This is a genomic window from Pseudomonas pichavaramensis (assembly GCF_050473265.1).
GTDB lineage: Bacteria > Pseudomonadota > Gammaproteobacteria > Pseudomonadales > Pseudomonadaceae > Aquipseudomonas.
Map to the genome: position 1 here is coordinate 108,487 of NZ_JBJKFJ010000010.1, position 55,905 is coordinate 164,391.

The following is a 55,905-nucleotide window of genomic DNA, read 5'->3' on the forward strand; positions in this document are numbered from 1 at the left end:
CGGGCAGTTTGACCAGGTAGTCGTTGGCGCCTGCAGCGAAGGCCGCGCTCTTGACCTTGGGGTCTTCCTTGGTCGACAGGACAATGATCGGCACGTCGTGCAGGCCTGGCGCCGCACGGTACTGGGCGAGCAGTTCGAGGCCGTCGACGCCGGGCATGATCAGATCCTGCAGAATCACGGTCGGTTTGATTTGCTGGGCCACGCTCAAGGCTTGCTGCGGGTCGGAGCAGAAGTGGAAATCGATGTCGCTCTCTTCGCTCAACGCCCGGCGCACGGCCTCACCAATCATGGCCTGGTCGTCGACCAGCAGGACCATCATCGAATAGTCGGGCAGACCGTGATGGTGAGTGGGGTTGCCTTGAAGCCCTTGCATAAATGCGTCTCCGCCAGTGTATTCGTATGTTGTGCGGCAAACAGCGCCGCAGGTTGGCGTCATCAGCCGAGGCGCTCGACCAGGCGCGCCGCTATCCGGTTCAGGGGTAGTACTTCCGTCGCGGCGTCCAGTGCCACAGCGGCCTTGGGCATGCCGTAGACCGCGCTGCTGGCCTGGTCCTGGGCGATGGTGTGGAAACCACGTTCGCGCATCTGTTTCAGGCCCCTGGCCCCGTCACGGCCCATGCCGGTCAGTAGCACACCGATTGCCTCGCCGCGCCAGTAGGTGGCCACGCTTTCGAAGAATACATCGATAGAGGGGCGGTAAACCTGATCAAGCGGTTCAGGCCGGTAGACCAGATGTCCTTCCGGGGTCAGGTACAGGTGGTTGTTGGTCCCAGCCAGCAGTACTGCGCCAGGCTGCAGGACTTCGCCTTCCTGGGCCAGGCGTACCGGCATATGCGACTCGCTGCCCAGCCACTGGGCCATGCCCGCGGCGAACACTTCGTCAACGTGCTGCACCAGCACGATGCTGGCGGGGAAGTCCGCTGGAATCTGTTGCAGCAACTCCACCAGCGAGGCGGGTCCGCCTGCCGACGCGCCAATGGCGATCAGGCGCTTGCCGCGACTCTCGCTCTTGCGAACTGAGCCGGGTTTGGCCGTGCGCGACGCCTTGTGCCCGATCATCCAGGCGATGTTGTGAATCTTGCGCCGTACGCTGGCCGCATCAAGCACCAGTTGCGGGCCGAGTGAGGGCGCGGCGACCACGTCGAGGGCGCCGGCGCCCATGGCGTCGAATACCCGGGTCATGTTGCGTTCGACATCGGAGGTGACGATGAGAATGGCGCAGGGCGTGTCGTGCATGATCCGCCGGGTTGCCTCGACGCCATCCATGCCGGGCATGAGCATGTCCATCAGCAGCAGGTCAGGCAGGTCCTCGCGGCAACGGCGTACAGCCTCCTCGCCGTTGCTGGCGACCCAGACGAGCTGATATTCGGGCTCGGTCGCCAGGGCTCGACGCAGGGCTTCGACAGCCAGGGGCATGTCGTTGGCAATGGCGATCCTCATTCTCGGGCTCCACCGATCAGGGTCTGCACGGCGTCCAGCAGGGCTTCGTCATGGAAGCTCGCCTTGGCCAGGTAGTAATCGGCGCCGGCCTCGAGGCCCCGGCGGCGATCTTCTTCGCGATCCTTGTAGGACACCACCATCACCGGCAGGGAGCGCAGGCGTGGATCCTGGCGCACCTGGGTGACCAGTTCGATACCGTCCATGCGCGGCATGTCGATGTCGGTGATCAACAGGTCGAAGGACTCGGCGCGCAGGGCGTTCCAGCCGTCCATGCCATCCACCGCCACAGAAACCTGGTAGCCACGGCTCAGCAGCAGCTTGCGTTCCAGCTCGCGCACTGTCAGCGAGTCGTCCACCACCAGCACCCGCTTGCTCACGGCCTGGCGTGCGTGGCTGGCATGGTCGACGCGGTCCAGATGGCCGGCACCGAGCAACTTGCCCACGGAATTGAGCAGATCGTCGACATCGAGGATCAGCACCGGTGTGCCGTCGTGCAGCAGGGCGCCGGCAGCAACGTCGCGGACCTTGCCCAGGCGTCCGTCCAGGGGCATCTGCACCAGGGTGAATTCGCCGAGGAAGGCTTCCACCGCCAGGCCATGATATTGCTCGCGTTCGCGGATCAGCACGATCGGGATGCTGTCGTCGTCCTCCTGTTGCTCCTGGCGCTGCAGCAACTGGGCTGCCGAGATCAGGCCGACATGCTCATCCTCCAGCCAGAAGTGCTGGCGCCCCTCGAGCTGGACGATGGCGCTGCGTGGCAGGCGCAACATGCGTTCGATCTGCGCCAGCGGGAAGGCGTAGGCCTCACCGCCGATATTCACCACCAGCGCCCGCACCACGGAAAGGGTCAGCGGCAGCTCCAGATGAAACAGGCAGCCTTGATCCGCTGTCTGCAGCAGGCGCACGTTGCCGCGCATACGGCGGATCTCATGCTGCACCACGTCGAGACCGACGCCTCTGCCAGATACCTCGGTGACCTGCTGGCTCATGCTGAAACCGGGCAGGAACAGGAAGGCCAGCAGCTCTTCCTCGGTCATCTGCTCCACCTGCTCGGTGGAGGCGAAGCGCCGCTTGACCACCGCCTGGGCGACACGCTGCAGGTCGATACCAGCGCCATCATCGCTGACCTCGACAACCAGCATGCCGGCGTGGTGGCGTGCGCGCAGCTGCACTGCACCTTCTTCCGGCTTGCCCTTGCGTACGCGCAGTGCTGGCGGCTCGATACCATGGTCGACGGCATTGCGCAGCAGATGGGTCAGGGGCGCCTCCAGGCGCTCCAGCACATCGCGGTCGACCTGCGTATGTTCGCCCTCGATTTCCAGACGTACCTGCTTGCCCAGCGTGCGGCCCAGATCGCGCAGCATGCGCGCCTGGCCTGTCAGCACATCGGCGAAGGGGCGCATGCGCGAGGCCAGGGCCAGGTCATACAGCTGCTGGGTGCGTTGACCGCCATGCCAGACGAAGTCCTCGAACAGTTCCTGGTGGCCCTGTAGCTGCTGTTGGCACTCGATCAGCAGGTTGCGACTCTCGTTGAACAGCGCTTGTGCGGTGGCGTCCAGCTCGCTGCCCAGCAGGTGTTCACGTAGTGTTTCCAGAGTACGGCGGGCCGACTCCTGCTGGCGCTTGAGGCGATACAGGGACTCGCTGAGCGGCTTGGTGCGCTGGAATTCCACCAGCGACTTGCCTGACAGGTCGATCAGGTGATCGAAGCGTTCGGCCGAGACCCGCAGTACGCGGTTGGTGCGTTCATCCGCAGTGGCAGGCTCCGATGTGGGGTTGGGGGATGGGCTGGCAGGCTCGGCGCTGTGGGTGATTTCGACTGACGGTTCCGCTGTCAGCGGCGGGCTGGTTGCTATGCGCATCGACGGTACGGCATTGCTGAGCAGCACCTGCAGGCGCGCCGTGATGCTCTCGACACGGGCCTCCAGTTCGCCATCCTGCTGTGCCTGGCCAATGCGCAGCAGCAGATCGGAGCCCTGCAGCAGCGCATCGATATGATCGGGCAACAGGCGCAGCATGCCTTCCTGGGCGGCGACCAGCAGGTCTTCCATGGCGTGGGCGACCTGCACCCCATGATCGAGGCCGACGATACGCGCAGCGCCTTTGAGCGAATGTGCTGCGCGCATGCAGGCTTCCAGTTGACCGGCATTGGCCGGGTCGCGTTCGAGAACCAGGAGCCCGGTATCGAGCACCTGCTTCTGCGCCTCGGCCTCCAGCCGAAACAGGTCGAGTAGCGATGCATCCCTCATCTCGTCCGGTGTCACGCGAGGCTCCCGATCATGTTCTTGAGCAATTGCTCGTCGTCCAGCAGGGTGATGCTCAGGCCTTGCCATTGCAAAACACCCGCGGTGAAGCGGCTGATGGTTCGCTTGTCATCCTGCTTGGCAGTAATGACGCGCGCCTGCGGGATTTTCTGGATACCGCGGACTTCGTCGACCGGTACGACCAGTGGGCCGCTACCGCTTTGCAGAATCAGCATGCGCGGGATGACACGGCGTCCATCGCCTGCGCCTTCGGCCGCTTCGAGGTCGAGCAGCTCACTCAATGACAGGCAGGCGACCAGGGTGCCGCGCACGTTGGTCACGCCCAGCAGACCGCGGTTCTTGCGGTGCGGCAGGCTATGGATCGGCGACACCGGCATCACCTCGGCCAGGCAGCGGCTGGCAATGGCCAGCCATTGTTCGCCGAGGCGGACGATCATCAGCGAGCGCTGTTCGCCCTGTGTTTGCTGCGCTGCGTCCTGGCCATGCTCGTTATCGTCCCGTTCCAGCGTACTGCCGTAGCGGTCGAGCAGGGCGATGGCCGCAGCACCATAGACTTCGCAGTTGCGGCAGTGGATATGACGTTCCAGGCGCTCACAGCGCTTGTCGCCAAATACGCCGATACGGTTCCAGCAGTCGTCCACTGCCGGTTGGCTCTGCAGCAGGTCGCGGTCAGTCACGGTCGCCTACCTCGGGGTTCTGGGCGCGTCGATACAGGCGTTGTGCCCCGGCCAGATCGCCTTGTGACTCCAGGTGAGCAGCCAGGTGCGTGAGGGCTTCGCGGTGTTGCGGTTCGAGATAGATCGCCTTGCGGTAGTAAGCGCAGGCCTGCTCGCTGCTGCCGGCCGAATCGCTGAGCAGGCCCAGCCAGTAATAGGCACTGGCGCTGGGGCCGTTCTGTTGCAGGTGCTGTTCGCAGCGCTGGCGGGCTTCGTCGGTGCGCCCGGCGTTGGCCAGGCTGGCCACCTCCGCCCAGATATCCACAGTCGCGGCCGGTAACGTCGGTGCGCTGGGAGCCTTGCTGAGCACGCGCGGCCTGACTGTCTGAGCCGGGCGTGGCGGTGTCACCGGCAGCGCTCTGGCACGGTTGACTGGTGCGCGCTCAGGCTGCTTCTTGATCGGGGTGAGCGGTGCCAGACGGAAAGCGAAGGTCTGTTGACGCCCCAGCGCCTGCAGACCGTTCTGGCTGGCCAGGCTGGCTTCGGCCGGGCCGATGAACAAGGTGCCATCGCTGTGCAGCTGGCGCTTGAGCAGCTCCAGTACGCGTACCTGTGTAGGCCGGTCGAAATAGATCAGCAGATTGCGGCAGAAGATGAAGTCGTAGGCCGGCTCGCCCGCAAACAGGCTGACATCCAGCAGGTTGCCGGTACGCAGCCGCACGCAGTTGCGCACGCGCTCATCGAGAAGAAAACTGCCGCTGGCTTGTTCCCGGAAGAAGCGCTCACGGAACGCCAGGGCATCGCCACGGAACGAGTTGCGTCCGTAAAGGCCCATGCGTGCCCACTCCAGTACCTTGTCGCTGACGTCCAGCGCGTCGATCTGGAATTGCTGGGGTGTGAGGCCGTTGTCGAGCAGCGTCATGGCGATGGAGTAGGGCTCTTCGCCACTGGAACAGGGCAGGCTGATCAGCCGCAAGGGGCGCGCGCCCTGTAACTGCGCATGACGCTCCAGGGCCAGGCTGGCCAGGGCGCTGAACGACTCCGGGTAGCGAAAGAACCAGGTCTCCGGCACGACCACCGCCTCGACCAGCGCCTGCTGTTCGCGCGGTGAGCCGCCGAGTGTGAGCCAGTAGCTTTCCAGGCTGTCCTGACCCAGGCTGCTCATGCGCTGGCTGACCGCCCGCACGATCACGCTGCGCCCGACTGACTCGGCGTCCAGGCCAATACGGCTTTTCAGCAGGCGTTCGATCTGCTCGATCATGTTCAGCCCTGCGCCTTGGGTCGGAACAGCAGAGCGCGCACCTCATCGTCGAGCAGCCCGGCGACGTCGATGCGCTGGATCATGCCGTGGGCGTCACGCTGCAGGGGGCCAAGATAGTCCGGCTGGCTGGCCTCCAGCCCGCTCGGCTTGAATGCCTCTGCCGGCAGGCGCAGGGTGTCGGTGGCTTGCTCGAGAATCAGCCCGAGCACAGGTGATTGCTCGCCCATATGCCTGTCGAAGCGCACCAGCACCAGTCGCGTGCTGCTGCGTGCCAGGGCGGGGCGACCGAGTACCCGGCGGCTGAGGTCGATCACCGGGGTGACCTGGCCACGATGGTCAAAAAGCCCGGCGACCCACTCTGGGGCCTCGGGCACTTGCTTCAGTCGCCGCAGCGGCAGCACCTCGACGACTTCCTGCGCCGGCAGCGCATAACGGTCGTCGCCGAGCTGGAACTGCAGATGCAGTTCCCCGGCCGCGGCTTTGCTGGAGGCCGGCATATTCAGACCTTGAAGCGACTGACGCCAACACGCAGGTTGTTGGCCACCTGATTGAGTTCGTCGATGGCCGCGCCGGCCTGGCGCAGCGAGTCAACGGTCTGGCTGCTGGCCTCGCTGAGTTGCACCAACGCCTGGTTGATCTGTTCGGCGCCAGTGGATTGCGCCTGCATGCCTTCGTTGACCATCTGGATGCGCGGAGCCAGGGCCTGCACCTGCTGGATGATCTGAGTCAGCTGGTCGCCCATCTGAGTCATTTCGCCGATGCCACGGCGCACTTCTTCGGAGAACTTGTCCATGCCCATGACCCCGGCCGACACGGCTGACTGGATTTCGCGCACCATCTGCTCGATGTCGTAGGTGGCCACTGCCGTCTGATCGGCCAGACGGCGCACCTCAACGGCGACCACGGCGAAGCCCTTGCCGTATTCGCCGGCTTTCTCCGCTTCGATGGCAGCGTTGAGCGACAGCAGGTTGGTCTGATCGGCCACCTTGACGATGGTGGTGACCACCTGGGTGATGTTGCCGGCCTTCTCGTTGAGGATCGACAGCTTGCCGTTGACCACATCGGCGGCGCCCATCACCTGGTGCATGATTTCCTCCATGCGCGCCAGCCCCAACTGGCCGGTGCCGGCGAGAATCGAGGTCTGTTCGGCGTTGTCGGAGACCTCGCCCATGGTGCGCACCAGATCGCGCGAGGTGGCGGCGATTTCGCGCGAGGTCGCACCGATTTCGGTGGTGGTGGCGGCCGTCTCGGTGGCGGTCGCCTGCTGCTGGCGCGAGGTGGCGGCGATCTCGGTGACCGACGTGGTCATCTGCACCGCCGAACGCTGCGCATTGCCGACCAAGCCCTTCAACTCGCCGACCATGCTGTTGAAGCCCTGCTCGATGGCATTGAATTCGTCGCGTCGGTGCAGGTCCAGCTGCGTCGACAGGTCGCCGCTTTCCAGTTTCTTCAGCGCGTTGACGATCAGATTCACCGGACGGGTGATCGCGCGCAGCAGCAGCCAGCCACAGATGGCCGAGACCGCGACCGCCAACAGAATGGCCAGCAGCAGACCGATTTCCAGCCCGAGCACCTCGTCGCGTATCGAGCGCGCCGCCTGCTCCGACTGCAGACGATTGTTCTCGACCAGCTCGTCGAGCGTCTTCTGGCCCTGATCCCAGACCGGGAACACGTTCTGCAGGCTGAACTGGCTGGCCTGCTGTGCCGAGGCCTGCTGCAACATCGTTTTCAACTGTGTGTGCTGGCGCGAGTACTGTTCGGCTTGTTCGGCGAACTGATCGAGCAAGGCCTGGTCAGCACTGTCGTGCACCGTTTGCTGATACTGCTTCAACTGCGCTTGCAGGCTGCTTTCGATCTTGGCGAATTCTTCCAGGTGAGCGGAGATGGCACTGGCATCGGCGTGGGTGACCAGGTTGATCAGCGCCCGGCGGGTCTCCAGCATGTGCCGTGCCCAGTCCGCCTGCGCCTTGCTGATGTAGTAGGCGCCGGGCACCGAGTCATTAAGCATGGCTTCGGTGCGGTCCTCGATCTGCAGCGAGCGCATATAAGAGGCGCCCGCCAGCAGGGCCAGGATGGCGATGATCAGCAGGAAGCTGGCAATGATTCGGTTGCGTACGGTCAGGTTCATCATGTCCATTGGGCCTGGCTGGTCAGGTTTGGTGTTCGATTACAGCATATCGGCGCATGGCCGTTTTGCCCGGTGGCAACGAATGTGTACCGGTTGCCGGGGAAAAGGCAATAAAAAAGCCGGCTTGTGGCCGGCTTTTCGGAGGTGGTCAGGGCTTATTTTTGGTAAGCCGCGACTGCCTTGTTGATCAGGCTGCGGGCTTCTTCGGCGCCGCCCCAGCCTTCTACCTTGACCCACTTGCCCTTCTCCAGATCCTTGTAGTTCTCGAAGAAGTGCTTGATCTGCTCGATCAGCAGGGCAGGCAGGTCGGTGTATTCCTGAACGTCCTTGTACAGAACGGTCAGCTTGTCGTGCGGTACGGCTACCAGCTTGGCGTCACCGCCGGCTTCGTCGCTCATCTGCAGGACACCGACCGGACGGGCGCGGATCACCGAGCCCGGAGCGACCGGGTAAGGGGTCACGACCAGCACGTCGAGGGGATCGCCGTCGTCAGCCAGGGTGTGCGGGATGAAACCGTAGTTGGCCGGGTAGAACATCGGGGTGGCCATGAAGCGATCGACCATCAGGCAATCGGTGTCGTGGTCGATTTCGTATTTGATCGGCGCGTGATTAGCCGGGATTTCGATGGCAACGTAGATGTCGTTCGGCAGGTCTTTGCCAGCCGGGATCTTGCTGTAGCTCATGGGGGAACTCCCAGGGAGGGCCAAAAAAGTGGGGCGCATTATAGGCGTATTCGCAAGGCGTTACTACGCTGTGCGACTCAGCCATTGGTCGCGGTTTCGACCGCCTGGTAGTCAGGGTGTTCCGCCTGCAAGCGCTGCAGGCGGGCCAGGGTGTCCTGACGGTAGAACAGCGACAATTGCCGGTAGACCTCGGGGAAGGCCGCTGCCAGCAGGTCCGGAGCCGTGAAGAAGTATTCGCTGGTGACGGCGAAGAACTCTGCCGGGTCTTCGGCAGCGTAGGGATCGATGGCGGTCTCGGCTTCGGGGTTGGCGTCCAGCTCGGCGTTCAGCGCGTCAAAGGCGCTTTGCATGGCGTTCGCCCAATCCTGCACGCGCATGTCGCCGTGCAGCGGTGGCAGGCCGTTGGCGCTGCCGTCGAGCATGTCCAGTTTGTGCGCCAACTCGTGAATCACCAGGTTGTAGCCTTCCCAGCCGCCGCTGCTCTGCACGCCGGGCCAGGCGAGAATCACTGGGCCCTGCTGCCAGGCCTCGCCGCTGCGGGCGTCATCCCATTCGTGCTCGATGCCGCTGGCGTCGCGATGGCGTTGCGGGCTGAGGAAGTCGTCCGGGTACAGCACGATCTCGTGAAAGCCGCCGTACCAGTCCAGGTCGCCCAGGTGCAGCACGGGCAGCTGTGCCTGCACGGCCAGCAGCAATTGTTCGACCGGGCCGAGTTGCAGGCCGGACAGTGCCGTCAGGTGCTTGTCATGCAGGAACAGCACCGCGCGCTCGCGCAACTGCTGCTCTTCATGTTCATCGAGGCCGTCGAGAATGGGCAGGTGCCTGCGGACTTCGGCCCAATGGGCCGGATCGACCGGGTTATGTTCGAGGGTGCGTCGGCGACGCCAGGCCTTGAAAGACCACATGCATGCAGGCTCCTGCTGAAGACCCGGCCACCATAAGGGCGACTGGCGTTTGCCACAAGTCGGCACAAAGGCTGCACAACTTGTGCTGAGATTGCTGCTAGAGGAGGGCGGGGCATGACGCTGCAACTGCTCGAACATCCCGGCGTCAGCCTGGCGGCCGGTGCCGGTCTGGACTTGCCGCAGCAGGCTGCGCGTACGCGCGCCATGTGGCTGGCGGGCCGCCAGCAGCGGCCACCTTTGCTGCTGATCATGCTCCTCTGGGCGCGTCACTGCCCTGATGTGGTGCAGTATCTGGAGCGTCATCTCGATGCCCTGTTCGCCGATTTTCGCTGCACGCCGCAGAGCTGGAGCGAAACCCTGGCTGCTCGTCAGGTTTTGGCTGCGCTGAATCTGCAGCTGTTTCGCAAGCGTCAGGCCGGTCAGGGCATGGTTGAGTTGCACGCCGGCATGCTGTTGCTGCAGGGAGATGAGCTGCAGTTTCTGCAAGCCGGCTGTGTTGGCTTGACGCGTGTGCAGGGGAGTTCGACCACTACCCTGATAGGCCGTGACGGTCAGGCCCTGGGTGGCCAGGCGGAGCTGGCGCTGGTGCAGCACAGCCTGCTGCCGCAGTGCGGCGAGCAGCTGTTGCTGGCGCCTCAGCCGTTGCTCGACGTCAGTGACCTGCAATCCCTGTGCGACAGGCCTGACGCCATGCCGGGCGAGCTGCTGCAACCACTTCTGCAGGCGCCGGGTGCGGCAGTGCTGCTGCGGACCGAGGCGTATCAGGGGTTGCCGTCAATGACGCCGCTGGCAGCTTGTCCGGTGTTGGACGAGGTCGCCTGTGGTCAGCAGGTCGATGGCTGGACCCTGCTGCGCGAGTGTCCTTACGGGCCGCCGGGGCGGCTGTTCTTCAGCCGTGATGAAGCAGGCAGAGATGCGCTGCTGTGGTTTTCCGAAAACGCTGCAGATGAAGCCTTCTGGCAACGTGAATGGGCGTTGCGGCGCAGTCCTCAACAGTCGTTGCCGCAGGTGCTTTCATCCCTGCAGGCGCGCAGTCATGCCTATCTGGTGTTGGCCGTGCCCCGAGGGGACATGCGCTGCCTGGTCGATTGGCTGGCTGTGCAGGGGGCGCCGGACGCCACCACGCTGCTGAGCGTGCTGACGCAATTGATCGGTGCCGTCCGCTCCTTGCAGCGGCGCGGCATGCAGGGGTTGTGGCTGAGCCCACGGCAGATCCTGGTGGGCGGCGATGGTAGCGTGCTGTTGCTGCCCGGTGCGGCGGCGATTCTGCCGGGTGTTGCCCGTCAGTCGTTGCCTGAGCAGGCGGTGCCACTGGCGCCTGAGCTGCGCAGCGGGCGCGCGCTGGATGGTCGTGCCGATCAGTTTGCCCTGGCGGCACTGACTTACTGGTTGCTGTGCGGACAATGGCCCGAGGCTGCGCGTGCAGACGTTGGCCCAGGGCATTGTTACGTGCCGCTGGCCAACTTCGCCGTGCGCGCCCCGCAGGGCTGGGATGGTGTGCTGGCGCGTGCCCTGGCGCCGCAGCCGCAGGCGCGGTTCGAGGCGCTCTCTGAATTTCAACTGGCCTTGCAACAGCCTCTGCAGCAGCGCCGTAGCCAGGCCTTGCAGCGTGATCCGTTGCAGCCCAGGCGTTTGGCGGCGCTGGGGGTAATCGTTCTACCGCTACTGCTGGGCTTGTTGCTGAGTCTCGGCGGTTGAGGCTCAGTCGCTGTTGATTGGCAGCACGTAGTTCTTGAACTGCTCGTCCTCGACGAAACCGATGGATTCGTAGACCTTCTGCGCAACCTCGTTGTCGCGGCTGGTAGCGACGCGCATGCGTACTGCGTTGGTTTCCTTGGCCATCTGTTTGGCGGTGTGCAGGAGGCGGTCGGCGACCAGTTGGCGGCGAGCGTCTTCGGCGACATAGATGTCGTTGAGAATCCACACGCGCTTGAGCGACAGCGAGGAGTAGCTGGGGTAGAGCTGGCAGAAACCGAGCAGCTTGTCTTCTTCATCGGCCAGGGCGAGGTAGATTACCGACTCCTTGCGGCGCAGACGCTTCTCGAGAAACTTGCGCGAGGATTCCGGATACGGCAGTTCGTTGTAGAACTCGCGGTATTTGACGAACAGCGGGTTCAGCAGGTCCAGGTGCTCCAGGGTGGCTTGGACGATGCGCATGGTGGGCCTCGGCTTCTGTCTGTTATGGGGCAGGCGTGACGATGCAGCTGTTGTGCCAGTAGCCCAACCGATGCTGCCTCAAAGCCAGTTGAAAGTGCAATCCAAGCAAGCGTTTGATTTTGTGCGCGCCGGCAACTTGCGTCATGCACCCCGGTCTGAACAGGGCGCGGCAGCCGCCCGGCGGGCGCTGTGCTAACCTGCGGCCATCGCTCCACGCCCGCTTTTTCGGGCACGTTCAGAGGTCATCAATGCACATCCATATTCTCGGCATTTGCGGCACTTTCATGGGGTCGCTGGCCGTTTTGGCCAAGGAACTTGGCCATCGTGTTACCGGCTCCGATGCCAATGTCTACCCACCGATGAGCACCCAGCTCGAAGCTCAGGGCATCGAGCTGATGCAGGGCTATGACCCGGCCCACCTGCAACCCGCGCCTGACCTGGTGGTGGTCGGCAATGCCATGAGTCGCGGTAACCCGGCGGTGGAATATGTGCTGAACAAGGGCCTGCCCTATGTTTCCGGCCCGCAGTGGCTGGCTGACCATGTGCTGCAGGGCCGTTGGGTACTGGCCGTGGCCGGCACCCATGGCAAGACCAGCAGTTCGAGCATGCTGGCCTGGGTGCTGGAACATGCCGGCATGAGCCCGGGCTTTCTGATCGGTGGCGTGCCGCAGAACTTCGGTATTTCCGCGCGGCTGGGCGATACGCCGTTTTTCGTGGTCGAGGCCGACGAGTACGACAGTGCCTTCTTCGACAAGCGCAGCAAGTTCGTGCACTACCGTCCGCGCACGGCGATCCTCAACAACCTGGAATTCGACCACGCGGATATCTTTCCGGACCTCGCGGCCATCGAGCGACAGTTCCATCACCTGGTGCGTATCGTGCCCAGCGAAGGTCTGGTCATTCATCCGGCCAGTGAAACCGCGCTGGCGCGGGTGATCGACATGGGCTGCTGGACGCCGGTGCAGACTACCGGCGAAGGCGGCCAGTGGCAGGCGCGCCTGCTCAGTGCCGACGGTTCGCGTTTCGAGGTGAGTTTCGAGGGCCAGGTCGAGGGCACCGTGGAGTGGAACCTGACCGGCCAGCACAACGTTGCCAATGCCCTCGCGGTGTTGGCGGCGGCGCGCCATGTCGGCGTGGTGCCGGCGCTCGGCATCGAGGCGCTGGGTCAGTTCGTCAACGCCAAGCGGCGCATGGAAAAAGTCGCCGAGGTGAAGGGTGTGACCGTCTTCGACGACTTCGCCCATCACCCGACGGCGATCGCCACCACCCTCGATGGCCTGCGCAAGCGTGTGGGCGACGACACCCAGGTGATCGCGGTGATCGAGCCGCGCTCCAACTCGATGAAGCTTGGCGCGCATCGTGACGGTTTGGCCGAGTCTGCAGTGCAGGCCGACGCGGTGTTCTGGTACGCGCCGCCGAACCTCGGCTGGGATCTGGCCGCCACGGTTGCCGCGGCGAGCAACCCGACGCAGGTGTGCGACTCGCTGGAGGCGATCATCGAAGGTGTGAAGGCGCTGGCACGTCCAGGCACCCAGGTGGTGATCATGAGCAACGGCGGCTTTGGCGGCCTGCACGGCAAGCTGGCCAAGGCCCTGGAGGCATAAGCATGCAAGGTCCCGAGGGCATCACCCTGGCCATGACCGGCGCCTCCGGCGCGCAATACGGTCTGCGCCTGCTCGATTGCCTGGTGCAGGAAGACCGCGAGGTGCACTTCCTGATATCCAAGGCTGCGCAGCTGGTCATGGCCACCGAAACCGACGTGGCGCTGCCGAGCAAGCCGCAGGCGATGGCGCAGTTTCTTACCGAATACACTGGCGCCGCTTCCGGGCAGATCCGCGTCTACGGCAAGGAAGACTGGATGGCACCGGCCGCTTCCGGCTCCGGCGCCCCAACCGCCATGGTGGTGGTGCCGTGCAGCACCGGTACCCTCTCGGCCATCGCCACTGGCGCCTGCAACAACTTGATCGAGCGCGCCGCCGACGTGGCGTTGAAGGAGCGCCGCCAGCTGATTCTGGTGCCGCGTGAGTCGCCCTATTCGAGCATCCATCTGGAGAACATGCTCAAGCTGTCGAATCTGGGCGTGACCATCCTGCCGGCCTCGCCCGGTTTCTATCACCAGCCACAGACGCTGGATGATCTGGTCGACTTCGTCGTCGCACGCATCCTCAACTGCCTGGGCATTCCTCAGGACATGTTGCCGCGCTGGGGCGAGCACCACATGGTTTCGGACGACTGAAATGCGGCGTGTCGCCATGCTGCTGATGATCCTGGCTGTGCAGGGCTGCGCCACGGTACGCACGCTGGATGCGGCAAAGGTCGGTGCACCGGTGGTCTACGCCGGTACGCGGTTGGACTGGTACACGCTCAATGGTGGTTGCTGCCCGCTGGACCGCTTCGGCGCTGAGGCGCCCACTTATCCGGGACTGGATCTGCCGGGCAGTGTGCTGCTCGATACGCTGCTGTTGCCGTTTTCGCTGGCCACGGCGCTGGGAGTGAGCCTTGGCGTGACCGGCGGACTGTAGCCCGGATGCAATCCGGGAAAGCCTTGGTGCGCGCGGCGCACCCTACGCGCACGTCGCTCTGTTCAGCAGGCTTCCGTTTCTACTGCCTGACACACATCGACCCATTCTGCATCGACCAGCTCGGCCATGCGCCTCGGCGAGATGCGCACTGCGCTGTGGGTGGCGCCGGCTGCCGGCAGCACTTCATCGAAGGCCAGTAGCGAGCGGTCGCAATAGACGCTCAGCGGCGTGGCCAGGCCGAACGGGCAGACGCCGCCGACCGGATGGCTGGTCAGCTCGATCACGGTCTGGGCGTCGAGCATCTTGGCCTTGGCGCCGAAGCATTCCTTCATCTTGCGATTGTCGATGCGTGCATCGCCACGGGCGACGATCAGCAGGTCGCGTTCGGCAATGCGGAAGGCCAGCGTCTTGGCGATCTGTCCTGGCGAGACACCATGGGCTTCGGCTGCCAGTGCCACGGTGGCGGTACTGGACTGCAGCTCGATGATATGAATATCGGGCGCCTTGGCGGCGAAGAAGGCGCGTACAGAGGCCAGGCTCATGAAGCGATTCCCCAGGGCTGTCGAGGTGGACACGACACGGCGACCAGTCTCCCACTGGCCTGGCGCAACCCGTCCTTGGGGCGCTGCTGTGGTCGCGACCACTGCTGAAAAACAAGCGGCCATGCTCGCGCTGCATGACGGGTACGTCAAGGCCTGCTGACGTCAATTTGCCAGCAGATGGGCCGTTTTTACCGCCTCATCGAGCCCGTAGCGACCTTTTTCGTCGCGTGATACCCGGCCCATGGCGATCTCGGGGTCATGGGTGAACACCAGTCGGCCGCCACGGGCGTAGAGATCGCCCAGCAGGGCTTCCTTCTCTTCGATCAGGCCCTCCGGAAAACGGTCGTAGCCCATGGTGATCGGCAGGTGAACCCACGGCGCTCCGGGGATCAGATCGCCAGGAAATACCACCGGCCCGCCTGGCATGGCGACTTCCGGCAACAGTTGACCCGGGGTGTGGCCGTCGCTCCAGTGCAGGCGCCAGTCAGGGCCGAGCAGCTTGCACTCGGCACCTTCATCTATTAGATGCAGGCGATCACTGGCTTCGAGCAGATCCAGCAGTTCCGGAATGTACGACGCACGATCACGGGCATGGGGCTGGCGCGCACGTTGCCACTGCCTGCGGCCAGTGACGAACTGCGCATGAGGGAACAGCAGGCGCGGCGGTTGGCCGTCTTGCCAGGCGGCGAGCAGACCGCCGGCGTGGTCGAAGTGCAGATGGGTGAGCACCACGATATCGATGTCGGCATCGCTCAGGCCCACAGCCGCGAGGCTGTCGAGCAGCACGTGATGGCTTTCCTGCACGCCGAAGCGCTGCTTCAGTTCAGGGCTGAAGAAGGCGCCGATGCCGGTCTCGACCAGAATGTTGCGGCCGTCTTCCTGTACCAGCAGGGCGCGGCAGCCCAGGTCGATGCGATTGAGTTCGTCAGCCGGCATCCAGCGTTGCCAGAGTGCTTTGGGGGCGTTGCCGAACATGGCGCCGCCGTCGAGTTTCTGGCTGTTGCCGGTCAGGGTGGTCAGGGTTCGCATGGGGTTTCTCTTGTTCTTGTTTGGGATTGCACGGTGGATCGGTGAAGCGAGGTGAGGCGTGGCGGTGGATGTCGCGTTTTACACCCACCGGCTCGCTTGTTCTCCGTTAGCGCTCGACGACCAGAGCCACGCCCTGGCCGCCGCCGATGCACAGCGTAGCCAGGCCCTTCTTCGCATCGCGGCGCTGCATTTCGTGCAGCAGGCTGACCAGAATACGGCAGCCGGAGGCGCCGATGGGGTGGCCGAGGGCGATGGCGCCGCCGTTGACGTTGACCTTGGCGCTGTCCCAGTGCAGCTCGCGGCCGACGGCGATGGCCTGGGCGGCGAAGGCCTCGTTGGCCTCGATCAAATCGAGCTGCTCCAGGCTCCAGCCGGCGCGCTCCAGCGCCTTGCAGCTGGCAAACACCGGGCCGATGCCCATCACCGCCGGATCGACCCCGGCGCTGGCGTGAGCGGCGATACGGGCCATTACCGGCAGGTTCAGCTCGGCGGCCTTCTCGGCGCTCATCAGCAGCACTGCAGCGGCGCCATCGTTGAGCGTCGAGGCATTGCCGGCGGTTACCGTACCGTCGCCCTTGAACGCCGGGCGTAGCTTGCCCAGACCTTCCAGGCTGGCGTCGGCGCGTGGCTGTTCGTCACGTTCGACGAGCAGCGCTTCGGCGCCACGGCGCGGCACGCTCACCGGGACGATTTCAGCGTTGAAACGCCCGGCCTGGAGCGCCGCCTGCGCACGTTGCTGCGAGCGCAGGGCGAAGGCGTCCTGTTCGGCGCGGCTGATGCCGTACTGCTCGGCCAGATTCTCGGCGGTGATACCCATGTGGTAGTTGTTGAAGGCATCCCACAGGCCATCCTGGATCATCGTGTCGACCAACTGGGCATGGCCCATGCGCAGCCCCGTGCGGGCGCCCGGCATGACGTAGGGCGCCAGGCTCATGTTCTCCTGGCCGCCTGCGATGATGATCTCGGCATCGCCGCCACGGATGGCCTGGGCACCGAGGATCACCGCCTTGAGGCCGGAGCCGCAGACCTTGTTCAGGGTCATGGCCGGTACCGTGTGCGGCAGGCCGGCGAGCAGCGCACTCTGCCGCGCCGGGTTCTGTCCGCTGCCGGCGGTCAGCACCTGGCCGAGGATGACCTCGTCCACCTGGGCTTCGTCCACGCCGCTGCGCGCCAGCAGCTCGCGGATCACCATCGCGCCCAGCTCTGGCGCCGGGATGCGACTCAGCGCTCCCTGAAAGCTGCCGATGGCAGTACGGCAGGCGGCAACTATCACGACTTCACGCATAAGAAATTCCTCGCCGATCTGCGGCGCTTGCTCGGGTGCGCCCAGCGCACACTGTGGGGGAATAAAAAGGCGCGGCGCCGAAGCGGCCGCGCAACACGCTCAACTGTTTAAAACTGTTCGGCGGGCAAAGCGTAGAGCGGCTGGCTGCCGGCACGAATGCTCGCCTCCAGGCTCAGCGTGCGCGGCAGCAGACGGCTGAAGAAGAACTCGGCAGTGGCCAGCTTGGCGCCGTAAAAGGTTTCGTCTTCGCGCAGCTTGTCTTGCGCCACGACGGCCATGCGCGCCCACATGTAGGCGTAGGCGACGTAGCCGAACAGGTGCAGATATTCCACCGAGGCGGCGCCTACCGAGTTGGGGTCGGCCTTGGCCTGCTCCAGCAGCCAGCCGCTGACGGCCTCCAGGCGTTCCAGGGCTTCGATCAGGCGCTCGCCATGGGCCGATTCGTGAGCATGGGCGAAAGCGCGCACTTCACTGGCGAACAGTCGCAGCGCCGCGCCACCGTTTGCCACCACCTTGCGTCCGAGTAGATCGAGGGCCTGGATGCCGTTGGTGCCTTCGTAGATCTGCGCGATACGCACATCGCGCACCAACTGCTCCTGGCCCCACTCGCGGATGTAACCATGGCCGCCGAACACTTGCTGGCCGTGCACGCAGCTCTCCAGGCCGGTGTCGGTGAAGAAGGCCTTGGCCACCGGGGTGAGCAGGGCGACCAGGGCTTCGGCGTTCTGCCGTTCGCCGGCATCCTCGGCGTACTTGGCCAGGTCGAGTTGCTGGCCGACGTAGCAGGCAAAGGCGCGGCCGCCTTCGTTCAGTGCCTTCATGGTCAGCAGCATGCGGCGCACGTCGGCATGCACGATGATCGGGTCGGCAACCTTGTCCTGGTTCACCGGGCCGGTGGCGGCGCGGCTCTGGATACGTTCACGGGCGTAGCTGACCGCCGACTGGTAAGACGCCTCGGCGCAGCCGATACCCTGGATGCCGATGGACAGGCGTTCGTAGTTCATCATGGTGAACATCGCTGCCAGGCCCTTGTTGACCTCGCCGATCAGGTAGCCGGTGGCGCCGTCGAAGTTCATCACGCAGGTGGCCGAAGCCTTGATGCCCATCTTGTGTTCGATGGAGCCGCAGCTCACCGCATTGCGTTCACCCAGGCTGCCATCGGCATTGACCATCACCTTGGGCACCAGCAGCAGTGAGATACCTTTCGGGCCCGCAGGTGCGTCCGGCAACTTGGCCAGCACGAGATGGATGATGTTCTCGGTCAGATCCTGCTCGCCGCCGGTGATGAAGATCTTGCTGCCGGTGACCTTGTAGCTGCCATCGGCTTGCGGCTCGGCCTTGGTGCGGATGATGCCCAGATCGGTACCGGCATGGGCCTCGGTCAGGCACATGGAGCCGGCCCAGCGACCTTCGTACATCGGCGGCAGATAGGTGGTTTTCAGTTCCTCGCTGGCGTGCGCGTCGATGGCCAGGCAGGCGCCGGAGGAGAGCGCCGAGTACAGCGCGAAGCTGGAGCCGGCAGCGTAGAGCATTTCCTCGAAGGCCACGGCGAGCATCTTGGGCATGCCCATGCCGCCATAGTTCGGGTTGCCGGAGAGGCCGACCCAGCCGCCCTCGGTATAGGTGGCGTAGGCCTCGCGGAAGCCGGCCGGGGTGCGCACGTCGCCATCGAGCCACTGCGCACCTTCCTCGTCGCCGCTGCGGTTGAGCGGAGCGATCAGCGCGCCGGTGACCTTGGCCGCCTCTTCGAGAATGGCGTCGGCGGTGTCGGCGTCGACGCTTTCCGCCAGGGCCGGCAGGCGCGCCCACAGGCTCGGCGCCTGGAATACCTCATGAAGAACGAAGCGCATGTCGCGCAGCGGGGCGTTGAATTCGGGCATGGTGCAACCTCGACAGCAGGGGCGCCGCGACGAGCGCGGCGCGTGTGGAACGAAAAAACGTTAGCAGGCCGTTGAAAAACGTAGGCGAGGCAGCCAGTGCAAGGCAAAAACAGGCGAAAAAGCGGAGTTTACGGAGCTGTAAATGAGCATTTTGAGCCTGTTTTTAACGCAGCAATGGCAACGCAGGTAGTTTTTCAATGGTCTGTTAGTCGGCTTCGGCCGGTTCGTGCGGCTTATCCTTGACGCTGGTGAATTTAAGCAGATGGGTGCGCTCGACCAGAATGTACAGCGCAGCGCCTGCGGCCAGGCCCCAGCCCGCGCCGTAGACGGCGAGCACCACACCCATGGTGCCGGCGATACCGCGCTCGGTGTTGTTGTTCAATTGCTCGAAGCCGACCATCAGGCAGATATAGCCGGTGAGGATCAGCGTCAGCGACAGGGCGATCGGCAGCACCGGCTGGAAGAAGCTGACCAGTGGCAGCATGAACAGCGCGGCGAAGCCGGTGATCCAGAAGGTGCCGGCGCCGCTGTAGATCGAGTCCATCGCCTTGCGTCCGTACTTGTAGCGCTCGGCCATGGTCGCCGCCACGGCCGTCCACAATGGCCCGGCGAGGCCAGGGTAGGGCGCGAAGAAGGCGTGCAGGGCATTGCGAATGGCGGTCACCAGATGCACGCGGTCGACGTTGTTTTCGATCACTTCGTCGGTGCGCAGTTCATCGGCGCGCTGCATCAGCGACTGACCGACGATGATGTCGCCGAAGGCGATCACGTAGGCGATCACCGCCGTGGGAACGGCCAGCATGAACACGTCCAGGCCGGGGAAGCCGACGCTGAACGGCAGGTAGTTCCACATCTCGCCGAAGGCCGGCGCGGTGATGCCCCATTTGACGTCGGGCATCTTGTACTCGCCCACGGCAATGCCGATGAAAATGGCGATCAGCATGCCGGGCACCATGCCGTAATTGACGATCTTGCGTGCCAGCGGCAGGCGCTCGGTCAGGCCCTTGAACGATACCGAGAACATCAGGTATAGGCAGATCAGGCTGCCGAGCACCAGCGAGATCGGTGTGTTGGCCAGGCGCCCACCGGCACTGATCTCGCCCATCAGCGCGGCGATGCCGGCGCCGATGATGATGCCGCCCTTCATCGAGTTGGGGATCAACCGTACCAGCGTGCTGCCCAGGCGCGTGACGCCGAGGAAGAGGAAGATCACGAACACCAGGAACTGCAGGGCGAACAGCGCCCGGATGGCCTCCGGGCCCGGTTCGTAGTTGCCGAGAAACAGCAGCACCACCGGGATGCCGGGGGTGATCCAGCCGGGCACGAAGGGCACGCCGAGCAGTGCCGGCAGCATGAAGCCGATGCCGCACACCACCACGTAGGCCAGGGCGACGTCGTAGGGCAGGCCGAGGTACTTTTCCAGCAGCGGGATCATCGCCAGGCTGACCACGAACATGATCAGCGCCTGCAGCATCTCGGCGGTTTCCCAGCGGTAGTGGACGAACGGCAGGCGTACCTTGAACGGCCCGACAGGCCAGTGCGGTTGCTCGTCGCCGTCACGGCGCTTGAAGATTTGCATGAGGGTTCTCCGTCGGCCGCCAGGGCCGGTTATTGTTGTTGTGAAAACGGTTCATTCACCCCTCTCCCGCTTGCGGGAGAGGGGCCGGGGGAGAGGGCGCCTCTACAGCGCCTTGGCCATATCGCGCAGGACGAACTTCTGGATCTTGCCGGTGCTGGTCTTGGGCAACTGGGTGAAGACCACGGTCTTGGGTACCTTGAACGCGGCCAGATGTTCGCGGCAGAAGGCCATGATTTCGCTGTCACTGGCATGCTGGCCGGTCTTGAGGGTGATGAAGGCGCAGGGCGTCTCACCCCATTTCTCGTCCGGGCGGGCGACCACGGCGGCCTCCAGCACGGCGGGGTGGCGATAGAGCACGCCCTCGACCTCGATGGTGGAGATGTTCTCGCCGCCGGAGATGATGATGTCCTTGAGGCGGTCGCGGATTTCCACGTAGCCATCGGCGTGGCACACGCCCAGGTCGCCGGTGTGGAACCAGCCGCCCTCGAAGGCTTCGCTGGTGGCGCTGGGGTTCTTCAGGTAGCCCTTCATCACGGTGTTGCCACGCATGAAGATCTCGCCGATGGTCTGGCCGTCGCGCGGCACCGGCTCGAGGGTTTTCGGGTCGGCGACCATCACACCTTCCAGGGTCGGGTAGCGCACGCCCTGACGCGCCTTGATGGTGGCGCGCTCCTCCAGTGGCAGTTCGTCCCACTCGGCGTGCCAGGCGCACAGGGTCACCGGCCCGTAGACCTCGGTCAGGCCGTAGACGTGGGTCACGGAGATGCCCATCTCTTCCACCGCGCCGATCACCTTGGCTGGTGGCGCAGCGCCGGCGACCATGGCCTTGACCGGATGATCGATGGCTGCCTTGGCCTCTGCCGGCATGTTTACCAGCGCGTTGAGCACGATGGGCGCGCCGCACAGGTGGCTGACCTGCTCGTCGCGGATCAGGGTTAGGATCTTCGCCGGGTCGACGCGGCGCAGGAATACATGCACGCCCGCCAGCGCGGTGATGGTCCAGGGGTAGCACCAGCCGTTGCAGTGGAACATCGGCAGGGTCCACAGGTAGACCGGGTGGTTACCCATGTTCCAGGTCATCTGGTTGCCCATGGCGTTGAGGAACGCGCCGCGGTGGTGATAGACCACGCCCTTGGGATTGCCGGTGGTGCCGGAGGTGTAATTGAGGCTGATGGCCTGCCACTCGTCCGTCGGCCACTGCCAGGCGAACTGCGGGTCGCCCTCGGCGAGGAAGGCTTCGTAGTCCAGCTCGCTGACCGCCTGGCCTTCGCCGTACTCGGGGTCGTCGACGTCGATCACCAGCGGCGGATGGTCGAGCATGCCGATGGCCGCGTGGATCACATCGAAGAACTCGCGGTCGGCGATCACCACCTTGGCTTCACCGTGCTGCAGCATGAAGGAGATGGCTTCGGCATCCAGGCGCACGTTGAGGGTGTTGAGCACCGCGCCGATCATCGGCACACCGAAATGCGCCTCGAGCATCGCCGGGATGTTCGGCAGCATCACCGCCACCGTATCGCCCTTGCCGATGCCGCGTCCGGCCAGTGCCGAGGCTAGACGCCGGCAGCGCGCGTAGGTCTCGGCCCAGTCACGCCGAATCGAACCATGCACCACGGCCGGGTAGTGCGGGTATACCGCCGCCGTGCGTTCGATAAAGCTCAGGGGGCTGAGGGCGACATGGTTGACGGCGGCGCGGCCGAGGCCCTGCTCGTAGATCGACATGGCGGATACACCTTTGGCTGATTGTTAGCTCTGGTTATTCCGGTAATGATGCGGGCATTACCGAATCTTTCTGGCGATAATTTATAGGTTATTTCTAATTTTCATGGTAGTTGTACCAAGGTTTTATAGAATAACTACTATATGAATCTATCTAGCGATCAGGCGGCTGTGCCGCTGCAGGCCTGGCTGCGCATTCAGCGCGAGGCGCCGCCCCTCAACGAGCGGGCGGCAGCTCTGCGCCGCGCCGTGCTGGGTTGCCCACAAGTGCGCCAGGCATGGTATCTGGCCTGGCAGCCAGCCAGTCGTACCTATTCGCAGGAGGGCGGCGGACCGCGTCTGCCGCCAGGGCAGGGCGACCCTCTGGCCGCCAGCGATCAGGCGCTGTTCGACGCGTTGCTGGCGCAGCCAAGCATGAGTCTGGATACGCTGCGGCAACTGCCCTGCTGGCTGGCCGGGCGCTTGCGCCGCGCCGCCATCCACCATGGCCAGGCGCTGGCGCTGAGCCTGGAGGACGGTGCTGCGGGCCTGTTGTTGCTGCAGGTGGACGAGGGTGTCGGGCTGGAGTGGCTGCCCTGGCTGCGCCAGTTGCTGGTGCAACTGGTCGGCCTGGCCGGCGGCATGAGCCGCAGCGCGCCGTTGCTCTCGGCCGATCCGCAACCGGCGCTGCTGCTCGACCCGCGAGCGCGGCCGCTGGAGTTCAACCAGGCCTTGCAGGCGCTGCTTGGCGAGCGCTCGCTGGCGCAGGTCGAGGCCCTGCTGCCGGTCAATCACCTGCCGTTGGTGCGTGCCTGCCTGGAGCAACGCAGGGCCATCGAGGCGGTCGAGGCGCAGGATGGCGAGCGCATCCTGATCTGGAGCTTCATTCCGGATGTCGCAGAACAGCGCGTACTGGCGCGCTGCCGTGAGGCGACTCAGGAAGTGCGTGACCAGCGCGAGGCTGCGCGTGCGCGGCGTCTGTATCGGCTGATTACCGAGAACACCACCGACCTGATTTCCCGCCACACACCGGAGGGCGTGTTCCTCGATGCTTCGCCGGCCAGTTGGACGCTGCTCGGCTACTGGCCGGAAGAGCTGCGCGGGCGCAGCGTGGACAGCCTGCTGCATCCACTGGATCAGGCCCAGCAGGTGCGCCAGGCTTACGAGGCGTTGGAGCAGGACGGTTACCACACCATGACCTATCGCATTCGTCATCGTGATGGCCATTACCTGTGGTTCGAGACCGCCAGCCGGGCCATCCGCGAGACCTACACCGGCGCGGTGGTTGAGGTGGTCAGTGTCTCGCGCGACATCACCGCGCGCATCCAGGCCGAAGAGAACAAGCGGCGCCTGGCCGAGGTCGTCGAGGCCAATACCGATCTGGTGCTGTTCATCGAACCAGGCGGACGCCTGACCCACCTCAACCCTTCGGCGCGGCGGGCGTTGGGCATCGCTACCGAGCAGCCGCTGCCAACCTTGCCGCAACTGCTGGCCGAGGCCGATCTGGCACTGCTCGAGCGCGAAGGCTGGGCCCGCGCCGATGCTGGCGGCGTGTGGAGCTGCGAGGCGCGCTTGCTGCCGCTGGCGGGCGGCTCGCTGCCGGTGTCGCTGGTGTTGCTGGCGCATCGTGGTGCCGGTGACGAGCGCTACTACTCGCTGGTGGCGCGGGACATGACCGAGCGTGAACTGCGCGAAGCACAGCAGCGTCGTCACCAGGACGAGCTGGCGCACACCGCGCGCCTGGTCACTCTGGGTGAGCTGGCCTCGGGTATCGCCCATGAGATCAACCAGCCGCTGGCGGCGGTGGTCAACTACGCCGGCGCCAGCCAGCGCTACCTGCAGGGCGTTGGCGGTGATCCGGTGGCGGTGGACAAGGTGGCGCAGGGCCTGGCGCGCATCACCGAGCACGCCAACCATGCCTCGGAGGTGATCAAGCGTCTGCGCGCCTTCCTGCGCAAGGGCCAGCGGCGCATGCAGGCGCTGGATCTGGCCGAGGTGGCGCGCGAGGCGGTGCGCTTGTGTAGCTGGGAAGCCGGTGCCGCGCAGGTGGCGCTCAGCGACGCCTTGCCGGACAATCTGCCGCCGGTGTTCGCCGACCGGGTGCTGCTCGAGCAGGTGCTGCTCAACCTGCTGCGCAACGCTATCGAGGCCAATCGTGAAGTGCATGCCGTCGCGCCGTCGCAGATTCGCCTGGAAGCCTGCGAGCAGGACGGCAGCCTGGCGATCCGCGTGATCGACCAGGGGCCTGGGGTCAGCAGCGAGCAACTGGGCAAGTTGTTCACCCCGTTCTACACCAGCAAGGCGGAGGGTCTCGGTCTTGGCTTGTCCATGAGTCGCAGCATCGTCGAGGGCTTCGGCGGCGCGCTGGAGGCGTTTCCGCTGGAGGGCGGCCTGTGCCTGGAGTGTCGTTTGCCGTTGGGCCGGGATGACGAGGCATTGTCGAACGGTCACGGCTGAAGTCCCGCTCACGAAGCCTGCACGCTGTGGCAGGGGGCTTTCGGCTCGGGCATCCTGCTTCGCTCTACCTCCTGCATCCAGGCAGTCGTAGCCGCGAGCGATGAAATGCATAACAACAAGAGGAGCTGTACAGGGATGCAACAACTGGTTTATGTGGTCGATGATGACCAGGGCATGCTCGACTCGACGCTCTGGCTGCTGGAATCGGTGGGCCTGAAAGGCGTGCCCTTCACCAGTGGCCGCGCCTTTCTCGACGCCTGCGAGCCCAAGGCCAATGCCTGTGTGTTGCTGGATGTGCGCATGCCGGGTATGGGCGGGTTGAACGTGCAGGAAGAGATGCGGGTGCGGGGCATCGACTTGCCGGTGATCTTCGTCAGTGGCCATGCCGATGTGCCCATCGTCGTGCGTGCGTTCAAGGCCGGCGCGGTGGATTTCATCGAGAAGCCCTACAACGAACAATTGTTGCTCGACAGCGTGCAGCAGGCGCTGGCCCGGCGTGCGCCTGTGCCACGCCGCGACTCACGTCTGGATGAGGTGCAGGCGCGCCTGGATCAGCTCACCCCGCGCGAGCGTGACGTGCTGCTGCCGCTGGTACGCGGCTACACCAACCGTGAAGTGGCCGAGCAGCTGCATATCAGCGTGAAGACCGTCGACCTGTACCGCTCGCGGGTGATGAAGCGCATGCAGGCCGAAACCCTGGCGGAGCTGGTGGGTATGGTCATTGCCGCTGGGCTGATCGACCCGCTGGCGATTCGTTCAGGTGAGGAAGCTCGGGCGCGTCCGTAGGGTGCGCCTTGCGCACCGAGGCTTGCAGCGCAACCAAGAGCTTGAACCTCAGTCAGCCCAGCCGCGATAGACGTGAGTCATCGGCCGGGGGCCCTTGAGGTAGCCGGTATCGAGCTGGCGAATGTGAAAGCCACCGGCCTGGATCAGCGCCGGTATGTCGCGGTCCAGGTGGCAGCCGCCGGCCAGGGGCTTCCACACTGGCGTGAGGCGTTGCTGCCAGCGCACTACTGGCAGGTCGGGTGCCAGGCCGTGTTCGCAGAACAGCAGGCGACCATCGGGTTTGAGCACGCGGCGCATCTCCCTGAGCGCGGCGATGGCGTCGGGGATGGTACACAGGGTGAAGGTACAGACAATGTCGTCGAAGCTGGCGTCCGCCGCCTGGATCTGCCCCAGCTCCAGGGCGATCATTTCCACGGGTACCCTGCAGCGCGCCGCACGTTCGCGGGCCAGGCGCTGCATATCGGCGGATGGATCGACGCCGACCACCACCTGAACGCGCTGTGGGTCGTAGAACTCCAGGTTGAGGCCGCTGCCGATGCCAATTTCCAGTACTCGGCCTTTCGCCAGCGGCACGATCTGCGAGCGGGCTTTCATCACCGCGCCCATGCCGCAGGCGAAATCGATCAGGTAAGGCAGGACATGACGGTCGTAGAGGCCCATGATTCAGACGTCGTCGTCATCATCGTTGTCGCCGCGGAAAGCGGCAAAGCACTTGAGGGTGTGGCTGACTTCGTTGCCTTCGATATGCCAGCTGTCGCTCTCTTCGTCATATCGTGCGGCTTGTACCGCGGCGAGAGAAAACTTCCACAGGCGGCGTTCGCGGCCATCGATGCAATGGACCTGCAGCAGAGGTTTGTCGGCGCTGTCGCTGCCAGCCGTGCCGGCGCTGATCTGCGCCAGCAGCTCGGTGTCGAGATCGAACTGCCAGGCGTACAGGCCGTCGACCTCCAGCATGTCGGTATCTTGCAGGGCTTCGATCAGGCTCGTCGGTTTCATCGTGTCATCCACAGCATCAGCGCCCCAGGCGGCGCAGGTCGGAAGACTCTATCACGCGGATGCCGTCCTCTTCCTCCAGCGCCAGGCGCCACAGCGCACGGGCCAGGACGCAAGCGTCGATACCGCGATATTTGCCCGGCAGCCAGCGCAGCAAAGGGGCGGCCAGACGTTCGCCAAGGCGGAATTCATGGCGCGCGCCGAGCAGCAGCGACGGGCGGGCGATGGTCAGTTGCGGCCAGTCCATGGCTTTCAGCGATGCTTCGGTTTCGCCTTTGACGCGGTTGTAGAACACCGATGAGCTTGGATTGGCGCCAAGCGCGCTGATCACTATCAGGTGCCGCGCGCCCAACTCGCGGGCACGCTGGGCGAAAGCCAGCACGAGGTCATGATCGACTGCGCGGAAGGCCTCCTGCGAGCCAGCCTGCTTGATGGTGCTGCCCAGGCAGCAGAAAGCCGTGTCGACCGGGCCGGACAGCTGTGGCAGCAGGGTTTGCAAGTCGCCAACCGGGTTTTCCAGATGCGGGTGGGCTGCCAGCGGTCGTCGGGTGGGGGCAAGCACGCGCGCCACTGTCGGTTCGCTGAGCAGGCGATCAAGCAGGTGTTCACCGGTGAGACCGGTGGCCCCGGCGATGAGGATGTGCTGCGGAGTCAGGTACATGCGGTTGTCTCTTGTCCGTTACAGTTCAGCTTAGTCCGTTGCCGGCCTGCTGGCCACGGCGCTCAGCGCACGCTCGGCCTGGCTCTGGCGCAGGTTGCGCCAGTGCTGGAGTACGCCGCGCGGTGCCCAGATCTGCGGTTCGGAGGGTTCGAAACCGGCGCTCTGCTCACGTTCGGCAACTCTTTCCTTGGCCAGTTCAAACGCTCGTTCGAGATTATCGGTCTCACCCAGTGCTTCGGCGAACAGGGCGCGGCCAAAGTAGGTGAAGTCGTTCTCCTCGCTACAGCCGAAGGACACCCGGTCGGCGCGAGCTGCGGTCATCACCAGGGTCTTGTCGTCTTTCAGCGGTGGGATGAAGCCGCCGGAATAGCAGGCGGAAATCACCACGACCTTGTCGCGTTGCTTGAGTGGCGCCAGCAGGGCCGCCAGTTCGCCTGCGGGCAGGTCGGCCAGTTGCAGGCGCGGTTGGTCGAGATTGAGCTCGTGACGGTGTGAACCATGACTGGTCAGGTAGATGAAGATCAGGTCTTCCTCGCCGCTGCGCTCGGCCAGCGCCTGTACGACGCGGGCGAGGTTCTCGCGGGTGGCCAATGGTCGATCGGCAAGATGATCGCGGTGGTTGACCAGTGTGACGCTGGCGAAGGCGCCGAAGCGTTCACGCATCAGACGGCTGACATAGTCGGCTTCACGCATGAACACGCTTTGCTTGCCGTCGCCGGCCAGCGTCACCGCGTACAGTTCTCGCGCCGGGGTGGACGCCGGAATGGCGGCGATGGTCTCGTCGAGCAGGCGCCCCTGCTGGAGCAGGCCGAGCTCGAGGCTGTCGGGTAACGCCTTGCCCTGTTCGTCGCGAATCAGGCGACCGCGCTGCCAGATGCCGACCAGGCGGCTGCCGTCGGCCTGGGTCAGAGTGCCCTTGCCACTGTATTCGCCAGCAGAAAAATGCCCTTGATAGGCGCTGCCATCAGCCAGGGTGAGCAGGCCTTCCCCGTCGTACTGCCAGTCTTCGAAGTCACCGAGATAGCGCGTGCCTTCACCGGCGCTGTATTCACCGGGGCCCTGCATCACGCCATCGACGAACTCGCCAGCCCAGACCTCACCACTGGCGCTCTGGTAGCGCCCTTTGCCGTGGAACTCACCGTTCTGGAAGCTGCCGCTGTAACTGTCGCCATCGGCGTTGCTGTAGCTGCCCTGGCCGCTGATCAGACCCTGGCTGAAGGTACCGCTGTACTGATTGCCATAGGCATCGCTGCGTACACCCTGGCCTTGTGGCTGGCCGTTGACGAACTGGCCCTGAAAGCTGCTGCCATCGGCCATTTCCAGCTTGCCCAGGCCGTGGAAGCGATCGTCGCGAAACTCACCCTGATAGCGCTGGCTGCCCTGTTCGAACAGGCCTTCGCCACTGAAACGGTTGCGCTCGAAGTTGCCCTTATAGCGGCTGCCATCGCTGTAGGTGAGGGTGCCCTGGCCGTGGAACATGCCCTGATGGAATTCCCCCTGATAGTGTTCGCCGCCCGGGCCTTGCCACTCGCCGCTACCTTCGAGCATGCCGTCCTCGAACTGGCCGGCGAACCAGCTGCCGTTGCGATAGTCCAGGCGCCCCGGGCCTTGCAGCAGGCCATCGACGATTTCGCCACGGTACTGGCCGCCATCCGGCAGGGTAGCGTTGGCTGGCAACAGTGGGCGGGCCTGGTCGCAGCCAGCGAGCAGCAGGGCCAGGCAAAGAGGGAGCAAGCGCAAGGCAGGGGGATTCATGACGGACATCCAGGTCGGTGCTTTGCCCGCAGTATGCCGCAAGCCCGAATGCTTGCGCTGCCGCACCGCACGCTTTGCCATCATCGCCGGGATCCCGCTCGGGTGCGAGGCACCGCAAGCGGGAGCGATTCGGAATGTCCGTAGGTAATCAGACGAAGCAGAGCGACAGCGGTTCGGCGATATAAGCGGGTTTTTCCTGGCCCTCGATCTCGAGCACGGCGCGTGCCTTGAGCAGCCACTGGCCGGGGTTCTTCTCGTTGGCATCAACCAGGGTCACCACCAGACGTACCCTGGAGTCGACCTTGACCGGCTGAATGAAGCGCACGCTGTCGAGGCCATAGTTCACCGCCATCTTCAGGCCTTGCGGCATGATCATGATCTTCTCCATCAGCATCGGCACCAGTGACAGTGACAGGAAACCGTGGGCGATGGTGGTGCCGAAGGGGGTCTGCTTGGCCTTTTCCGGATCGACATGGATGAACTGGTGATCACCGGTGCATTCGGCGAACTGGTTGATGCGCTCCTGATCGATGGTCAGCCACTCGGATTTGCCGAGTTCCTTGCCAACATGGTCCTTGAGCTCTGCTACGGGTACGAACGGCATAGTTCCTCCTTGAGGACACGGGTGTTTTTATTGTGTGCGTGAAACCGTTGCAGCCTAGATCAGCATGGCGACAACAGTCGGTCAACCTGCCTAGCGCTACTGAATGGCATGGCATAGGTGAGATTGACGAAGCAATACGGAGGCCAGCGCAGGTGCATCAGGCTTATAATGGCCGACATGCCCCCAAGGATGCCCGGAATCCCTTCTTGCAGAAGGTGATGCCGGCTATTGCCCGTTTTCTGGAGACCTCAACCATGCTGCTTCGCGGCCTCTCCTGGCTGGTGCTGTGTCAACTGCTCGGCACCGCGCTCAATGTACTGCTGCTGCCAATGCTGCCCGGCCCGATCATCGGCATGCTGCTGCTGTTCGTCTTTCTTTTGTCGCGAGGGGAGGTGGGTGAGCCACTGAGCGTCGCCTCCAGCAGCTTGCTGAAGTACCTGCCATTGATCCTGGTGCCGCCGGCCGTTGGCGTGATGGCTTATGCCAGCGATATTGCGGCGGACTTCTGGGCTGTGGTCGGTGCGCTGGTGTTGTCGCTGCTGGTCTCCGTGGCCTTCGCCGGTTGGTTGATGCAGAAGCTGATCGAGCGCCAGCAGCGCCGGGAGGACGCATGAGTCCGGATTGGCAGGGCGCCTGGCAGGCGCTGACGCATCACCCGTTGTTCGGCATCGGTATCACCCTGGGCGCCTATCAACTGGCCATGGCCGCCTACGAGCGCACGCGCTGGGTATTCCTGCAACCGGTGCTGGTGTCCATGCTCACGGTGATCGGTATTCTGTTGCTGTGCGGTTTGAGCTTCGCCGAATACAGGAACAGCGTCTCGGCGTTGACCCTGCTGCTGGGCCCGGCAACCGTGGCGCTGGCAGTACCGCTGTATCTCAACATGCGGCGGATTCGTCAGCTGTTCTGGCCAATCGTGCTGACCCTGCTGATCGCCGGAACCTTCGCCACCGTGCTCGGCGCGGGGCTGGCCTGGCTGTTCGGCGCCGAGCATCTGGTGCTGATGAGCATGGCGCCGAAGTCGGTGACCTCGCCGATCGCCATGCTGGTGGCCGACCAGATCGGCGGCATCGCAGCGCTGGCCGCGGTGTTCGTGATGATCACCGGGGTCATCGGCGCCATCGTCGGGCCGTCGATTCTGCGTCTGTGTCGGGTTCACCATCCGGCTGCGCAGGGCATGGCATTGGGGATTACCGCGCATGCCGTAGGGACCGCGCGGGCCCTGCAGGATAGCGACGAGAGCGGCGCGTTCGCGGCACTGGCCATGAGCCTGATGGGGGTCATTACCGCTGTGCTGTTACCACTGGCGATTGTGCTGTTCCTGTGAGAGCCTGCCGGCTGCGTTGAAAACTGGCTGCGAACCATGACTCTCCCGCTGTTTCCGCTCAATACCGTGTTGTTTCCCGGTTGCGTGCTCGACCTGCAGATATTCGAGGCGCGTTATCTGGACATGATCAGCCGCTGCATGAAACAGGGCAGCGGCTTTGGCGTGGTGTGCATCGTCGAAGGCGAAGAGGTCGGGGAAGCCGCCAGTCGTTTCGCCGCCATTGGCTGTGAGGCGCTGGTGCGTGATTTTCAGCAGCGTACCAATGGCCTGCTGGGTATCCGTGTAGAGGGTGGCCGGCGCTTTCGCGTCGAGCGCGCCCAGGTCCTGCCCGATCAACTGACGGTCGCCGAAGTGCAGTGGCTGGAAGAAGCGCCGGATTGCCCGCTGCAAACCGAGCATGCCGATCTCGCGGCCCTGCATGCGGCGCTGGCCGAACATCCGCTGGTGGCCGGGCTAGGGATGTTGGGCGTGGTGACGGGGCAGCAGCAATTGGCCAACCAGTTGGCTTACCTGCTGCCGCTCGAGCCGGGGCAGAAGCTGCAGTTGCTGCAGCTGGACGACCCTGCCCAGCGTCTCGACCAGTTGCACACCATGCTGGAGTCGCTGCAGGGCGATGCCTGAGCGTCTGTCTCAGTAGGCGTAGCGCAGCAGCGCTGTGGACAGCTGCCAGGTGGCCATGCCGCCCAGTACGGCGAGACAGGCGGGCAGCACGATCCACCACAGGCGTGCCGGTAGCGCCGGCAGCAGCGCCTGGCGCTGGCACAGCGCCAGGCTCAGGCCGCAAATGGCCGAGGCCAGCAGGGCGCCGGCGATAATGTCGCTGGGCCAGTGCACACCCAGATACACCCGTGACAAGGCAATGGCCAGTGCCGGTAGGCAGGCCACGACCAGCCAGGCCAGGCGCAAGCGCGCCGACTGGCCACGTCCGGCCAGTACGCCGAGAACCAGGAAGAAGGCGAAAGCCGCCGACGTATGGCCACTGGGAAAACTGAACGACGTCAGTGGCTCGCTGAGCACGTCGGGGCGAGCGCGCGCGAAGCCATGCTTGAGCGTCGTATTGCCCAGTGCGGTCAACAGCAGGGTCGAGCCGGCGAACAGCAGGTGACGCCAGCGCCGCGCCAGCAACAGCAGCGCGCACAGCACCACGGCGGCGACCAGCTGGATATGGAAGTCACCCAGGCGAGTCAATGTACCGATCCACTTGTCCAGATGGGCCTGGCGCTGTTCCTGAACCAGCGTCATCAGCCCCTGGTCCAGTGCATCCAGATGCGGCCAGCCGATGATCATGGCCAGCAACAGCAGCAGGCTCAGGCCGCCGCCCAGCAGGCTGGCGCGTTTTTTCTCGGCAAGGCTGGCCTGGATCGTCAGCAGCAGTATCACGGCAATGGCCGCGAGCAGTACTGCGGCTTCACTCCAGAAACCCTCGGCCATCGGCAGGCGCAAGGCAGCGCCCGTGGCCCAGCCAGGCAGCAGATAGGCCACTGACCAGCCGGCGGCGGCAACCAGACTCACCAGCACGAAACGCAGCAGCGGCATGTTCAGCATGCCGGCTACCATCGGCAGCATCGGTCTCAGCGGGCCGATGAAACGCCCGACCAGCAAGCTGGCCACGCCGTACTGGCGAAAGTACAGCTCTGCACGCAGCACCCACTCAGGGTGCCGACGCAGGACCGGCAAGCGCCCGATGTTGTGTTGGAAGCGCCGGCCCAGCGCATACGACAGCATGTCACCACACAGGGCCCCGGCGTAGGCCAGCAGCAGGGTTTGCCACAGGCTGAGTACGCCGCTGCCGGCCAGTAGCGCGATGCTGAACAGCAGCACCACGCCCGGCAGGATGATGCCCACCAGTGCCAGGCACTCGAGCAGGGCGATGAGGAAGATCGCCAGCCCCAGCCATTGGGGGTTGCTGCCCAGCCAGGTGGTCAGGTTATCCAGCCAGACGCTCATTGCTCAGATCCCTCTGCATTCAACAGTCGATAGTCACGCCCTTCGACCTGTCCTCGGCGCAAAGGGTTGCGTGTGCAGTGACGGGCATAGCTGGCGTCGACGAAACGATAGGGCAGGTGTTCGTCGCGTCCCTGGGGAATGCCCAGGCGTGCGCACTGAATGAGCGGATGCGGACGCTCGCCGACGTCCTCGACGAACAAGCGCTGCGGATCGAAGCGACGTGCGTCCCAATCCGGCACCTTTAAACCAAGTGCCTTGCACAGCAGGGTCTGCCCGGCGCACAGGCGTTCTGCCGGGCGTGGCCGGCCGAGACTGTCGGGATTGTTGCGCTGCATGAGGGCGAGCGACTCAGCGCCGCTGATGCGGTCGATCCACGGATGCCCGGATTTGATCAATACCGCATTGCCGGGACCCAATGCGCTGAAATTCAGGGAATCACCGCCACGGGCGTAATACATGTAAATGTGCCCGCCATCGGCAAACAATGCCTTGCGCTTCTCCGTATAGCCGAGTGACGCATGACTGCCTTTGTCGACCAGGTAGTAGGCCTCGGTCTCGATGATGCGTGCGCTCAACCACAGATCGCCGACGCGATGGCGAATCACCTTGCCGAGCAGTTCGCGAGCGACCAACTGGGCGTCGCGGTTGAAGAACGAGTCGGGCAGTGGGTTGGCGCCGGGCCAGGGCAAACTTAGGGTGGGTTCGGCAGGCATGATCTGTCGCAGCGGCTCGCAGCGTTCTAATCTGGGGCCGCGAGCATAACAACAAGAACCTTAAAAATGCCTGAACGTGTCCGCGCCAACAGTGCTCACATCAGTCCCTCCGCGCATTACACCGGCTACGTCTGGTATCGCCATCGTCTGGCTGAACCGGCTTTTGCCACTGCTTTTGGCAGTTTCGTACACAAGCTGTTGTGGCCGTTGAGCTGGGGCGCGCGGGCTGCTTTCGGGCTGGATATCGAGACCTTGCTGCTACAGCGCCACCTGCAGATCGATGCGCTGCTCACCGAGGCGATAGAGCTGCAAGGCGTACGTCAGGTGGTGGAGATCGCCTGCGGCCTCTCGCCTCGCGGTCGGCGGTTCTGCTCGCGCTACCCGAATATTCAGTACCTGGAAGCCGATCTGCCGGCGATGGCGGCGCGCAAGCGTTTGTTGCTGCATGGCGAAGGCTGGCTGGATGGCCGGCATCAGGTACGCGCAGTGGATATTCTCGCGGCGCACGGCAATCAGTGTCTGGGCGCGCTGTTCGCGGGCCTGGACCGCAGTCAGCCCGTACTGGTGATCACCGAAGGTCTGGTCAATTACTTTCCGCTGGCGCTGATCGAAGGTTTCTGGAGTCGCTTGGCTGCAGAGCTGGGTGGGTTCCCAGAAGCCGTTTACCTGACCGAGCTGTACCCGGACTTGCATGAACATCCGCGTTATCGGCAACTGCGCTGGGGCGTCGACCTGATCGGCAGGCTCACCCGCGGTAGCTATTCGCTGTACTGCCGTGATCACAACGAGATCATCGCGGGCTTCCGGCGTTGTGGTTTCGCCCGGGTTCAGGTGCTCGACCCCGCTGCCGAGGCGCCGAGCCTCGGTCTGCCGTCGGCGCGTTTGCCAGGTCTGGTGCGGGTGATTCAGGCGCAGGTGTAGAGTGTGCGCCGCTCGAGCCGTAGCCGTATGCAATCCGGGACGACTTGCACTCATGCCGCAGATTGCATCCGGGGTACTACGCGCAGGACACGGCCGGCAACGGCACCGGGTGGATACGTTCGGCCAGCGCCTGGATGGCGTTGGCATCGGTATGGGTGAAGACGAACGCCAGGCCCTGGTCATCGTGGCGCAGCGGTAAAATGGCTTGGCTCGGCAGGTCGGCATATTTCAACTGCCAGCCCCGTTGCGGCAACTGGCGCGGCAGGTCGGCGTGCAGTCGGCCGCCGAGGAAGCCTAGTTCGCCCAGTTCCACCGGCCACTGCTGACCGTCGGCGTGCTGCAGCTGGGCCATGCGCTGAAGCGGCTTATGGCGCGGCTCGCAGCGTTTTTCCATATTGAGTAGTTGCCCGGCTTGCAGGCGCGTGCTGCCAGGGCTGCGTACTGGTAGCGAGCGATTGCCGAGAAAGGGGCGATAGAGTGCACCGCAGGCTTCGCGGCGTTCGAACTGGGCTAGATGGTCGGCCTGGTGGATCAGTGCGCACTCGCCTCGAATGCAGGCCGAGGTGAACTGGGCGTGTTCCCAAGGCTGGGTGAAGTGGTCGTGTTCGCCGGCCAGCACCAGTGTTGGGCATTGTGGATGTTTGGCAAAGCCGCCGAAGGCCAGCAGGCGCTGGCTGTTTTGCCGGTAACGCTCTATCTCGGCCGGACTCAGGCGCTGGAGCTGCCTTAGAAGTGCCTTGCGGAAAACCGGCGAGATGCCGGTTTCCTGCAGCTGCAGTGGGTTGAGCAGGCTGCTCAGCGTGCCTTGTGCGAACTCGCCCAGGCGCCCTTCATCGAGCAGGACCATGCTCTCCTCGAGCATTCTTCTCGCGCCTGGCCGGCCGAACGCGGTGATGCCGGCCAGCAGCAGGCGTGAGCAGCGCTGTGGGTGGCGGGCGGCAAACAGCGCGGCCAATGCCGAGCCATAGGACAGACCCACTGGCATCAGTGCCGGCAACTCCAATTGCTCAGCAAAGCCGGCGATCAGGTCGGCCAACTGCTCCAGGCTCAACTCGGGAGCCAGCTGCAGATTGCCGCCTTGGCTGGGCAGATCGAGCAATATCACCGGATGCTCGGCGATCAGCTCATCTACCTCGGCAGCGAAGGAACGAAAACTCTGGAAGGCGCCTCCGAGCAGCAGGACCGGTGCGCGCGCGTCTCGCTGGCGTACCGAGTAGGCCTGATAGTGCAGGCGCCAGCCCGCGATCTCGATGACCTGCGGCGCGGCGGCGAGTTGGGCGGCACTATAATCGGTGCGGTAACGCATGGGCACTCCAGTGATTCTTGTTGTTCTTCTGGGGTGTGGCGGCGCTCGGCGCCGTCTGGCCTGGTCTGGTAACGCTTCGCTTGCAAGGTAAGCACTCCAGGGCGACTTTTTGACCCAACCTTTGGGCGGCACCATTCACCTGCTGTCACCGCTGCGCCGCGTGTGCTGGCGTAGCACCGCAGTGAGCGTTACCACAGGCGCTGTCCTACCGCTTGCCAGACGCCGCTGGGCGTGGCCTTGCGAGCCGGCTATAATCAGCCCCTTTTTCCAACTGCCAGACCTCCGCCGCCATGACCGAGTCCGTGCACGCTTACATGACCCGCCTGGGCCAGGCCGCCCGCCAGGCTTCACGGGTGCTTGCCCGCGCCAGCACCGCGCAGAAGAATCGCGCCCTGCAGGCTGCTGCCAATGCCCTCGACGCCGCTCGCGCCGAACTGACTGTCGCCAACGAACTGGACCTGGCCGCCGCGCGCGCCAGTGGCCTGGAGCCGGCCATGGTCGACCGCCTGGCACTCACCCCTAAAGTCATCGACAGCATGATCGAGGGTTTGCGCCAGGTCGCCACCCTGCCAGACCCGATCGGCGAGATTCAGGGCATGCGTTACCTGCCGTCGGGCATCCAGGTGGGCAAGATGCGCGTGCCGCTGGGCGTGATCGGCATCATCTACGAGTCACGCCCGAACGTGACCATCGACGCTGCGAGCCTGTGCCTGAAGTCCGGCAATGCCACCATCCTGCGTGGCGGCTCCGAGGCCATTCATTCCAATCAGGCGATTGCCCGCTGCATTCAGCAGGGCCTGGCCGAGGCCGACCTGCCGGCGGCTGCCGTGCAGGTGGTTGAGACCACTGATCGTGCCGCTGTCGGTGAGCTGATCGCCATGCCGGCGTTCGTCGACGTGATCGTGCCGCGTGGCGGCAAGGGCCTGATCGAGCGCATCAGCCGCGATGCCAAGGTGCCGGTGATCAAGCATCTGGACGGCGTCTGCCATGTCTATGTCGACATCGCCGCCGACCTCGACAAGGCCATCCGCGTTTGCGACAACGCCAAGACCCAGCGCTACTCGCCGTGCAACGCCATGGAGACCCTGCTGGTGCATGAGGGCATCGCCGCCCGCGTATTGCCGCCGCTGGCCGCCATCTACCGTGACAAGGGCGTGGAGCTGCGCGGCGATGCCGCCACCCGCGAACTGCTCGGTGGCGATGTGCTGGAGGCCAGCGAGGACGACTGGTTCGCCGAGTACAACGCGCCGATCCTGGCGATTCGCATCGTCGATTCGCTGGATGCGGCCATCGAGCACATCAATCACTACGGCTCGCAGCACACCGACTCGATCATCACCGAGAACTTCAGCGATGCGCGGCGCTTCCTCACCGAGGTGGATTCCGCCTCGGTGATGGTCAATGCCTCCACGCGTTTCGCCGATGGCTTCGAATATGGTCTCGGCGCGGAGATCGGCATTTCCACCGATAAGCTGCATGCCCGCGGCCCGGTTGGTCTGGAAGGGCTGACCAGCGAGAAGTACGTAGTCTTCGGCGACGGACACATTCGCACATAAATGAACGGACTTCGCGCCCGGCGTATCGGCCTGCTCGGCGGTACCTTCAATCCGGTGCATATCGGGCATTTGCGTGCGGCGCTGGAAGTGGCCGAGTTCATGGCGCTGGACGAGCTGCGCTTGATTCCCAGCGCCAGACCACCGCATCGTGACACGCCACAGGCGACGGCCGAGCAGCGTCTGGCCATGGTCGAGCTGGCGGTGGCTGGTGAGGCGCGGCTCAAGGTCGATGACCGCGAGCTGAAACGCGACAAGCCGTCGTACACGCTGGACACGTTGGAGTCGATACGTGCCGAGCTGGCGCCGGGCGATCAGCTGTTTCTGCTGCTTGGGTGGGATGCCTTTTGCAGCCTGCCCAGTTGGCACCGTTGGCAGGAGTTGCTGCTGCACAGTCACCTGTTGGTGCTGCAGCGTCCCGATGCCGACAGCGAGGCGCCGGAAGCGCTGCGCGACCTGCTTGCCGCACGCAGTGTCAGCGACCCGCTGAGCCTGGAGGGCGCAGGCGGGCAAATCAGTTTCATCTGGCAGACTCCGCTGGCGATTTCCGCCACGCAGATCCGCCACTTGTTGGCAACCGGCCGTTCCGCGCGTTTTCTCATGCCGGACGCGGTACTGGCCTATATCCAGGCGCACGATCTGTACCGTGCGCCGAATGCTTGATACGTCGCGCAGCAGCGCAGGCGTCCATTACACGAGGCAAACGAGTCATTTATGAGTAAGCAGAACATGCCCAGCGCCGAGCTGGTCAAGATCGCCGTGGCGGCGCTGGAAGAAATCAAGGCGACCGACATCACCGTGATCGACGTCAAGGAAAAGACCAGCATCACCGATTTCATGGTGATCGCCAGCGGTAGCTCCAGCCGTCAGGTCAAATCCCTGGTGGAGAACGTGCTGGAGAAGGTCAAGGAACAAGGCGTGCGTCCGATCGGCAGCGAAGGCCTGGACAGCGGCGAATGGGCGCTGCTCGACCTGGGCGACATCGTCGTTCACGTGATGCTGCCGACAGCGCGTCAGTTCTACGATCTCGAGCGCCTGTGGCAGGGTGCCGAGCAGAGCCGCGCCCAGCATTCGGCCGAGTAAGCCTGCGCCGTGCGAATCAAGCTGATTGCCGTTGGCTCGCGCATGCCGAAGTGGGTCGAGGATGGCTGGCAGGAGTACGTCAAGCGCCTGCCGGCCGAGCTGCCGCTGGAACTGGTGGAAATTCCCCTCAATACCCGTGGCAAGAACGCCGATGTCGCGCGCCTGATTCGTCAGGAGGGCGAGGCCATGCTGAGCAAGGTGCAGCCCGGCGAACGTATCGTCACGCTGGAGGTCCATGGCAAGCCGTGGAGCACCGAGCAACTGGCGGCGGAGCTGGATCGATGGCGCCTCGATGCGCGTAACGTCAACCTGATGGTCGGCGGCCCGGAAGGGCTGGCGCCGGAGGTTTGCGCGCGCAGCGAGCAGCGTTGGTCGCTGTCGCCGCTGACCCTGCCACATCCGCTGGTGCGTATCCTGCTTGGCGAGCAGATCTATCGGGCCTGGACCGTGCTGTCTGGCCACCCTTATCACAAATAGTCAGCCGTAACCGATGCCGCAGCCGATTCGCCTCAAGGATCACGAAAAAGACGCTCGCCTGGTCAAGCGCCGGGTACTCGTCGGCGGTGCGGTCATCATCCTGCTTACCTGCGTACTGATCATGCGCATGTACTACCTGCAAGTGATTCAGTACGAGCATCACAGCACCCTGGCGGAGAACAACCGCATCCACGTGCAGCCGATCCCGCCCACGCGCGGGCTGATCTATGACCGCAACGGCGTGATCATCGCCGACAACCGGCCCAGCTTCAGCCTCACCGTGACCCGCGAACGCGCCGGTGATTGGCAGCAGGTGCTGGATACCGTGGTCGAGGTGCTCGAGTTGACCGAAGAAGACCGCGCGCTGTTCGAGCGGCGGGTGCGTCAGGGGCGGCGGCCATTCGAGCCGGTGCCGATTCTGTTCGAGCTGAGCGAGGAGCAGATCGCCCGGGTGGCGGTCAACCAGTTCCGCCTGCCTGGAGTCGAGGTGGCGGCACAACTGGTGCGGCATTATCCGCTGCAGGAGCACTTCGCCCATTCGGTCGGCTATGTTGGACGGATCAACGAGCAGGAGCTCAAACGCCTGGATCCGACCGAATATGCCGGCACCCACCATATCGGCAAGACGGGGGTCGAGCGCTTCTACGAAGAAGAGCTGCATGGCGAGGTCGGTTACGAAGAGGTCGAGACCAATGCCCGGGGGCGCGTGCTGCGGGTGCTCAATCGCATCGACCCGAAACCGGGCAAGGACATCGTCCTGAGCCTCGACTCGCGTCTGCAGGAGGCTGCCGAGAATGCGCTGGGCGGGCGCCGTGGTGCGGTGGTGGCGATTCAGCCGAAAACCGGCGAGGTGCTGGCGATGGTCAGCCAGCCGAGCTTCGATCCCAACCCCTTCGTCACCGGGATCAGCTTCAAGGCCTACGGCGAGTTGCGCGATTCGATCGATCAGCCGCTGTACAACCGGGTCTTGCGTGGCCTCTATCCGCCGGGTTCGACGGTCAAGCCGATGGTCGCGGTGTCGGGGCTCGATGCTGGTGTCGTCACGCCCTCTACCCGGGTGTTCGACCCCGGCTTCTATCAGTTGCCCAACAACAGCCACAAGTACCGCAACTGGAACCGTAACGGTGACGGTTGGGTCGACCTGAACCTGGCGATTGCCCGCTCCAACGACACCTATTTCTACGATCTGGCGCACAAGATGGGGATCGATCGCCTGCATGATTACATGAGTCGCTTCGGTCTCGGTCAGCGCGTGGCGCTGGACATGTTCGAGGAAACCGCGGGTCTGATGCCGTCGCGTGACTGGAAGCGTGCACGCTACCGCCAGCCCTGGTACCCAGGCGAGACGCTGATCCTCGGCATCGGCCAGGGTTACATGCAGACCACGCCGCTGCAGCTGGCTCAGGCCACGACGTTGATGGCGACGCGCGGCAAGTGGATTCGCCCGCACTTGGCCAAGAGCATCGATGGCCGCCTACCTGTGGACCCCAACCCGATGCCAGATATCGTGTTGCGTGATCCCAAGTTCTGGGATTACAGCATCCACGGCATGGAGGAGGTCATGCACGGCGCTCGGGGTACCGCACGCAAGGTCGGCGACAGTGCCGTCTACCGCATCGCCGGCAAGAGTGGTACGGCTCAGGTGGTGGCGATCAGGCAGGGTGAGCGCTACGACCGCAACAAGATTCAGGAGCGCCATCGTGACCATGCGCTGTTCATTGGCTTTGCGCCGGTGGAAAACCCGCAGATCGCCGTGGCGGTGATGGTGGAGAACGGCGAATCCGGTTCTGGCGTTGCCGCGCCGGTGGTCAAACAGGTCATGGACGCCTGGTTGCTCGATCAAGAGACCGGTCAGCTGAAGGCCGAATTCGCATTGCCGCAAAGCGCTGAGGTCAGTCAACGATGATCGGTAACTTCGACCGTACGCTTTCCGATGAGGACGTGCTGCGCAGGCGCGCCAGCCTGTTGCAGCGCCTGCATATCGACGGCTGGCTGTTGCTGCTGCTGTTGATTCTGGGCACCGGCAGTCTGTTCATCCTCTATTCGGCCAGCGGCAAGAATATCGACCTGCTGATCAAGCAGGCCTCTTCCTTCGGCATCGGTATGCTCGCCGTGGTGGTCATCGCTCAGTTCGATCCGCGTTTCATGGCGCGCTGGGTGCCCTTGGCCTATGTGCTGGGGGTAAGCCTGCTGATCGTGGTGGAGGTGATGGGCCATACCGCGATGGGCGCCACGCGCTGGATCAACATTCCCGGCGTGATCCGTTTCCAGCCTTCGGAGCTGATGAAAATCATCATGCCGATGACCATCGCCTGGTATCTGGCGCGACATAATTTGCCGCCGCGCTTCAAGCATCTGATCGTCAGCCTGGCGATGATCGGTGTGCCGGTGGTGCTGATCGCCAAACAGCCGGATCTGGGCACCTCGCTGCTGATTCTCGCCTCGGGCGCTTTCGTGGTGTTCATGGCCGGCCTGCAATGGCGCTGGATCATCGGCGCGGCAGCAGCGGTGGTGCCGATCGCGGTAGGCATGTGGTTCTTCTTCATGCACGACTACCAGAAGCGCCGCGTGCTGACCTTCCTCAACCCCGAGAGTGATCCGCTGGGCTCGGGGTGGAACATCATCCAGTCCAAGGCGGCCATCGGTTCCGGTGGTGTGCTGGGCAAGGGCTGGTTGCTCGGCACCCAGTCGCACCTGGATTTTTTGCCGGAAAGTCATACGGACTTTATCATTGCCGTGCTTGCCGAAGAGTTCGGTCTGGTGGGCGTTTGCATACTGCTGCTGCTGTACCTGCTGCTGCTCGCACGTGGCCTGGTGATCACCGCCCAGGCGCAGACGTTGTTCGGCAAACTGCTGGCCGGCGCGCTGACCATGACCTTCTTCGTCTACGTATTCGTCAACATCGGCATGGTCAGCGGACTGTTGCCGGTGGTTGGAGTGCCGCTACCCTTCATTAGCTATGGCGGAACCCATCTGGTCACGCTGTTGTCAGGCTTCGGGATATTGATGGCGATTCACACGCACCGTAAGTGGATCGCTCAGGTTTGATTGGGGGTTTGGATTCAATGCATTCACTGCGCAGTTGGGCAGCTCGAACGTTCATCGGAGTCGGTATGGCGGGCCTGCTCGGCGCGACTTCCCAGGCGCTGGCGGCCGATTACGATGGATCGCCACAGGTGGCCGAGTTCATCGAGGAGATGACCCGCGATTACGGCTTCGCCAGTGAGCAACTGGTCAGCCTGTTCGCCGAGGTCGAACGCAAACAGGCGATTCTCGATGCGATCTCGCGGCCTGCCGAGAAGGTCAAGCCGTGGAAGGAATACCGGCCGATCTTTATCACCGACAAGCGTATCGCCCAGGGCGTCGAGTTCTGGAAACAGAACCAGGCTGCGCTGGAGAAAGCCGAGGCCGAATATGGCGTCCCGGCGCAGTTCATCGTCGCCATCATCGGCGTGGAAACCTTCTATGGTGGCAACACCGGAAGCTGGCGGGTGATGGACGCGCTGTCCACCCTGGCCTTCGATTACCCGCCGCGCGCGCCGTTCTTCCGCAAGGAGCTGCGCGAATTCCTCATGCTGACCCGTGAAGAACAGGTCGACCCGATCTCGCTGAAAGGTTCCTACGCCGGTGCCATGGGCCTGCCCCAGTTCATGCCGAGCAGCTTCCGCGCCTACGCGGTGGACTTCGATGGCGACGGCCATATCAACATCTGGAGCAACCCGACCGATGCCATCGGCAGCGTCGCCAGCTACTTCAAGCGCCATGGCTGGCAGGCGGGTGGTCAGGTAGCCAGCCGCGTCGAAATCAGTGGCGAGCGCGTCGAGGAAGGTCTGACCCAGGGGCTCGATCCGGTGAAGAATGTCGCCGAACTGCGTGAGCTGGGCTGGACCAGTCAGGACACGCTTGCCGAGGACGTGCCGGTTACCGCATTTCGTCTGGAAGGTGCCGAAGGTGACGAATACTGGTTCGGTTTACCGAACTTCTACACCATCACCCGCTACAATCGCAGCGTGATGTACGCAATGGCGGTCAACCAACTGGCCGAGTTGCTGGTCGAAGCGCGGGGTAATTGATGAATTTGTCCAAACTGCTGCCACTGGCTGCCTGTGTAAGCGCAGCTGTGCTGTTGGCCAGCTGTTCTTCCAATCGAGCGACGCAGCCGGGCGTGACGCCGGGGCAGTCCGCGGGCATATCCGGGCCGGATGACTTCAATCGTCCGCACCGCGACGGCGCGCCTTGGTGGGATGTCGACGTGTCGAAGATTCAGGACGCCATTCCCATGCCGCACTACGGCCCGGTCAAGGCCTCGCCCTATACGGTATTCGGCAAGCAGTACTACCCGATTCAGGATGCCCGTCGCTACCAGGCCGTGGGCCCGGCATCCTGGTACGGCACCAAGTTTCATGGTCAGGCCACTGCCAATGGCGAAACCTACGATCTGTACGGCATGACCGCCGCACACAAGACCCTGCCGCTGCCCAGCTACGTACGTGTGACCAACCTGGAAAACGGCAAGAGTGTGATTTTGCGGGTCAACGACCGTGGGCCGTTCTACTCCGACCGCATCATTGACCTGTCCTTCGCTGCGGCGAAGAAGCTCGGCTATGCCGAGAAGGGCACTGCGCGGGTCAAGGTAGAGGGCATCGATCCGCATGAGTGGTGGGCGCAGCAAGGCCGTCCGGTGCCGCTGGTGCTGGCCAACAATCAGCCGGCCAAGGCCACTGTGAGCCAGCCTGTCGCGCAGCCGAAACCAGTGGTCGAGCAATACGCGCCGCCGCCTGCGCAGCATGCCGCGGCCGTGGTGCCCGTGCAGGTTGACGCAAAAAAAAACGATTCACTCGGAGCGTCTGGCCTGTATCTCCAAGTTGGAGCCTTCGCCAATCCGGACGCTGCGGAGCTGCTCAAGGACAAGTTGAGCCAGAGCACCAGTGTGCCGGTGTTCATCAGCTCAGTGGTGCGCGACCAGCAGATTCTGCACCGGGTTCGCCTGGGGCCGATCAGCAACCAGGGCGAGGCTGAGCAACTGCAGAGCAGCGTACGCGTAGCCAATCTCGGGCAACCGACACTGGTGCGCGGCGACTGACTTCGATCCCGCTGGGCCGCGGCAAGGGTCATGATGATTCTTTCCTGGCCCCGGGGCACTAAACCGGCCTTGGCCGGACTAACTCTCGGGTGCCATCATCGGCGGCCGGGGGAGGGCCCTTCATGGGCTGTTTCACAATCCACGCAAATTTTTCGAGAGACGGATGAACATCACCAGCTTCGCGCAACGTGCCTTTCTCTTCATGACCCTGTTGGTTTCGCCACTGGTCTGGGCCACCCCGCAGGTCGTCCCGGCGCCGCCGCAACTGGCGGCCACCGCTTACGTGCTGATGGACGCCGCCACCGGCCAGGTGCTGGTGGGCGAGAACGGCGACGAGCGCCTGCCGCCCGCCAGCCTGACCAAATTGATGACCGCCTACATTGCCACCCTGGAAATTCGCAACGGCAAGATCGGCGAGAAGGACATGGTGACCATCAGCGAGCACGCCTGGCGTACCGGCGGTGCCGGCTCGGGCGGTTCGACCATGTTCCTCCCGGTCAATAGCCAGGCCAGCGTGGACGACCTGCTGCACGGCATCATCATTCAGTCCGGTAACGACGCCAGCATCGCCCTGGCCGAGTACATCGCCGGTAGCGAAGACGCTTTCGCCGACATGATGAACGCCACCGCCGAGCGTCTGGGCATGAGCAACAGTCACTTCATGAACGCCACCGGTCTGCCTGATCCGCAGCATTATTCCAGTGCGCACGACATGGCGATCCTGGCGCGCGCGATCATCAACGAGGATGCCGACCACTACGCCATCTACTCGCAGAAGGAGTTCCTCTGGAACAACATCAAACAGCCCAACCGTAACCTGCTGCTGTGGCGCGACAAGACCGTCGACGGTCTGAAGACCGGCCACACCCAGGAAGCCGGTTACTGCCTGGTGTCCTCTGCCGTGCGTGACGGTGCGCGCATGATCACTTCCGTGTTCGGCACCAACAGTGAGCAGGCGCGTGCCGCCGAGACTCAGAAACTGCTGACTTACGGTTTCCGCTTCTTCGAAAGCCGCACCTTCTACCAGAAAGGCGCCGAACTGGCTCAGGCTACCGTGTGGAAAGGTCAGGCAGATCAGGTCAAGGCCGGTCTGGCAGAAGATCTGGCGCTGACCATGCCCAAGGGCCAGCTGGAGAAACTGCAAGCCAGCATGACCCTCAACCCACAACTGATCGCGCCGATCCAGCAGGGCGACGTGATCGGCAAGGTCGAGGTCAAGCTGGGTGACGAGGTGGTGCACAGCGCCAACCTGGTAGCGTTGCAGTCGGTCGAGGAGGCTGGCCTGTTCGGTCGCCTGTGGGACAGCATCCGCCTGTTCTTCTACGGCCTGTTCAACTGATAGCTCCGGCCGCTCCAGGTGGGCGGCCCTTTTCTGGACGGGCCGCGAGCCCGCTGATGCCATGACCGATACCGACGTTCAACCGCCAAAAATCGAATTTCCCTGTGAGCGCTACCCGATCAAGGTGATCGGCACCGCAGGCGAAGGTTTCTCCGATCTGGTGATCGAAGTCATCCAGCGCCACGCGCCGGATCTGGATGCCTCCACACTGGTGATGCGCGACAGCCGCAACGGCAATTTTCTCTCCGTGCAGGTGCTGATCACCGCGACCAGTGTCGAGCAGCTGCAGGCGATTCATGTCGATCTGCGCGCAACCGGCCGTGTGCACATGGTGCTTTGATAGCCATGCCCGAACTGGTTGTGCGTCATCTGGGGTTGGTCGAGTACCAGCCGACGCTGGAGTCCATGCGCCAGTTGACTCGTGAACGCGACGAGCACACGGCAGATGAGATCTGGCTGTTGCAGCATCCCAAGGTGTTCACCCAGGGGCAGGCCGGCAAGGCCGAGCACCTGCTGGCGCCGGGGGATATTCCGGTGGTGCAGGTCGAGCGCGGCGGCCAGGTGACCTATCACGGTCCCGGTCAACTGGTGGCCTACCTGATGCTCGACCTGCGCCGTCTCGATCTTGGAGTGCGTGAGCTGGTCACGGCCATGGAGCAGAGCCTGGTCGAGCTGCTCGGCAGCTATGGTATCGACGCTGCGCCCAAGGCCGATGCGCCAGGGGTCTACGTCGCGGGCGACAAGATCGCTTCGTTGGGCCTGCGGGTCAGCCGCGGTTGTTCGTTCCATGGTCTGGCGCTCAATGTCGATATGGACATGACGCCCTTTCAGCGCATCAACCCCTGCGGCTACGCCGGGCTGAAGATGGTGCAGATGCGCGACTTGCTGAGCACGGCGCCGCTGTTCGACGAGGTTGCGCAGCGCCTGGAGCGAGTGCTGCGCGTCCGTTTGGGTTACGCGTAGAGTCTCGTGGGGCTATCTAGTTAGGCGGCTAGATCCCTAATCTCTCGGTGCGCATGGCGCACCCTGCAGGCGGTGCTCCGGTCGAGACACGCGTAGGGTGCGCTACGTTCACCAACGAGGCCTCTGTCGCTCTTTGCTGGCAGCAACGAAAAAGGGACGCCGAGGCGTCCCTTTCGTTTGTCGTGAAGAATCTGTCTCAGTTCAGATTCAGTGCCGGAATCAGGCTGCTGTCGACTTGCTGGCCGGGTACCGGAACGGGAGCGGCCAGGCCCAGGTTGTTCTTCTCGAACACGCGGTCGGCGCGGTAGCTGGAGCGCACCAGCGGGCCGGCGGCGACTTCCATGAAGCCCTTCTCCAGGCCGATGTCGCGCAGGCGATTGAACTCTTCCGGGCTGACCCAGCGCTGCACCTTCAGGTGGTTGCGCGTTGGCTGCAGGTACTGACCGAGGGTGAGGATATCCACGCCAATAGCGCGCAGGTCATCCATGGTCTGCAGCACTTCCTCGTCGGTCTCGCCGAGGCCGAGCATCAGGCTGGTCTTGGTCAGCACGTCCGGGCGGTGCTTCTTGGCGTGCTCGAGCACTTTGAGGGTCTTCTCGTAGCCGGCGCGCGGGTCGCGCACTACATGGGTCAGACGCTCAACAGTCTCGACGTTCTGTGCGAACACTTCCAGGCCCGAATCCACCACGCGCTCGATGGCCTGATGATCGCCGTCGAAATCAGGGGTCAGTGCTTCGACCACCACCTGAGGCGTGTTGGCCTTGATCGCGCGTACGCAGGCCGCATAGTGGCTGGCGCCGCCGTCTTCGAGGTCGTCGCGGTCTACCGAGGTCAGCACGATGTAACGTAGCGCCATCAGTTCGACGGACTTGGCGGTGTTCTGCGGTTCTTCCAGGTCCAGCCAGCCGTTGGGGTTGCCGGTGTCTACGGCGCAGAAGCGGCAGGCGCGGGTGCACACCGACCCCATCAACATGATGGTGGCCGTGCCGTTGGACCAGCATTCACCCATGTTCGGGCAGTGCGATTCCTGGCACACGGTGCTCAGGCGATGTTCGCCGACATTACGTTTGACCGCCTCGAAGCGGCTGCCGCCCGGTGCCTTGACCCGCAACCACTTCGGCTTGGGCTCGAATACCTGAGGTTCGGCCGCAGCACGGCGCTTCTGACCATCCTTGATCGCGGTGATGCCTTGGGCTGTGCGGAATTTTTCGCCGCTGGCGACGGATTTTGGCGAGGAGGTGTCGGACATCGGAAATCTGGGCTCCGGTAGAGGCTCCGTGGGGCGGGTGGCTTTTGGCCGCCCGCCAGTCTATCACAGAAGCTGTATGCAGACGCCGGGGCCGTCTGTCGACAAAGCGTCCTGCATCCGTCGCTTTACGCGATGCAAAAATCGCTTAGCTGCTGGTTGCCGAGGTCAGCGTGCGCAGCTGGTGCAACAGTTGCGTATTGGGATAACCGTCGGCTGGCCATTTCAGCTGCAGTTGCAGCGCACGAATGGCCTTGCGCGTATTGGCGCCGATGATGCCGTCCGCCGGGCCCGGATCGAAGCCGGCCTTGGTCAGCAGCTCCTGCAACTCGATACGCTCGCTACGACCGAGCTGGCGTTCACCGCGTGGCCATTGCCCACGGACTTCGCTGGGGCGCAGCAGGTTGTCAGCCAGCAGGCCAATGGCCAGGGCATAGGAGGTGGAGTTGTTGTACTTGAGAATGCTGCGGAAGTTGTCCAGCAGCAGGAACGCCGGGCCGCTATGGCCTGCAGGGAGCTGCAGGCTGGCGCGGGAACTGGCAGCAGCGCCGGTAGCCGATAGCGGACGCACGCCGAGCTCGGCCCATTCGGCCAGGGTGCGGCGTTGCTCCGGGTCTGCCAGGGCATAGTCGAAACCACTTGGCAGGTTGACCTCGAAGCCCCAGGGCTGACCTCGCTGCCAGCCCGATGCCTGCAGGTAGTGTGCTGCCGAGGCCAGGGCGTCGGTGGAGGAATTCCACAGGTCACGCCTACCGTCCTGGTCGAAATCGACGGCATGCTGGTTGTAGGTGGTCGGCATGAACTGGGTCTGGCCCATGGCGCCGGCCCAGGAGCCGATCATGCGCTCGCCGGTGATATCGCCGTTCTGCAGGATCTGCAGTGCGGCCAGCAACTGGCCGCGCCAGAACCCCTGGCGTCGGCCGTCATAGGCCAGCGTTGCCAGGGAGCGGATTACGCTGTGGCTGCCGATATTGTTGCCGAAGTTGCTTTCCAGCCCCCAGATCGCTACCAGAATCCGCGCATCGACACCGTACTGCTGCTCGATGCGCTGCAGAACCAGATTGTGTTGCGCCAGCAGGACCCGGCCGCGGCCGATGCGACTGGAAGACACTGCGCCATCGAGATACTCCCACACCGGCCTGGTGAATTCCGGCTGGCTGCTGTCGGCCTTGAGCACTGCAGGGTCTGGTGTGATGTCGGCAAATACGCGGTCGAACAGCGCGGCGTCGATACCGGCGGCGAGCGCCTCGCCACGAAGCGCCTGGCGCCAGTCGGCAAAACTGGGGGCGAGAGCGTCAGCAGGGGCTTGGGTCGTTGCCGGGGTGAGAACGGTCGGAAGGCTTTCAGCGGGGGCCTGGGCGCAGGCGGCCAGCAGCAGAAGAGGAAGGAGGCCCAAGGCGCGACGGGGAAACTGGTGTGGCATGTCTATCTCAAGGCATATAAGCAGGCTGCTACCTTAGCATGCTCAGGCCGCAGGCTGGGCTATCCATGACCCCATAAAGCAAGAAGCCTCCCAGTTTTGGGAGGCTTCGCGGCGGTAGCTGCCTTTGCCTTTCAGTGGTCGCTCCTGGCGGGAACGAAACAAGGGCTGGGCGACCATGGATTTGGCCTTGTTCGGCCGTTTGCCGGTTTTCTTGCTCATGACACGTCCTCTATTGAATTGCATGCACGGATGCAGGCGCCGCGGACTATGCGCCGCTGTACAGAAAATGTCCAGATGAAGGGCGGTATATCGGCTTACAGGCGTAGACGCTGACCAGCCAGTTGCAGGCTCAGCAGCGCGAGGTTACTCCAGGGATCGCCGGGTGCCTGGCCCTTGATCTGCGCGTCGATCTGCTGGGCCTGTTGCAGCAGATGGCCCCAGCGCTTGCTGCTGTGGCGCTGCAAGGCCTTGGATACCAGTGGGCGGCGTTTGTCCCAGACCGGTGGGCGGGCGCTGGAAAAGGCCTTGTCCAGCGGTATGCCCTGGCTGTGCTGGTGGGAAATGCCGGCGAGCAGGCGAATCTCGCGCGCCAGTGCCCAGAGAATCACCGGCGGTTCGACACCTTCGCCGCGTAGCCCTTCGAGTACCCGCAGTGCGTGCGCTGCATCTCCGGCGAGTGCGCAGTCGATCAGGCCGAATACATCGAAGCGGGCGCTGTCGGCCACCGCAGCCTGGACGGTCTCCGCATCCACCTGGTTGCCTTCGGCGAGCAGCTTGAGTTTTTCCACTTCCTGCGCTGCGGCCAGCAGGTTGCCCTCCACCCGTGCGGCGATCATCTCCACCGCATCGGCGCTGGCGCTCAGGCCGGCCTGGGCCAGGCGCTGGCGCACCCACTGTGGCAGCTGGTTGGCGTCGACTGGCCAGATCTGGATGAATTGGCTGGCCTGGTCATCGATCAGCGCCTTGGCCCACTTGGTCTTCTGCGAACTGCCGTCGAGTTTGGGCAGGCTGAGCAGCAGAACGGTGTCCTCTGGAGGGCGGGCCAGGTATTCCAGCAGTGCTGCGCCGCCTTTGTCGCCCGGCTTGCCGGAAGGCAGGCGCAGTTCCAGCAGGCGCTTTTCCGCGAACAATGACAGGCTGGCGCCGGCCTGCAGCAGGTTGCCCCAGTCGAAGTTGGCTTCGGCGTTGAATACCTGGCGTTCGCCGAAACCCTGCTGACGGCAGGCCTGGCGGATAGCGTCGGCGGCCTCCTGGCACAGCAGTGGTTCATCACCGCTGATCACATAAACAGGGGCAAGCGAGCCCTGCAGATGTTTGCCGAGTTGGGCGGGGGCAAGCTTCATCGAGGTGATGTCATCAAGGCGAGTGGGCAAGGGCCGCAGGCGCGGCCCAGGTCCGTTACTGGATCGGCAGTTCGATTGGCGACTGTTGCGGGGCAACCTGGCTCTCGCGAGCCTGGCGGGCCGCCTCGAGCGCTTCGGCTTCGGCCTGGGCACGAGCTTCGGCAGCCTGTTGCAACTGGTCCAGCTGAGCCGGGGTGATTTGCTGCAAGCGCAGGGTCAGTTGCTGAATCAGCTCGCGACGCAGTTCATTACGCAGTTGCAGGGCTTCCTGATCCGAACCGGTCAGGTTGTTGTCATCCTGCATGTAGTAGTTCTGCACTTCCACCTGGCTGCTGCTCAGCAGCAGGTTGCGGGCACCGCGGATTTCATAATCCAGAGCCATGGTCACTTCATACTCGGCGCTACGCGCGCCGCCGCTGAAGCTGGCCGTACGGCGATTCTCGGACTCGTTGCGGATCACCAGCTTATAGGGAGCACCGGCGTGAACATTGACGTCGTTGTTCTCCAGCATCTCGCGCAGCTCCTGCACGGTCTCGCCATAGGCGTTGCGGGCGCTGACGTCGAGTTCCTTGAGGGCAAACTGAACGTCGCCTGTACCGCGCAGCTGGAAGCCACATGCGCTGAGCAGGCCAGCCAGGCCGATGACCAGCAGATTCCGTTTCATCATTCTCATATCCCCTTGGCGGATCAGGGCGCCAGCCGAAGTCTGGCGCCGAGCTTAATCAGTTGGCGACGATGTTGACCAGCTTGCCCGGTACCACGATGACCTTGCGAATGGTCACGCCCTCGGTGAAGCGCAGTACGTTCTCGTTGGCTCGGGCGCTGGCTTCCACTTCTTCGCGGCTGGCGCTGGCCGGCACTTCGATTTGCCCACGCAGCTTGCCGTTGACCTGTACCACCAACGTCAGGCTGTCCTGCACCAGAGCGGCTTCGTCGACCTGCGGCCATTGTGCATCGATCACCGCATCGCCATGACCCAGGCGCTGCCACAGCTCATGGCTGATGTGCGGTGTGATGGGGGCCAGCAGCAGTGCGACCGTTTCCAGGCCTTCCTGCACCAGGGCGCGATCTTGCTCGGTGGCGGTAGCGGCCTTTTCCAGCACGTTCATCAGGGTCATCACCTGAGCGACGGCGGTATTGAACTTGTGGTGCTGGCCGATATCGTTGCTGGCCTGCTTGATGGCCAGGTGGATGGCGCGGCGTACGGCCTTCTGCTCGTCGTTCAGGCTGCTCACGTCCAGCTTGCCCGGCAGGCCGGCGCTGACGTGGGCGTGAGCCAGACGCCAGACGCGGCGCAGGAAGCGGTTGGCGCCCTCGACGCCGGCGTCCGACCACTCGCAGCTTTGGTCGGGCGGCGAGGCGAACATCATGAACAGGCGGCAGGTGTCGGCGCCGTACTGGTCGATCATGTCCTGCGGGTCGACGCCGTTGTTCTTCGACTTCGACATCTTCTCGGTGCCGCCGATTTCCACTGGCAGGCCGTCGCTTTTGAGCTTGGCGCCGATGACCTTGGCCTTGGCATCGCGCTCGACCTCGACGTCAGCCGGGTTGAACCAGTCCTTGCCGCCGTTTTCCAGAGTGCGGTAGTAGGTCTCGGCGACCACCATGCCCTGAGTCAGCAGGTTCTTGAACGGCTCGTTCGAGGACACCAGGCCTTCGTCACGCATCAGCTTGTGGAAGAAGCGCGCGTACAGCAGGTGCAGGATGGCGTGTTCGATGCCGCCGATGTACTGATCCACCGGCAGCCAGTGGTTGGCCGCTTGCGGGTCGACCATGCCGCCCTCGTAGTTCGGGCTGGCGTAGCGGGCGTAGTACCAGGAGCTTTCCACGAAGGTGTCCATGGTGTCGGTTTCACGCTTGGCCGCGGTGCCGCATTTCGGGCAGCTGCACTCGTAGAACTCGGGCATCTTCGCCAGCGGCGAGCCGGCGCCGTCCGGCACCACGTCTTCGGGCAGCACCACCGGCAGCTGGTCTTCCGGCACCGGCACGTCGCCGCAGCTCGGGCAGTGGATGATCGGGATCGGGCAGCCCCAGTAACGCTGACGGCTGATGCCCCAGTCGCGCAGACGGAACTGGGTTTTACGGGCGCCGTGCTCGCTGGCTTCCAGGTCGCCGACGATGGCGTCGAAGGCGGCGTTGAAGTCGAGGCCGTCGTACTTGCCGGAGTTGATGGTGCTCAGGCCGGCCTTGTCGCCGTACCAGTCCTGCCAGGTGCTGGCGTCGTAGTCCTTGCCTTCGCCGGCATACACCTGGGTGATCGGCAGGTTGTACTTGTTGGCGAATTCGAAATCGCGTTCGTCATGTGCCGGCACCGCCATCACCGCGCCTTCGCCGTAGCCCCACAGCACGTAGTTGGCGACGAATACCGGCAGCTTGTCGCCGGTCAGCGGGTGGATGACGAACTGGCCGGTGGCCAGGCCCTTCTTCTCCATGGTGGCCATGTCGGCCTCGGCCACGGAGCCGGCCTTGCACTCGGCGATGAACGCCTGCAGCTCGGCGCTGCCTTCGGCGGCGCGCTGGGCCAGCGGATGCTCGGTGGCCACGGCCACGTAGGTGGCACCCATCAGGGTGTCGGGGCGGGTCGAGTAGACCTTGAGCTGGCCGGCGATGCCGATGCTGTCGACGTCGTAGTCGAAGGCGATGTCGGCACCGAAGCTCTTGCCGATCCAGTTGCGCTGCATGGTCTTGACCTGCTCGGGCCAGCCGTCCAGCTCATCCAGGCTGCTCAGCAGCTCTTCGGCGTACGCGGTGATCTTGAAGTAGTACATCGGGATTTCGCGCTTCTCGATCAGCGCGCCCGAACGCCAGCCGCGGCCGTCGATGACCTGCTCGTTGGCCAGTACGGTCTGGTCCACCGGGTCCCAGTTGACGGTGCCGTTCTTGCGGTAGATCACGCCCTTCTCGAACAGGCGGGTGAACAGCCACTGCTCCCAGCGGTAGTAGTCCGGCTTGCAGGTGGTGACTTCACGCGTCCAGTCGATGGCCAGGCCCAGCGATTTCAGCTGGGACTTCATGTAGGCGATGTTCTCGTAGGTCCACTTGGCCGGCGCTACCTGGTTCTTCATCGCGGCGTTTTCCGCCGGCATGCCGAAGGCGTCCCAGCCCATGGGCTGCAGCACGTTCTTGCCCTGCATGCGCTGGTAGCGGGCAATCACGTCACCGATGGTGTAGTTGCGCACGTGACCCATGTGTAGCTTGCCGCTGGGGTAAGGGAACATCGACAGGCAGTAGAAGGTGTCCTTGCCGGGCTGTTCGCTGACGACGAAGGAATTCTGCGCGTCCCAGTGGGACTGCGCGGCGGCTTCTATTTCACGGGGCGAGTACTGTTCGTGCATGGCTCTGGCGCTGAAGGAAAGGGGGCTTGCGGAAAACGTCGTAGCATACATGAGCGCCGTCTATCGAGGGAAACCCAGATTGTGCTGCGCTCGCCGTTTGTCGCGGCATCGAGCCCATTGCATGGCCTTCGCTAAGCTTTGTTAAAGGCCTGCAATTGGCAGGTCTCGCGAGGTGTTAGATGGCTGATGCACGGCAAGCGGAGCGGGGTGGCGGTCTCTATGAGCGGCTACTGCAGCGTCTTGCCCTGGCGCTAGAGGAGGCGGACACCGCCAGTCGCCTGCATGCCGAACCCCTGCGCGATCTGGAACTCGATGGCCTGAGCCCGGCCGAGCTGGAACTGATTCGCGCGTACCTCAATCGTGATCTGCACTGGTTGCGTGGCTGGCATGCGGCGGCAGAGGAACTTGCCTTGATTCAACGTCAGCCGCTGCGCAGTGCCAAGCCTGCCGGCGGCAGACCGACGGGCAGGATCAAACCGCTGATGAAGCGCCGTCAGGCATTGTGCTGTGCGCTCTGTGGGGAGCCGGTCAGCTGGCACCGCGGGCAGGAGGCGCAGGCGTGCCAGGCTTGCGGCTCGAAGCTGTTTCGCAGTGGCAATTCTCGCTAGCGGTTTTCGTCTCGCTCGGTTTTTCTGCAACCTGTTAGGCTTTGGCACCCCGGAGGTGCCTGATGCCGATTCGCTACATCCTCAAACAATTGCTGATGCCGCCAGGTGCGCTGTTGCTGTTGATCCTGCTCGCCTGGTGGTGGCGTCGCAGGTTTCCACGCCTGGCGACGGGATGCTTCGTGCTCGGCTTTGGTGGGCTCTGGTTGATGAGTCTGCCGGCTGTCATGCAGTGGGGCGCCAGCCAGCTTGAGCGCGAACCGGCGCTGGCCGAAGCGCAGTGGTCGACCCTGGCGCAGCGCGCTGATGCCATCGTTATCCTCGGCGCCGGGCGTGAACAGAACGATCCAGGCTGGGGCGGAACCGATCAGCCTGGACTGATGGCGCTGGAGCGCCTGCGTTACGCGGCGCGTCTGGCGCGAGCATCCGGTTTGCCCTTGGCCGCTACCGGCGGCCTGCATTACGGCCAGCCGCCCAGCGAAGCGGCGTTGATGGCCGATGCGATGAAGCGCGATTACGGTTTGGAGATTCGTTGGCTGGAGGAGCAGAGCCGCACGACTTGGGAAAACGCGCTGCTGAGTGCCGAATTGCTGAAGCCGCAGGGAGTGCGCCGCGTGGTGCTGGTCACCCAGGCCTGGCACATGGCGCGGGCGCGCTGGTGTTTCGAGCAGGCCGGCTTCGAGGTGATCACCGCACCGATGGGCTATCTCAGCGCCGGTTATGAACGCCCGTTGGGCGGCTGGCTGCCGGAGTCGCGGGTGATATGGCAGAGCAGTCAGTTGCTTAATGAGGCCATCGGGCTGCTCGCCTATCCGTGGGTATACGGTGCTGATTGAGGCTGAGCGTTCGCGTAGGAGCGGCTTCAGCCGCGAACGAGGCTGGCAGAGCTTTCGCGGCTGAAGCGAAGTGCCGCCCAGCCGCTCCTACTATGCTGTGGCTTGGCGGCTCGATCGAGCCTAAAGGCCTGTTCGGTGTCTCGCTCCGCTTTGCCTACACCGTCTTGGCCATACGGCTGGCCAACAGCGCCCAGCCCAGCAGCAGGGCGCAGAAAATCGCCAGCGGCCAGATGCGCCATTGCAGGTACGGGGTCAGCCCCTGCATGGGCAGCACCTCGCCGTAGAGCACGCCGCGTTCGAACTGCGGCAGGCTGAACTGGATGCGGCCCTGCGGATCGATGACCACGGTCATGCCGTTGTTGGTGGCGCGGATCATCCAGCGGCCGGCCTCGAGCGCGCGCATCTGTGCCATCTGCAGGTGTTGCAGAGGGCCGATGGAGGTGCCGAACCAGGCGTCGTTGCTTACCGTCAGGAGGATGTCACTGTCCGCCGCCAGGGATGCGGCGAACTCCGGGTAGACCACCTCGTAGCAGATGAACGGGGCAATTCGGTAGCCCTTGGCCTGCAGGGGCGGCTGTTCGACCGGGCCGCGGGCGAAGTCGGACATGGGCAGGTCGAAGAAGGCGATCAGCCCGCGCAGCAAGTCCTGCAGGGGTACGTATTCGCCGAAGGGAACCAGTTTCTGCTTGAGGTAAGTGCCCTGCGCATCACCGATACTGGTGATGGCATTGTAGTAACGCAGCTCGCCACGCTCGTTGGACTGGCGCACCGGTACGCCGGTGATCAGCGCGCTTTGGCGATCACGGGCGAAACGATCCATCACGCCGATATAGCCCTGCGCCATGTCCTTGAGTACCGGGATGGCGGTTTCCGGCCAAACCAGCAGGTCGACGCGCTCGGCACTGAAGCTGAGGTCACGGTACAGCGCCAGCTGGGCGTTGAGCTGGGCGGGGTCCCATTTCATGTTCTGTTCGACGTTGCCCTGCACGGCGGCGACGCTCAGGCTGTTGCCGGACGGGTAGGTCCATGGGTGATCCTGCAGCGACAGCCCGGCGATCCAGGGGGCGATGAGCAGTATCAGGCCCGCAATGTAGCGCGGCTTGTGCGGCCGCAGGCGCTC

At 64.1% G+C, this 55,905-nt stretch carries 54 protein-coding genes (2 of these 54 cut by a window edge); 23 read left to right on the forward strand and 31 right to left on the reverse strand.

The annotated features are described in order from the left end of the window. The 9 genes from ACJRW5_RS17255 to ACJRW5_RS17295 all read right to left on the reverse strand — a co-directional run. A protein-coding gene (locus tag ACJRW5_RS17255) for a diguanylate cyclase (RefSeq protein ID WP_484571715.1) crosses the window boundary here: on the reverse strand, positions 1–373 show its 5' end (the start). The gene continues 650 nt to the left of window position 1, outside the view; 373 of the gene's 1,023 nt are visible here — the first part of the coding sequence; it begins with the start codon at positions 371–373; its stop codon lies beyond the left edge, outside the window. A 62-nt stretch (positions 374–435) separates the two neighbouring features. Continuing rightward, positions 436–1,440 (reverse strand): chemotaxis-specific protein-glutamate methyltransferase CheB, encoded by a 1,005-nt coding sequence (gene cheB, locus ACJRW5_RS17260; RefSeq protein ID WP_484571716.1) that lies wholly within the window; start codon positions 1,438–1,440, stop codon positions 436–438. Then, positions 1,437–3,704, reverse strand: coding sequence for a response regulator (locus tag ACJRW5_RS17265; RefSeq protein WP_484571717.1), 2,268 nt, complete (start codon positions 3,702–3,704; stop codon positions 1,437–1,439). The genes cheB and ACJRW5_RS17265 overlap by 4 nt, the downstream gene beginning before the upstream one ends. Then, the gene (locus ACJRW5_RS17270; RefSeq protein ID WP_484571718.1) at positions 3,701–4,381 is read right to left on the reverse strand and encodes a chemotaxis protein CheW; all 681 of its coding nucleotides are present in this window, start codon (positions 4,379–4,381) and stop codon (positions 3,701–3,703) included. Before ACJRW5_RS17270 ends, ACJRW5_RS17265 begins: the two co-directional genes overlap by 4 nt. Then, positions 4,374–5,621, reverse strand: coding sequence for a CheR family methyltransferase (locus ACJRW5_RS17275; protein WP_484571719.1), 1,248 nt, complete (start codon positions 5,619–5,621; stop codon positions 4,374–4,376). The genes ACJRW5_RS17270 and ACJRW5_RS17275 overlap by 8 nt, the downstream gene beginning before the upstream one ends. Before the next feature lie 2 nt (positions 5,622–5,623). Then, positions 5,624–6,118 (reverse strand): chemotaxis protein CheW, encoded by a 495-nt coding sequence (locus ACJRW5_RS17280; protein ID WP_484571720.1) that lies wholly within the window; start codon positions 6,116–6,118, stop codon positions 5,624–5,626. A 2-nt stretch (positions 6,119–6,120) separates the two neighbouring features. After that, positions 6,121–7,752, reverse strand: a complete 1,632-nt coding sequence (locus tag ACJRW5_RS17285; RefSeq protein ID WP_484571721.1) for a methyl-accepting chemotaxis protein — start codon at positions 7,750–7,752, stop codon at positions 6,121–6,123. Positions 7,753–7,904: 152 nt separating this feature from the next. After that, positions 7,905–8,432: an inorganic diphosphatase gene (gene ppa, locus ACJRW5_RS17290; RefSeq protein ID WP_484571722.1), complete on the reverse strand. Its 528-nt coding sequence runs from the start codon at positions 8,430–8,432 to the stop codon at positions 7,905–7,907. A gap of 77 nt (positions 8,433–8,509) precedes the next feature. Next, the gene (locus ACJRW5_RS17295; protein ID WP_484571723.1) at positions 8,510–9,337 is read right to left on the reverse strand and encodes a M90 family metallopeptidase; all 828 of its coding nucleotides are present in this window, start codon (positions 9,335–9,337) and stop codon (positions 8,510–8,512) included. Between the two features lie 114 nt (positions 9,338–9,451). Here ACJRW5_RS17295 and ACJRW5_RS17300 point away from each other — a divergent pair, with 114 nt between their 5' ends. Beyond that, positions 9,452–11,035: a serine/threonine-protein kinase gene (locus tag ACJRW5_RS17300; RefSeq protein WP_484571724.1), complete on the forward strand. Its 1,584-nt coding sequence runs from the start codon at positions 9,452–9,454 to the stop codon at positions 11,033–11,035. Between the two features lie 3 nt (positions 11,036–11,038). On the opposite strand, the gene ACJRW5_RS17305 is transcribed toward ACJRW5_RS17300, so the two are convergent. Next, positions 11,039–11,494 carry an N-acetyltransferase family protein gene (locus ACJRW5_RS17305; protein ID WP_484571725.1) on the reverse strand — a complete coding sequence of 152 codons (456 nt, stop codon included), beginning with the start codon at positions 11,492–11,494 and terminating at the stop codon, positions 11,039–11,041. A 248-nt stretch (positions 11,495–11,742) separates the two neighbouring features. Between ACJRW5_RS17305 and mpl the strand changes: the two genes are divergently transcribed. The 3 genes from mpl to ACJRW5_RS17320 are packed head-to-tail and all read left to right on the forward strand — an operon-like array spanning position 11,743 to position 14,016. Then, entirely contained in the window at positions 11,743–13,098 is a 1,356-nt protein-coding gene (gene mpl, locus ACJRW5_RS17310; RefSeq protein WP_484571726.1) for a UDP-N-acetylmuramate:L-alanyl-gamma-D-glutamyl-meso-diaminopimelate ligase, read from the forward strand. 2 nt (positions 13,099–13,100) lie between these two features. Beyond that, positions 13,101–13,730, forward strand: coding sequence for a flavin prenyltransferase UbiX (gene ubiX / locus ACJRW5_RS17315; RefSeq protein ID WP_484571727.1), 630 nt, complete (start codon positions 13,101–13,103; stop codon positions 13,728–13,730). A 16-nt stretch (positions 13,731–13,746) separates the two neighbouring features. Further along, on the forward strand, positions 13,747–14,016 hold the full coding sequence (locus ACJRW5_RS17320; RefSeq protein WP_484571728.1) for a YceK/YidQ family lipoprotein: 270 nt from the start codon (positions 13,747–13,749) through the stop codon (positions 14,014–14,016). 62 nt (positions 14,017–14,078) lie between these two features. Here the strand turns inward: ACJRW5_RS17320 and ACJRW5_RS17325 are convergent, their stop codons facing one another. The 6 genes from ACJRW5_RS17325 to ACJRW5_RS17350 all read right to left on the reverse strand — a co-directional run bounded on the left by ACJRW5_RS17325 (position 14,079) and on the right by ACJRW5_RS17350 (position 22,053). Beyond that, entirely contained in the window at positions 14,079–14,558 is a 480-nt protein-coding gene (locus ACJRW5_RS17325; protein WP_484571729.1) for a YbaK/EbsC family protein, read from the reverse strand. A gap of 162 nt (positions 14,559–14,720) precedes the next feature. Then, complete coding sequence (locus ACJRW5_RS17330) at positions 14,721–15,587, reverse strand: MBL fold metallo-hydrolase (protein ID WP_484571730.1); 867 nt, start codon at positions 15,585–15,587, stop codon at positions 14,721–14,723. A 106-nt stretch (positions 15,588–15,693) separates the two neighbouring features. After that, the gene (locus ACJRW5_RS17335) at positions 15,694–16,872 is read right to left on the reverse strand and encodes an acetyl-CoA C-acetyltransferase (protein ID WP_484571731.1); all 1,179 of its coding nucleotides are present in this window, start codon (positions 16,870–16,872) and stop codon (positions 15,694–15,696) included. Positions 16,873–16,979: 107 nt separating this feature from the next. Next, positions 16,980–18,752, reverse strand: a complete 1,773-nt coding sequence (locus tag ACJRW5_RS17340; protein WP_484571732.1) for an acyl-CoA dehydrogenase C-terminal domain-containing protein — start codon at positions 18,750–18,752, stop codon at positions 16,980–16,982. A gap of 205 nt (positions 18,753–18,957) precedes the next feature. Beyond that, positions 18,958–20,331 carry a solute carrier family 23 protein gene (locus ACJRW5_RS17345; protein ID WP_484571733.1) on the reverse strand — a complete coding sequence of 458 codons (1,374 nt, stop codon included), beginning with the start codon at positions 20,329–20,331 and terminating at the stop codon, positions 18,958–18,960. Between the two features lie 102 nt (positions 20,332–20,433). Beyond that, positions 20,434–22,053, reverse strand: coding sequence for an acyl-CoA synthetase (locus ACJRW5_RS17350; RefSeq protein ID WP_484571734.1), 1,620 nt, complete (start codon positions 22,051–22,053; stop codon positions 20,434–20,436). A gap of 141 nt (positions 22,054–22,194) precedes the next feature. Between ACJRW5_RS17350 and ACJRW5_RS17355 the strand changes: the two genes are divergently transcribed. Then, positions 22,195–24,486: a PAS domain-containing sensor histidine kinase gene (locus tag ACJRW5_RS17355; protein ID WP_484571735.1), complete on the forward strand. Its 2,292-nt coding sequence runs from the start codon at positions 22,195–22,197 to the stop codon at positions 24,484–24,486. 135 nt (positions 24,487–24,621) lie between these two features. Further along, a complete protein-coding gene (locus ACJRW5_RS17360; RefSeq protein WP_484571736.1) occupies positions 24,622–25,272 on the forward strand; it encodes a response regulator transcription factor in 651 nt (216 codons plus the stop codon). A gap of 48 nt (positions 25,273–25,320) precedes the next feature. Here the strand turns inward: ACJRW5_RS17360 and ACJRW5_RS17365 are convergent, their stop codons facing one another. The 5 genes from ACJRW5_RS17365 to ACJRW5_RS17385 all read right to left on the reverse strand — a co-directional run bounded on the left by ACJRW5_RS17365 (position 25,321) and on the right by ACJRW5_RS17385 (position 29,285). After that, positions 25,321–25,932 carry a class I SAM-dependent methyltransferase gene (locus ACJRW5_RS17365; RefSeq protein WP_484571737.1) on the reverse strand — a complete coding sequence of 204 codons (612 nt, stop codon included), beginning with the start codon at positions 25,930–25,932 and terminating at the stop codon, positions 25,321–25,323. A gap of 3 nt (positions 25,933–25,935) precedes the next feature. Beyond that, on the reverse strand, positions 25,936–26,268 hold the full coding sequence (locus ACJRW5_RS17370) for a DUF5629 family protein (protein ID WP_484571738.1): 333 nt from the start codon (positions 26,266–26,268) through the stop codon (positions 25,936–25,938). Between the two features lie 16 nt (positions 26,269–26,284). After that, a complete protein-coding gene (locus tag ACJRW5_RS17375) occupies positions 26,285–26,926 on the reverse strand; it encodes an oxidoreductase (protein WP_484571739.1) in 642 nt (213 codons plus the stop codon). A gap of 30 nt (positions 26,927–26,956) precedes the next feature. Then, positions 26,957–28,681, reverse strand: a complete 1,725-nt coding sequence (locus ACJRW5_RS17380; protein ID WP_484571740.1) for a C13 family peptidase — start codon at positions 28,679–28,681, stop codon at positions 26,957–26,959. A 148-nt stretch (positions 28,682–28,829) separates the two neighbouring features. Continuing rightward, the gene (locus tag ACJRW5_RS17385) at positions 28,830–29,285 is read right to left on the reverse strand and encodes a MaoC family dehydratase (RefSeq protein ID WP_484571741.1); all 456 of its coding nucleotides are present in this window, start codon (positions 29,283–29,285) and stop codon (positions 28,830–28,832) included. Between the two features lie 254 nt (positions 29,286–29,539). On the opposite strand from ACJRW5_RS17385, the gene ACJRW5_RS17390 reads away from it, so the two are divergent. Genes ACJRW5_RS17390 through ACJRW5_RS17400 form a run of 3 tightly spaced genes read left to right on the forward strand, consistent with a single transcriptional unit; the run spans position 29,540 to position 31,233 of the window. Beyond that, the gene (locus ACJRW5_RS17390) at positions 29,540–29,899 is read left to right on the forward strand and encodes a CidA/LrgA family protein (RefSeq protein ID WP_484571742.1); all 360 of its coding nucleotides are present in this window, start codon (positions 29,540–29,542) and stop codon (positions 29,897–29,899) included. Further along, entirely contained in the window at positions 29,896–30,612 is a 717-nt protein-coding gene (locus ACJRW5_RS17395; RefSeq protein WP_484571743.1) for an LrgB family protein, read from the forward strand. Before ACJRW5_RS17390 ends, ACJRW5_RS17395 begins: the two co-directional genes overlap by 4 nt. Before the next feature lie 36 nt (positions 30,613–30,648). Further along, a complete protein-coding gene (locus ACJRW5_RS17400) occupies positions 30,649–31,233 on the forward strand; it encodes an LON peptidase substrate-binding domain-containing protein (RefSeq protein ID WP_484571744.1) in 585 nt (194 codons plus the stop codon). Positions 31,234–31,242: 9 nt separating this feature from the next. On the opposite strand, the gene ACJRW5_RS17405 is transcribed toward ACJRW5_RS17400, so the two are convergent. Then, positions 31,243–32,559, reverse strand: a complete 1,317-nt coding sequence (locus ACJRW5_RS17405) for a bifunctional DedA family/phosphatase PAP2 family protein (protein ID WP_484571745.1) — start codon at positions 32,557–32,559, stop codon at positions 31,243–31,245. Continuing rightward, positions 32,556–33,272 carry a DNA-3-methyladenine glycosylase gene (locus ACJRW5_RS17410; RefSeq protein ID WP_484571746.1) on the reverse strand — a complete coding sequence of 239 codons (717 nt, stop codon included), beginning with the start codon at positions 33,270–33,272 and terminating at the stop codon, positions 32,556–32,558. The genes ACJRW5_RS17405 and ACJRW5_RS17410 overlap by 4 nt, the downstream gene beginning before the upstream one ends. A 66-nt stretch (positions 33,273–33,338) precedes the next feature. On the opposite strand from ACJRW5_RS17410, the gene ACJRW5_RS17415 reads away from it, so the two are divergent. Further along, positions 33,339–34,193: a class I SAM-dependent methyltransferase gene (locus tag ACJRW5_RS17415; protein WP_484571747.1), complete on the forward strand. Its 855-nt coding sequence runs from the start codon at positions 33,339–33,341 to the stop codon at positions 34,191–34,193. Positions 34,194–34,269: 76 nt separating this feature from the next. Here the strand turns inward: ACJRW5_RS17415 and ACJRW5_RS17420 are convergent, their stop codons facing one another. Beyond that, positions 34,270–35,499 carry an alpha/beta fold hydrolase gene (locus ACJRW5_RS17420; RefSeq protein WP_484571748.1) on the reverse strand — a complete coding sequence of 410 codons (1,230 nt, stop codon included), beginning with the start codon at positions 35,497–35,499 and terminating at the stop codon, positions 34,270–34,272. 290 nt (positions 35,500–35,789) lie between these two features. Between ACJRW5_RS17420 and ACJRW5_RS17425 the strand changes: the two genes are divergently transcribed. The 11 genes from ACJRW5_RS17425 (at position 35,790) to lipB (ending at position 45,997) form a co-directional block, all read left to right on the forward strand. Then, positions 35,790–37,055, forward strand: coding sequence for a glutamate-5-semialdehyde dehydrogenase (locus ACJRW5_RS17425; protein WP_484571749.1), 1,266 nt, complete (start codon positions 35,790–35,792; stop codon positions 37,053–37,055). After that, positions 37,056–37,715, forward strand: a complete 660-nt coding sequence (gene nadD, locus ACJRW5_RS17430; protein ID WP_484571750.1) for a nicotinate-nucleotide adenylyltransferase — start codon at positions 37,056–37,058, stop codon at positions 37,713–37,715. Between the two features lie 66 nt (positions 37,716–37,781). Next, positions 37,782–38,135 (forward strand): ribosome silencing factor, encoded by a 354-nt coding sequence (gene rsfS / locus ACJRW5_RS17435; RefSeq protein WP_484571806.1) that lies wholly within the window; start codon positions 37,782–37,784, stop codon positions 38,133–38,135. Between the two features lie 9 nt (positions 38,136–38,144). After that, on the forward strand, positions 38,145–38,612 hold the full coding sequence (gene rlmH, locus ACJRW5_RS17440) for a 23S rRNA (pseudouridine(1915)-N(3))-methyltransferase RlmH (RefSeq protein ID WP_484571751.1): 468 nt from the start codon (positions 38,145–38,147) through the stop codon (positions 38,610–38,612). Between the two features lie 13 nt (positions 38,613–38,625). Then, entirely contained in the window at positions 38,626–40,518 is a 1,893-nt protein-coding gene (gene mrdA, locus ACJRW5_RS17445) for a penicillin-binding protein 2 (RefSeq protein WP_484571752.1), read from the forward strand. 38 nt (positions 40,519–40,556) lie between these two features. Further along, positions 40,557–41,660: a rod shape-determining protein RodA gene (gene rodA / locus ACJRW5_RS17450; protein ID WP_484571807.1), complete on the forward strand. Its 1,104-nt coding sequence runs from the start codon at positions 40,557–40,559 to the stop codon at positions 41,658–41,660. 17 nt (positions 41,661–41,677) lie between these two features. Beyond that, positions 41,678–42,685, forward strand: a complete 1,008-nt coding sequence (mltB, locus tag ACJRW5_RS17455; protein ID WP_484571753.1) for a lytic murein transglycosylase B — start codon at positions 41,678–41,680, stop codon at positions 42,683–42,685. Further along, positions 42,685–43,695, forward strand: a complete 1,011-nt coding sequence (locus ACJRW5_RS17460) for a septal ring lytic transglycosylase RlpA family protein (RefSeq protein WP_484571754.1) — start codon at positions 42,685–42,687, stop codon at positions 43,693–43,695. Before mltB ends, ACJRW5_RS17460 begins: the two co-directional genes overlap by 1 nt. Before the next feature lie 163 nt (positions 43,696–43,858). After that, complete coding sequence (locus tag ACJRW5_RS17465; protein WP_484571755.1) at positions 43,859–45,034, forward strand: D-alanyl-D-alanine carboxypeptidase family protein; 1,176 nt, start codon at positions 43,859–43,861, stop codon at positions 45,032–45,034. Between the two features lie 61 nt (positions 45,035–45,095). Continuing rightward, complete coding sequence (locus tag ACJRW5_RS17470) at positions 45,096–45,374, forward strand: DUF493 domain-containing protein (RefSeq protein ID WP_484571756.1); 279 nt, start codon at positions 45,096–45,098, stop codon at positions 45,372–45,374. A 5-nt stretch (positions 45,375–45,379) separates the two neighbouring features. Next, a complete protein-coding gene (gene lipB / locus ACJRW5_RS17475) occupies positions 45,380–45,997 on the forward strand; it encodes a lipoyl(octanoyl) transferase LipB (protein WP_484571757.1) in 618 nt (205 codons plus the stop codon). A gap of 196 nt (positions 45,998–46,193) precedes the next feature. On the opposite strand, the gene lipA is transcribed toward lipB, so the two are convergent. The 6 genes from lipA to leuS all read right to left on the reverse strand — a co-directional run bounded on the left by lipA (position 46,194) and on the right by leuS (position 53,344). Then, positions 46,194–47,246: a lipoyl synthase gene (gene lipA, locus ACJRW5_RS17480; RefSeq protein ID WP_484571758.1), complete on the reverse strand. Its 1,053-nt coding sequence runs from the start codon at positions 47,244–47,246 to the stop codon at positions 46,194–46,196. 145 nt (positions 47,247–47,391) lie between these two features. Further along, positions 47,392–48,666: a lytic murein transglycosylase gene (locus ACJRW5_RS17485; RefSeq protein WP_484571759.1), complete on the reverse strand. Its 1,275-nt coding sequence runs from the start codon at positions 48,664–48,666 to the stop codon at positions 47,392–47,394. A 42-nt stretch (positions 48,667–48,708) separates the two neighbouring features. Next, entirely contained in the window at positions 48,709–48,885 is a 177-nt protein-coding gene (arfA, locus tag ACJRW5_RS17490; RefSeq protein ID WP_484571760.1) for an alternative ribosome rescue factor ArfA, read from the reverse strand. A gap of 95 nt (positions 48,886–48,980) precedes the next feature. Continuing rightward, positions 48,981–50,009 (reverse strand): DNA polymerase III subunit delta, encoded by a 1,029-nt coding sequence (gene holA, locus ACJRW5_RS17495; protein ID WP_484571761.1) that lies wholly within the window; start codon positions 50,007–50,009, stop codon positions 48,981–48,983. Between the two features lie 55 nt (positions 50,010–50,064). Then, entirely contained in the window at positions 50,065–50,676 is a 612-nt protein-coding gene (locus tag ACJRW5_RS17500; protein ID WP_484571762.1) for an LPS-assembly lipoprotein LptE, read from the reverse strand. 55 nt (positions 50,677–50,731) lie between these two features. Further along, positions 50,732–53,344 carry a leucine--tRNA ligase gene (gene leuS, locus ACJRW5_RS17505; RefSeq protein ID WP_484571763.1) on the reverse strand — a complete coding sequence of 871 codons (2,613 nt, stop codon included), beginning with the start codon at positions 53,342–53,344 and terminating at the stop codon, positions 50,732–50,734. Positions 53,345–53,523: 179 nt separating this feature from the next. Here leuS and ACJRW5_RS17510 point away from each other — a divergent pair, with 179 nt between their 5' ends. Further along, entirely contained in the window at positions 53,524–53,952 is a 429-nt protein-coding gene (locus tag ACJRW5_RS17510; RefSeq protein WP_484571764.1) for a hypothetical protein, read from the forward strand. 62 nt (positions 53,953–54,014) lie between these two features. Continuing rightward, positions 54,015–54,785, forward strand: coding sequence for a YdcF family protein (locus ACJRW5_RS17515; protein WP_484571765.1), 771 nt, complete (start codon positions 54,015–54,017; stop codon positions 54,783–54,785). Between the two features lie 154 nt (positions 54,786–54,939). On the opposite strand, the gene lnt is transcribed toward ACJRW5_RS17515, so the two are convergent. Next, a protein-coding gene (gene lnt, locus ACJRW5_RS17520) for an apolipoprotein N-acyltransferase (protein WP_484571766.1) crosses the window boundary here: on the reverse strand, positions 54,940–55,905 show its 3' portion. Its footprint extends 558 nt past the window's final position; 966 of the gene's 1,524 nt are visible here — the last part of the coding sequence; the start codon falls outside the window, past its right edge — the gene reads right to left on this strand; the stop codon is at positions 54,940–54,942.

Coding starts and splice junctions, on each gene's coding strand:
- cheB (WP_484571716.1), bottom strand. CDS start 1,440: ATGAGGATCGCCATTGCCAACGACATGCCCCTGGCTGTCGAAGCCCTG.
- ACJRW5_RS17465 (WP_484571755.1), top strand. CDS start 43,859: ATGAACATCACCAGCTTCGCGCAACGTGCCTTTCTCTTCATGACCCTG.
- nadD (WP_484571750.1), top strand. CDS start 37,056: ATGAACGGACTTCGCGCCCGGCGTATCGGCCTGCTCGGCGGTACCTTC.
- ACJRW5_RS17510 (WP_484571764.1), top strand. CDS start 53,524: ATGGCTGATGCACGGCAAGCGGAGCGGGGTGGCGGTCTCTATGAGCGG.
- ACJRW5_RS17330 (WP_484571730.1), bottom strand. CDS start 15,587: ATGCGAACCCTGACCACCCTGACCGGCAACAGCCAGAAACTCGACGGC.
- ppa (WP_484571722.1), bottom strand. CDS start 8,432: ATGAGCTACAGCAAGATCCCGGCTGGCAAAGACCTGCCGAACGACATC.
- ACJRW5_RS17395 (WP_484571743.1), top strand. CDS start 29,896: ATGAGTCCGGATTGGCAGGGCGCCTGGCAGGCGCTGACGCATCACCCG.
- ACJRW5_RS17410 (WP_484571746.1), bottom strand. CDS start 33,272: ATGCCTGCCGAACCCACCCTAAGTTTGCCCTGGCCCGGCGCCAACCCA.
- ACJRW5_RS17280 (WP_484571720.1), bottom strand. CDS start 6,118: ATGCCGGCCTCCAGCAAAGCCGCGGCCGGGGAACTGCATCTGCAGTTC.
- ACJRW5_RS17485 (WP_484571759.1), bottom strand. CDS start 48,666: ATGCCACACCAGTTTCCCCGTCGCGCCTTGGGCCTCCTTCCTCTTCTG.
- ACJRW5_RS17325 (WP_484571729.1), bottom strand. CDS start 14,558: ATGAGCCTGGCCTCTGTACGCGCCTTCTTCGCCGCCAAGGCGCCCGAT.
- ACJRW5_RS17295 (WP_484571723.1), bottom strand. CDS start 9,337: ATGTGGTCTTTCAAGGCCTGGCGTCGCCGACGCACCCTCGAACATAAC.
- ACJRW5_RS17355 (WP_484571735.1), top strand. CDS start 22,195: ATGAATCTATCTAGCGATCAGGCGGCTGTGCCGCTGCAGGCCTGGCTG.
- ACJRW5_RS17320 (WP_484571728.1), top strand. CDS start 13,747: ATGCTGCTGATGATCCTGGCTGTGCAGGGCTGCGCCACGGTACGCACG.
- ACJRW5_RS17425 (WP_484571749.1), top strand. CDS start 35,790: ATGACCGAGTCCGTGCACGCTTACATGACCCGCCTGGGCCAGGCCGCC.
- ACJRW5_RS17285 (WP_484571721.1), bottom strand. CDS start 7,752: ATGATGAACCTGACCGTACGCAACCGAATCATTGCCAGCTTCCTGCTG.
- ACJRW5_RS17370 (WP_484571738.1), bottom strand. CDS start 26,268: ATGAAACCGACGAGCCTGATCGAAGCCCTGCAAGATACCGACATGCTG.
- ACJRW5_RS17340 (WP_484571732.1), bottom strand. CDS start 18,752: ATGCCCGAATTCAACGCCCCGCTGCGCGACATGCGCTTCGTTCTTCAT.
- ACJRW5_RS17390 (WP_484571742.1), top strand. CDS start 29,540: ATGCTGCTTCGCGGCCTCTCCTGGCTGGTGCTGTGTCAACTGCTCGGC.
- ACJRW5_RS17400 (WP_484571744.1), top strand. CDS start 30,649: ATGACTCTCCCGCTGTTTCCGCTCAATACCGTGTTGTTTCCCGGTTGC.
- ACJRW5_RS17345 (WP_484571733.1), bottom strand. CDS start 20,331: ATGCAAATCTTCAAGCGCCGTGACGGCGACGAGCAACCGCACTGGCCT.
- ACJRW5_RS17460 (WP_484571754.1), top strand. CDS start 42,685: ATGAATTTGTCCAAACTGCTGCCACTGGCTGCCTGTGTAAGCGCAGCT.
- mltB (WP_484571753.1), top strand. CDS start 41,678: ATGCATTCACTGCGCAGTTGGGCAGCTCGAACGTTCATCGGAGTCGGT.
- ACJRW5_RS17470 (WP_484571756.1), top strand. CDS start 45,096: ATGACCGATACCGACGTTCAACCGCCAAAAATCGAATTTCCCTGTGAG.
- lipB (WP_484571757.1), top strand. CDS start 45,380: ATGCCCGAACTGGTTGTGCGTCATCTGGGGTTGGTCGAGTACCAGCCG.
- ACJRW5_RS17380 (WP_484571740.1), bottom strand. CDS start 28,681: ATGAATCCCCCTGCCTTGCGCTTGCTCCCTCTTTGCCTGGCCCTGCTG.
- mpl (WP_484571726.1), top strand. CDS start 11,743: ATGCACATCCATATTCTCGGCATTTGCGGCACTTTCATGGGGTCGCTG.
- ACJRW5_RS17500 (WP_484571762.1), bottom strand. CDS start 50,676: ATGATGAAACGGAATCTGCTGGTCATCGGCCTGGCTGGCCTGCTCAGC.
- ACJRW5_RS17365 (WP_484571737.1), bottom strand. CDS start 25,932: ATGGGCCTCTACGACCGTCATGTCCTGCCTTACCTGATCGATTTCGCC.
- ACJRW5_RS17420 (WP_484571748.1), bottom strand. CDS start 35,499: ATGCGTTACCGCACCGATTATAGTGCCGCCCAACTCGCCGCCGCGCCG.
- ubiX (WP_484571727.1), top strand. CDS start 13,101: ATGCAAGGTCCCGAGGGCATCACCCTGGCCATGACCGGCGCCTCCGGC.
- ACJRW5_RS17385 (WP_484571741.1), bottom strand. CDS start 29,285: ATGCCGTTCGTACCCGTAGCAGAGCTCAAGGACCATGTTGGCAAGGAA.
- ACJRW5_RS17300 (WP_484571724.1), top strand. CDS start 9,452: ATGACGCTGCAACTGCTCGAACATCCCGGCGTCAGCCTGGCGGCCGGT.
- ACJRW5_RS17415 (WP_484571747.1), top strand. CDS start 33,339: ATGCCTGAACGTGTCCGCGCCAACAGTGCTCACATCAGTCCCTCCGCG.
- ACJRW5_RS17360 (WP_484571736.1), top strand. CDS start 24,622: ATGCAACAACTGGTTTATGTGGTCGATGATGACCAGGGCATGCTCGAC.
- rsfS (WP_484571806.1), top strand. CDS start 37,782: ATGCCCAGCGCCGAGCTGGTCAAGATCGCCGTGGCGGCGCTGGAAGAA.
- leuS (WP_484571763.1), bottom strand. CDS start 53,344: ATGCACGAACAGTACTCGCCCCGTGAAATAGAAGCCGCCGCGCAGTCC.
- lipA (WP_484571758.1), bottom strand. CDS start 47,246: ATGTCCGACACCTCCTCGCCAAAATCCGTCGCCAGCGGCGAAAAATTC.
- ACJRW5_RS17275 (WP_484571719.1), bottom strand. CDS start 5,621: ATGATCGAGCAGATCGAACGCCTGCTGAAAAGCCGTATTGGCCTGGAC.
- holA (WP_484571761.1), bottom strand. CDS start 50,009: ATGAAGCTTGCCCCCGCCCAACTCGGCAAACATCTGCAGGGCTCGCTT.
- ACJRW5_RS17515 (WP_484571765.1), top strand. CDS start 54,015: ATGCCGATTCGCTACATCCTCAAACAATTGCTGATGCCGCCAGGTGCG.
- ACJRW5_RS17375 (WP_484571739.1), bottom strand. CDS start 26,926: ATGTACCTGACTCCGCAGCACATCCTCATCGCCGGGGCCACCGGTCTC.
- ACJRW5_RS17305 (WP_484571725.1), bottom strand. CDS start 11,494: ATGCGCATCGTCCAAGCCACCCTGGAGCACCTGGACCTGCTGAACCCG.
- ACJRW5_RS17405 (WP_484571745.1), bottom strand. CDS start 32,559: ATGAGCGTCTGGCTGGATAACCTGACCACCTGGCTGGGCAGCAACCCC.
- arfA (WP_484571760.1), bottom strand. CDS start 48,885: ATGAGCAAGAAAACCGGCAAACGGCCGAACAAGGCCAAATCCATGGTC.
- ACJRW5_RS17350 (WP_484571734.1), bottom strand. CDS start 22,053: ATGTCGATCTACGAGCAGGGCCTCGGCCGCGCCGCCGTCAACCATGTC.
- ACJRW5_RS17335 (WP_484571731.1), bottom strand. CDS start 16,872: ATGCGTGAAGTCGTGATAGTTGCCGCCTGCCGTACTGCCATCGGCAGC.
- mrdA (WP_484571752.1), top strand. CDS start 38,626: ATGCCGCAGCCGATTCGCCTCAAGGATCACGAAAAAGACGCTCGCCTG.